General features: G+C 72.6%; 55 protein-coding genes and 3 pseudogenes (2 of these 58 running past the window's edge). 28 read left to right on the top strand and 30 right to left on the bottom strand.

Annotated features, from left to right (window positions below; genetic code table 11):
• The 3 genes in view from ACTWQH_RS03210 to ACTWQH_RS03220 are tightly spaced (at most 53 nt apart) and all read right to left on the bottom strand, a layout consistent with a single transcriptional unit that may run on beyond the window.
• On the bottom strand, nt 1–302 hold the 5' portion of the coding sequence (locus ACTWQH_RS03210) for an ABC transporter ATP-binding protein (RefSeq protein WP_443284737.1). The gene continues 475 nt to the left of window position 1, outside the view; 302 of the gene's 777 nt are visible here — the first part of the coding sequence; its start codon is at nt 300–302; the stop codon falls past the left edge of the window.
• A 17-nt stretch (nt 303–319) separates the two neighbouring features.
• On the bottom strand, nt 320–3,142 hold the full coding sequence (locus ACTWQH_RS03215; protein WP_443284738.1) for an FtsX-like permease family protein: 2,823 nt from the start codon (nt 3,140–3,142) through the stop codon (nt 320–322).
• A 53-nt stretch (nt 3,143–3,195) separates the two neighbouring features.
• The gene (locus ACTWQH_RS03220) at nt 3,196–3,390 is read right to left on the bottom strand and encodes a hypothetical protein (protein WP_443284739.1); all 195 of its coding nucleotides are present in this window, start codon (nt 3,388–3,390) and stop codon (nt 3,196–3,198) included.
• A gap of 206 nt (nt 3,391–3,596) precedes the next feature.
• Here ACTWQH_RS03220 and ACTWQH_RS03225 point away from each other — a divergent pair, with 206 nt between their 5' ends.
• The 6 genes from ACTWQH_RS03225 (at nt 3,597) to ACTWQH_RS03250 (ending at nt 9,762) form a co-directional block, all read left to right on the top strand.
• Nucleotides 3,597–4,352 carry an AfsR/SARP family transcriptional regulator gene (locus ACTWQH_RS03225; RefSeq protein ID WP_443284740.1) on the top strand — a complete coding sequence of 252 codons (756 nt, stop codon included), beginning with the start codon at nt 3,597–3,599 and terminating at the stop codon, nt 4,350–4,352.
• A 107-nt stretch (nt 4,353–4,459) separates the two neighbouring features.
• The gene (locus tag ACTWQH_RS03230) at nt 4,460–5,011 is read left to right on the top strand and encodes a MauE/DoxX family redox-associated membrane protein (protein ID WP_443284741.1); all 552 of its coding nucleotides are present in this window, start codon (nt 4,460–4,462) and stop codon (nt 5,009–5,011) included.
• Nucleotides 5,008–5,571 carry a hypothetical protein gene (locus ACTWQH_RS03235; RefSeq protein WP_443284742.1) on the top strand — a complete coding sequence of 188 codons (564 nt, stop codon included), beginning with the start codon at nt 5,008–5,010 and terminating at the stop codon, nt 5,569–5,571. Before ACTWQH_RS03230 ends, ACTWQH_RS03235 begins: the two co-directional genes overlap by 4 nt.
• Entirely contained in the window at nt 5,568–7,376 is a 1,809-nt protein-coding gene (locus tag ACTWQH_RS03240) for an ABC transporter ATP-binding protein (protein WP_443284743.1), read from the top strand. The genes ACTWQH_RS03235 and ACTWQH_RS03240 overlap by 4 nt, the downstream gene beginning before the upstream one ends.
• 7 nt (nt 7,377–7,383) lie before the next feature.
• Nucleotides 7,384–7,875: a S26 family signal peptidase gene (locus tag ACTWQH_RS03245; RefSeq protein ID WP_443284744.1), complete on the top strand. Its 492-nt coding sequence runs from the start codon at nt 7,384–7,386 to the stop codon at nt 7,873–7,875.
• A 261-nt stretch (nt 7,876–8,136) separates the two neighbouring features.
• A complete protein-coding gene (locus tag ACTWQH_RS03250; RefSeq protein WP_443284745.1) occupies nt 8,137–9,762 on the top strand; it encodes an AbfB domain-containing protein in 1,626 nt (541 codons plus the stop codon).
• A 29-nt stretch (nt 9,763–9,791) separates the two neighbouring features.
• Here the strand turns inward: ACTWQH_RS03250 and ACTWQH_RS03255 are convergent, their stop codons facing one another.
• The 9 genes from ACTWQH_RS03255 to ACTWQH_RS03295 form a co-directional block, all read right to left on the bottom strand.
• Nucleotides 9,792–10,910 carry a 5-methyltetrahydropteroyltriglutamate--homocysteine S-methyltransferase gene (locus ACTWQH_RS03255; protein ID WP_443284746.1) on the bottom strand — a complete coding sequence of 373 codons (1,119 nt, stop codon included), beginning with the start codon at nt 10,908–10,910 and terminating at the stop codon, nt 9,792–9,794.
• Between the two features lie 88 nt (nt 10,911–10,998).
• Nucleotides 10,999–12,123, bottom strand: a complete 1,125-nt coding sequence (gene pcaDC, locus ACTWQH_RS03260; protein ID WP_443284747.1) for a bifunctional 3-oxoadipate enol-lactonase/4-carboxymuconolactone decarboxylase PcaDC — start codon at nt 12,121–12,123, stop codon at nt 10,999–11,001.
• Between the two features lie 40 nt (nt 12,124–12,163).
• On the bottom strand, nt 12,164–13,540 hold the full coding sequence (pcaB, locus tag ACTWQH_RS03265; protein WP_443284748.1) for a 3-carboxy-cis,cis-muconate cycloisomerase: 1,377 nt from the start codon (nt 13,538–13,540) through the stop codon (nt 12,164–12,166).
• Nucleotides 13,537–14,148 carry a protocatechuate 3,4-dioxygenase subunit alpha gene (gene pcaG, locus ACTWQH_RS03270; RefSeq protein WP_443284749.1) on the bottom strand — a complete coding sequence of 204 codons (612 nt, stop codon included), beginning with the start codon at nt 14,146–14,148 and terminating at the stop codon, nt 13,537–13,539. The genes pcaB and pcaG overlap by 4 nt, the downstream gene beginning before the upstream one ends.
• An 8-nt stretch (nt 14,149–14,156) precedes the next feature.
• Nucleotides 14,157–14,927 (bottom strand): protocatechuate 3,4-dioxygenase subunit beta, encoded by a 771-nt coding sequence (gene pcaH, locus ACTWQH_RS03275; RefSeq protein ID WP_443284750.1) that lies wholly within the window; start codon nt 14,925–14,927, stop codon nt 14,157–14,159.
• A gap of 39 nt (nt 14,928–14,966) precedes the next feature.
• Nucleotides 14,967–16,184 (bottom strand): thiolase family protein, encoded by a 1,218-nt coding sequence (locus ACTWQH_RS03280; protein WP_443284751.1) that lies wholly within the window; start codon nt 16,182–16,184, stop codon nt 14,967–14,969.
• The gene (locus tag ACTWQH_RS03285) at nt 16,181–16,864 is read right to left on the bottom strand and encodes a 3-oxoacid CoA-transferase subunit B (RefSeq protein ID WP_443284752.1); all 684 of its coding nucleotides are present in this window, start codon (nt 16,862–16,864) and stop codon (nt 16,181–16,183) included. Before ACTWQH_RS03285 ends, ACTWQH_RS03280 begins: the two co-directional genes overlap by 4 nt.
• Nucleotides 16,864–17,655, bottom strand: a complete 792-nt coding sequence (locus ACTWQH_RS03290) for a CoA transferase subunit A (protein ID WP_443284920.1) — start codon at nt 17,653–17,655, stop codon at nt 16,864–16,866. The genes ACTWQH_RS03285 and ACTWQH_RS03290 overlap by 1 nt, the downstream gene beginning before the upstream one ends.
• Nucleotides 17,656–17,663: 8 nt before the next feature.
• A complete protein-coding gene (locus ACTWQH_RS03295; RefSeq protein WP_443284753.1) occupies nt 17,664–18,875 on the bottom strand; it encodes a 4-hydroxybenzoate 3-monooxygenase in 1,212 nt (403 codons plus the stop codon).
• Nucleotides 18,876–19,102: 227 nt separating this feature from the next.
• On the opposite strand from ACTWQH_RS03295, the gene ACTWQH_RS03300 reads away from it, so the two are divergent.
• Nucleotides 19,103–20,851, top strand: coding sequence for an IclR family transcriptional regulator domain-containing protein (locus tag ACTWQH_RS03300; RefSeq protein ID WP_443284754.1), 1,749 nt, complete (start codon nt 19,103–19,105; stop codon nt 20,849–20,851).
• A 311-nt stretch (nt 20,852–21,162) separates the two neighbouring features.
• Complete coding sequence (locus ACTWQH_RS03305) at nt 21,163–22,095, top strand: alpha/beta hydrolase family esterase (RefSeq protein ID WP_443284755.1); 933 nt, start codon at nt 21,163–21,165, stop codon at nt 22,093–22,095.
• Nucleotides 22,096–22,197: 102 nt separating this feature from the next.
• Here the strand turns inward: ACTWQH_RS03305 and ACTWQH_RS03310 are convergent, their stop codons facing one another.
• The gene (locus tag ACTWQH_RS03310) at nt 22,198–22,617 is read right to left on the bottom strand and encodes a MarR family winged helix-turn-helix transcriptional regulator (protein ID WP_443284756.1); all 420 of its coding nucleotides are present in this window, start codon (nt 22,615–22,617) and stop codon (nt 22,198–22,200) included.
• Between the two features lie 246 nt (nt 22,618–22,863).
• On the opposite strand from ACTWQH_RS03310, the gene ACTWQH_RS03315 reads away from it, so the two are divergent.
• The 11 genes from ACTWQH_RS03315 to ACTWQH_RS03365 all read left to right on the top strand — a co-directional run bounded on the left by ACTWQH_RS03315 (nt 22,864) and on the right by ACTWQH_RS03365 (nt 33,369).
• The gene (locus ACTWQH_RS03315; RefSeq protein WP_443284757.1) at nt 22,864–24,069 is read left to right on the top strand and encodes an ABC transporter substrate-binding protein; all 1,206 of its coding nucleotides are present in this window, start codon (nt 22,864–22,866) and stop codon (nt 24,067–24,069) included.
• A complete protein-coding gene (locus ACTWQH_RS03320) occupies nt 24,066–24,854 on the top strand; it encodes an ABC transporter ATP-binding protein (protein WP_443284758.1) in 789 nt (262 codons plus the stop codon). Before ACTWQH_RS03315 ends, ACTWQH_RS03320 begins: the two co-directional genes overlap by 4 nt.
• A complete protein-coding gene (locus ACTWQH_RS03325) occupies nt 24,851–25,576 on the top strand; it encodes an ABC transporter ATP-binding protein (RefSeq protein ID WP_443284759.1) in 726 nt (241 codons plus the stop codon). Before ACTWQH_RS03320 ends, ACTWQH_RS03325 begins: the two co-directional genes overlap by 4 nt.
• On the top strand, nt 25,573–26,433 hold the full coding sequence (locus ACTWQH_RS03330) for a branched-chain amino acid ABC transporter permease (RefSeq protein ID WP_443284760.1): 861 nt from the start codon (nt 25,573–25,575) through the stop codon (nt 26,431–26,433). The genes ACTWQH_RS03325 and ACTWQH_RS03330 overlap by 4 nt, the downstream gene beginning before the upstream one ends.
• 38 nt (nt 26,434–26,471) lie before the next feature.
• Nucleotides 26,472–27,533 carry a branched-chain amino acid ABC transporter permease gene (locus ACTWQH_RS03335; protein ID WP_443284761.1) on the top strand — a complete coding sequence of 354 codons (1,062 nt, stop codon included), beginning with the start codon at nt 26,472–26,474 and terminating at the stop codon, nt 27,531–27,533.
• Nucleotides 27,534–27,644: 111 nt separating this feature from the next.
• The gene (locus ACTWQH_RS03340; protein ID WP_443284762.1) at nt 27,645–28,538 is read left to right on the top strand and encodes an SDR family oxidoreductase; all 894 of its coding nucleotides are present in this window, start codon (nt 27,645–27,647) and stop codon (nt 28,536–28,538) included.
• Nucleotides 28,535–29,422 (top strand): amidohydrolase family protein, encoded by an 888-nt coding sequence (locus ACTWQH_RS03345; RefSeq protein ID WP_443284763.1) that lies wholly within the window; start codon nt 28,535–28,537, stop codon nt 29,420–29,422. Before ACTWQH_RS03340 ends, ACTWQH_RS03345 begins: the two co-directional genes overlap by 4 nt.
• A gap of 37 nt (nt 29,423–29,459) precedes the next feature.
• Entirely contained in the window at nt 29,460–30,968 is a 1,509-nt protein-coding gene (locus tag ACTWQH_RS03350) for an acyl-CoA synthetase (protein ID WP_443284764.1), read from the top strand.
• Between the two features lie 19 nt (nt 30,969–30,987).
• Entirely contained in the window at nt 30,988–31,443 is a 456-nt protein-coding gene (locus ACTWQH_RS03355; RefSeq protein WP_443284765.1) for a MaoC family dehydratase, read from the top strand.
• Between the two features lie 69 nt (nt 31,444–31,512).
• A complete protein-coding gene (locus ACTWQH_RS03360) occupies nt 31,513–32,334 on the top strand; it encodes a PaaX family transcriptional regulator (protein ID WP_443284766.1) in 822 nt (273 codons plus the stop codon).
• A 96-nt stretch (nt 32,335–32,430) separates the two neighbouring features.
• Nucleotides 32,431–33,369, top strand: coding sequence for an extracellular catalytic domain type 1 short-chain-length polyhydroxyalkanoate depolymerase (locus ACTWQH_RS03365; protein WP_443284767.1), 939 nt, complete (start codon nt 32,431–32,433; stop codon nt 33,367–33,369).
• 154 nt (nt 33,370–33,523) lie between these two features.
• On the opposite strand, the gene ACTWQH_RS03370 is transcribed toward ACTWQH_RS03365, so the two are convergent.
• Nucleotides 33,524–34,387 (bottom strand): NmrA family NAD(P)-binding protein, encoded by an 864-nt coding sequence (locus ACTWQH_RS03370; RefSeq protein WP_443284768.1) that lies wholly within the window; start codon nt 34,385–34,387, stop codon nt 33,524–33,526.
• 174 nt (nt 34,388–34,561) lie between these two features.
• Between ACTWQH_RS03370 and ACTWQH_RS03375 the strand changes: the two genes are divergently transcribed.
• Complete coding sequence (locus ACTWQH_RS03375; protein ID WP_443284769.1) at nt 34,562–35,269, top strand: TetR/AcrR family transcriptional regulator; 708 nt, start codon at nt 34,562–34,564, stop codon at nt 35,267–35,269.
• Between the two features lie 138 nt (nt 35,270–35,407).
• Here ACTWQH_RS03375 and ACTWQH_RS03380 read toward each other — a convergent pair.
• Nucleotides 35,408–36,172: pseudogene (locus tag ACTWQH_RS03380) on the bottom strand (IS630 family transposase); the annotation flags it as partial.
• Between ACTWQH_RS03380 and ACTWQH_RS03385 the strand changes: the two are divergent.
• The 4 genes and pseudogenes from ACTWQH_RS03385 to ACTWQH_RS03400 form a co-directional block, all read left to right on the top strand.
• Nucleotides 36,159–36,416: pseudogene (locus tag ACTWQH_RS03385) on the top strand (hypothetical protein); the annotation flags it as partial. The pseudogenes ACTWQH_RS03380 and ACTWQH_RS03385 overlap by 14 nt on opposite strands.
• Nucleotides 36,361–36,709: pseudogene (locus ACTWQH_RS03390) on the top strand (SDR family oxidoreductase); the annotation flags it as partial. The pseudogenes ACTWQH_RS03385 and ACTWQH_RS03390, both read left to right, overlap by 56 nt.
• 54 nt (nt 36,710–36,763) lie before the next feature.
• On the top strand, nt 36,764–37,657 hold the full coding sequence (locus tag ACTWQH_RS03395) for a helix-turn-helix transcriptional regulator (RefSeq protein WP_443284770.1): 894 nt from the start codon (nt 36,764–36,766) through the stop codon (nt 37,655–37,657).
• A 105-nt stretch (nt 37,658–37,762) separates the two neighbouring features.
• The gene (locus tag ACTWQH_RS03400) at nt 37,763–38,779 is read left to right on the top strand and encodes a hypothetical protein (protein ID WP_443284771.1); all 1,017 of its coding nucleotides are present in this window, start codon (nt 37,763–37,765) and stop codon (nt 38,777–38,779) included.
• Nucleotides 38,780–38,821: 42 nt separating this feature from the next.
• Here ACTWQH_RS03400 and ACTWQH_RS03405 read toward each other — a convergent pair whose 3' ends face one another.
• From ACTWQH_RS03405 to ACTWQH_RS03420, 4 genes are all read right to left on the bottom strand, one after another.
• The gene (locus tag ACTWQH_RS03405; protein WP_443284772.1) at nt 38,822–38,959 is read right to left on the bottom strand and encodes a hypothetical protein; all 138 of its coding nucleotides are present in this window, start codon (nt 38,957–38,959) and stop codon (nt 38,822–38,824) included.
• Between the two features lie 85 nt (nt 38,960–39,044).
• Entirely contained in the window at nt 39,045–39,335 is a 291-nt protein-coding gene (locus ACTWQH_RS03410; RefSeq protein ID WP_443284773.1) for a hypothetical protein, read from the bottom strand.
• Between the two features lie 57 nt (nt 39,336–39,392).
• Entirely contained in the window at nt 39,393–40,025 is a 633-nt protein-coding gene (locus tag ACTWQH_RS03415) for a DUF2637 domain-containing protein (protein ID WP_443284774.1), read from the bottom strand.
• 1,478 nt (nt 40,026–41,503) lie between these two features.
• Nucleotides 41,504–42,601 carry a LacI family DNA-binding transcriptional regulator gene (locus ACTWQH_RS03420; RefSeq protein ID WP_443284775.1) on the bottom strand — a complete coding sequence of 366 codons (1,098 nt, stop codon included), beginning with the start codon at nt 42,599–42,601 and terminating at the stop codon, nt 41,504–41,506.
• Nucleotides 42,602–42,706: 105 nt separating this feature from the next.
• Between ACTWQH_RS03420 and ACTWQH_RS03425 the strand changes: the two genes are divergently transcribed.
• On the top strand, nt 42,707–45,475 hold the full coding sequence (locus ACTWQH_RS03425; protein WP_443284776.1) for a hypothetical protein: 2,769 nt from the start codon (nt 42,707–42,709) through the stop codon (nt 45,473–45,475).
• A 292-nt stretch (nt 45,476–45,767) separates the two neighbouring features.
• Here the strand turns inward: ACTWQH_RS03425 and ACTWQH_RS03430 are convergent, their stop codons facing one another.
• The 3 genes from ACTWQH_RS03430 to ACTWQH_RS03440 all read right to left on the bottom strand — a co-directional run bounded on the left by ACTWQH_RS03430 (nt 45,768) and on the right by ACTWQH_RS03440 (nt 48,005).
• Nucleotides 45,768–46,712, bottom strand: a complete 945-nt coding sequence (locus ACTWQH_RS03430; RefSeq protein ID WP_443284777.1) for a C45 family autoproteolytic acyltransferase/hydolase — start codon at nt 46,710–46,712, stop codon at nt 45,768–45,770.
• Between the two features lie 241 nt (nt 46,713–46,953).
• Nucleotides 46,954–47,439, bottom strand: a complete 486-nt coding sequence (locus ACTWQH_RS03435) for a carboxymuconolactone decarboxylase family protein (protein ID WP_443284778.1) — start codon at nt 47,437–47,439, stop codon at nt 46,954–46,956.
• Between the two features lie 11 nt (nt 47,440–47,450).
• Entirely contained in the window at nt 47,451–48,005 is a 555-nt protein-coding gene (locus tag ACTWQH_RS03440; RefSeq protein WP_443284779.1) for a carboxymuconolactone decarboxylase family protein, read from the bottom strand.
• A gap of 175 nt (nt 48,006–48,180) precedes the next feature.
• Here ACTWQH_RS03440 and ACTWQH_RS03445 point away from each other — a divergent pair, with 175 nt between their 5' ends.
• Both ACTWQH_RS03445 and ACTWQH_RS03450 read left to right on the top strand, forming a co-directional pair.
• Nucleotides 48,181–49,119, top strand: coding sequence for an RNA polymerase sigma-70 factor (locus ACTWQH_RS03445; RefSeq protein WP_443284780.1), 939 nt, complete (start codon nt 48,181–48,183; stop codon nt 49,117–49,119).
• A 342-nt stretch (nt 49,120–49,461) separates the two neighbouring features.
• The gene (locus ACTWQH_RS03450; RefSeq protein ID WP_443284781.1) at nt 49,462–49,605 is read left to right on the top strand and encodes a hypothetical protein; all 144 of its coding nucleotides are present in this window, start codon (nt 49,462–49,464) and stop codon (nt 49,603–49,605) included.
• Between the two features lie 203 nt (nt 49,606–49,808).
• On the opposite strand, the gene ACTWQH_RS03455 is transcribed toward ACTWQH_RS03450, so the two are convergent.
• Entirely contained in the window at nt 49,809–50,447 is a 639-nt protein-coding gene (locus tag ACTWQH_RS03455) for a TetR/AcrR family transcriptional regulator (protein WP_443284782.1), read from the bottom strand.
• A gap of 36 nt (nt 50,448–50,483) precedes the next feature.
• On the bottom strand, nt 50,484–50,810 hold the full coding sequence (locus tag ACTWQH_RS03460) for an ATP-binding cassette domain-containing protein (RefSeq protein ID WP_443284783.1): 327 nt from the start codon (nt 50,808–50,810) through the stop codon (nt 50,484–50,486).
• Nucleotides 50,811–50,875: 65 nt separating this feature from the next.
• On the opposite strand from ACTWQH_RS03460, the gene ACTWQH_RS03465 reads away from it, so the two are divergent.
• Complete coding sequence (locus tag ACTWQH_RS03465; RefSeq protein ID WP_443284784.1) at nt 50,876–51,415, top strand: ATP-binding cassette domain-containing protein; 540 nt, start codon at nt 50,876–50,878, stop codon at nt 51,413–51,415.
• An 8-nt stretch (nt 51,416–51,423) separates the two neighbouring features.
• Here ACTWQH_RS03465 and rpsR read toward each other — a convergent pair whose 3' ends face one another.
• The 6 genes from rpsR to ACTWQH_RS03495 all read right to left on the bottom strand — a co-directional run.
• Nucleotides 51,424–51,657 (bottom strand): 30S ribosomal protein S18, encoded by a 234-nt coding sequence (rpsR, locus tag ACTWQH_RS03470; protein ID WP_443284785.1) that lies wholly within the window; start codon nt 51,655–51,657, stop codon nt 51,424–51,426.
• A gap of 79 nt (nt 51,658–51,736) precedes the next feature.
• The gene (locus ACTWQH_RS03475) at nt 51,737–52,018 is read right to left on the bottom strand and encodes a type B 50S ribosomal protein L31 (RefSeq protein ID WP_443284786.1); all 282 of its coding nucleotides are present in this window, start codon (nt 52,016–52,018) and stop codon (nt 51,737–51,739) included.
• Between the two features lie 8 nt (nt 52,019–52,026).
• Nucleotides 52,027–52,191: a 50S ribosomal protein L33 gene (gene rpmG, locus ACTWQH_RS03480; RefSeq protein WP_093841089.1), complete on the bottom strand. Its 165-nt coding sequence runs from the start codon at nt 52,189–52,191 to the stop codon at nt 52,027–52,029.
• Nucleotides 52,192–52,243: 52 nt separating this feature from the next.
• Nucleotides 52,244–53,017 (bottom strand): class I SAM-dependent methyltransferase, encoded by a 774-nt coding sequence (locus tag ACTWQH_RS03485; RefSeq protein ID WP_443284787.1) that lies wholly within the window; start codon nt 53,015–53,017, stop codon nt 52,244–52,246.
• Between the two features lie 33 nt (nt 53,018–53,050).
• On the bottom strand, nt 53,051–54,295 hold the full coding sequence (locus ACTWQH_RS03490; protein WP_443284788.1) for an aminotransferase class V-fold PLP-dependent enzyme: 1,245 nt from the start codon (nt 54,293–54,295) through the stop codon (nt 53,051–53,053).
• 3 nt (nt 54,296–54,298) lie between these two features.
• A protein-coding gene (locus ACTWQH_RS03495) for a pyridoxal-phosphate dependent enzyme (RefSeq protein ID WP_443284789.1) crosses the window boundary here: on the bottom strand, nt 54,299–54,645 show its end. It continues 982 nt past the right edge of the window; 347 of the gene's 1,329 nt are visible here — the last part of the coding sequence; its start codon lies beyond the right edge, outside the window; it ends in the stop codon at nt 54,299–54,301.

Below are 54,645 nucleotides of genomic sequence, written 5' to 3' on the forward strand. Positions count from 1 at the left end.
TGGAAGACGAAGCCGATCCCGCCCCTGTAGCGGGCCAGCTCCCGGCGCCGCAGCGCGGTGATCTCCTGATCCCCCACGGTGATGGTGCCCTCGTCGGCCGATTCGATGGCGCCGATCAGGTGCAGCAGTGTCGACTTCCCCGAGCCCGAGGGGCCCGTCAGCGCCACCGCCTGGCCGGCCGGGATCTCCAGGCCGACGCCGTCCACGGCGGTGACGCGGCTCTCCTCGCCACCCGAGCCGCCGAACGCCTTGCGCAGCCCGGTGACCGTGACCGGCACCCCGCCGTTTTCCCGTTCCTCCACCTTCACAGCTCCCGTTTCTACTCGTGTGCCAGCAGGGCGGCCAGCGGAAGGGCACGGACGCTCCGGAGCGGGACGAGACAGGCGGCCATGGCGAGCAGCAGGCCGCCGGCGGCGACGAGGAGCGCCGTGCCCGCCACGGCCGCCGTCGCCTCGTCAACCAGCCAGACCACCAGGCCCGTTCCGGCGGCAGCGCCCAGCACCGCGCCCACCGCGCCCAGGACCGCGCCCTCGGTCAGGACGAGCCGGGACAGCGCGCGGTCCGTCCATCCGGTCGCCCGCAGCGCGGCCAGCTCGGCGTCCCGCTCCCGCAGGCCGACGTAGAGCACGTCGGCGAGGGCGAACGCGCCGAGCACCACGGTCAGCAGCACCGCCGCGACGTCCACCCCGCGCACCTCCACCGAGACGGCGTCGCCGAGCAGCGTGCCGGCCGCCGCGCCCTGAAAGTGCCACAGCACGGCGGCGACGAAGGTGACGGCGGCCGCGCCGATGGCCATGGCCGCCACGGCCAGGGCGCTGCGCAGCGGGACGCGGGCCACGTTCGACAGCGCCAGCGCCGTCACCGTGCGCCGGGCGCGGGCGCGGCGGGCGGGCAGCACCGCCGGGCGCAGCGCGCCGCCCGGGCCGGTCCGCGCCGCCCGGAGCGCCGGGCCCAGCGCGGCGAGCAGGGCGAGGGCGATCACCAGCGGCACGGTGAGCAGCACCCGGCCCACCATCACCTCCAGGCCGAAGAGCCGGGCCAGGGGGTAGGCGAGGGCGGCGGCCAGGCCGGCGGCGGCGGTCGCGACCAGCGCAACCTCTCCGAGCACCAGCCCGGTCAGCCGTCCCCCGGACCAGCCCACGCACGACAGGACGCCCAGTTCGGCGCGGCGGGTGCGCACCGAGGCGGCGACCACGTTGCCGACGAAGAGGACACAGACGACCAGGACGAGGGCCAGGAGCAGCACGCTCTTGCGGTCGGCCTCCTCCACGAGCGCGACGGCCGCGCCCTTGTGGGTCCACTGCTCCTCGATCAGCAGCTCCGGGCGGCCGAACTCCCCGGCGGCGATCTGCACCTCGCGCGGCGCGGGCGAGGAGCCGATGGTGATGTCCACGGTGAGCCCGGTGGCGGTGGCGATGTCCTCGGCCACCCGGCGGATCCGCTCGCGCGAGGCGTCGTCCATGCCGGTCACCTCCGCCACCCGGACCCGGACGGCGGACAGCGGCGCGCGGGACTGCGGGTCGGCGGGGTGGAGGAGGTGCTCCAGGGCGGGAAGGCTGGTCAGCAGCTGCGGGGGGGTGGCCAGGTAGCCGGCGGGGTTGCCGTTGGGCAGCCACGCCTCGCCGCCCAGCAGGTCCTGGGAGCGCTCGTCGGCACCGGTCGCGGCGGCGGGCCGGTAGGTCTCCAGCGGGACCTCGGAGAGCTCGCCGGCCTCCTGGATGGCGTCCGGGTCGAAGGTGCCCACCAGCTCCGCCAGGGGCAGCGCGTCGCTGACGCCGGCGATCTCCGGGGTGGATTCCAGGGAGCGGAAGGCGGTGTCCTGGGAGAGCCACGGCGGTTCCGTGCCGCCGAAGACGGAGGCCTCGTCCCAGGCGTAGGAGTCGTCCTCGCGTGACTCCCGCGGGCGCAGGGGATCCGAGCCGGACTCGTAGCTCGTGGTGCCGGGCCGCAGGCTCTGGTTGTAGGAGACGAACAGGTGCTCGCCGCTGACCACGCCCTCCCGGTAGGCGGCCGTGATGTCGTGCACCTCCCCGGCCAGCCGCTCGGCGGGGGCGGCGGCGAGGCTCGCCGCGAGCGCGGTGCTGCCCTGGCCGGGGATCGCGGCGGCGTCGGCGTCCACCCGGCTCACCTGAAGCCGCAGGGACTCGTCCACCTGCGGCCGGTCCGAGGCCAGCACGGGGATGCCCGTCGCGGGGTTCGCGGCCGTGGCCTCGCGGAGGTCGGAGCCGTCGGCGGCCAGGTAGTCGCCGCTGGTCACGGCGGAGTCCAGGCCGAGCAGCTCGGCCTCGGCGGCGGGGTCGACGGCCGCGGTCAGCAGCGTGGAGGGCCAGGGCACCTTGAGGGTGGCCCGGTCGCCGGTCCCGGGGTGGTCCACCTCGTCGGTGCCGGTGGTGGTGAAGGTGCCGTCGTCGTGCCACTCCACGACGATCAGCCGGTCCCGGCCCTCGGCGGTCAGTTCGTCGGTCGAGTCCACGGCGGAGTCCAGCATGCACAGCGGCAACGCGGTGCCGTCCGGCTGGATCTCCACGGCGGGGCGGGTGTCGGCGCAGCCGGTGACGTCCACCGCCAGGGGCTCGCCGTCGCGGGTGTAGCCCTCCTCCAGCTGCCAGCCGTTCTCCACCCGCTGGATGTTGGGGCGGACCACCGGGTGCCGGGTGACGTAGACGTAGTCGACGCCGGGGTCGTCGGCCTCGGTCAGGCCGCGGTCGGACAGCCAGGCGCGGTCCACCCGGAGCAGCTGCCGGTCGGCGGCCGGGTCGAGCTGTCCGGTGACGTCGAGCCGGGTGAGGAGGTCGACCTGCTGGTAGCCGATCATGGCGATGGGCGCGGCCACCTCCACGCCGTCGACGGCGGCGATCTCCTCCCACTGCCGGAGGGTGATGCCGCCGAACTGGCCGGAGAGGAAGTTGGGCCGCACCTCGCCGTCGCGCCGCTCGGTCGCGGTCGGGCTGCCCTCCGGGCGCACCAGGATGTCGTAGACGGCGCGGTAGTTCTCGTCGGCGGTGGCCTGCACGCGCAGCCGGGAGGTCTCCACCGAGCCGGTGAGCAGGGTGAACCCCATGCTCGCCACGAGAACGCCGGCCAGGAGCGTGAACGCTCGCGCGGAGCGCCGCCGAAGCTGCCCGATCACCATGGCGAGCATGAGGTCCCCCGATTCATCCGGTTGGTGCCGACGGCCCTGTCACGCGCCGGCGGCTACACGCAGCACTGGAAGGTCTCCCAGCCGCTGCACGACCCGCCGGAGCAGTAGCGGCGCTGGTTGGCCCAGAAGCTGGGAGACTCCGGGCAGGAAAGATTGCGGTTGCACCGGTATTCCCAGGCCGCCTCGGCGGTGGCCGTGGGCAGCACGCGGCTCAGTGCGGCGTCAGCGAGCCGGTTGAGAAGCCTCATCCCTCTCACCTCTCTTGGTACGGGGTGGTACAAGGTTCTTCGGGCACCCGGAAACCTAACGGCCCCCGCTACACATCCCATACATCGCGCCCCCACGCCGCCGGCCAGCGCAATTGGCTTTCGTTCGAAGCGCTTCGATTCTAAGCTCTCCGCTGTCAAGCGGAATCCTTCGGTAGTTGCTGCTTGGCGTGGGGAGGGGAGGGTCGGTGAAGACTGTGCAGGAGCCGGTGTTCCGGCTGCTGGGGCCGGTTCACGTCCGCGGCCGTGAGGGGGAGGCGGCGCCGCTGCGCGGCGGGAAGCCGCGGATCGTGCTGGTCGCCCTGTTGCTCAAGGCCAACCGCGTGGTTCCGGTGGACGCCTTCAGCGAGGCGCTGTGGGAAGGCGAGCCGCCGCGTTCCGCGCTGCCCAACCTGCGCTCCTACGTCCACAGGCTGCGCCACTCGCTCGGCGCCGGCACGCTGATCGGCCACCCGGGCGGCTACGAGCTGCGGCTCGCGCGGCAGGACAGCGACCATCTGCTCTTCGAGGAACTGTCCAGACAGGGGCGGGAGGTGCTCGCCTCCAGCCCGCACCGGGCCGTGATCCTGCTGCGGCGGGCGCTGGAGCTGTGGCGCTCGGAGCAGGCGGCGCCCGGGCTGGAGCGGCGCGGCATGCTCGCCCGCGAGCTGGCCAGCCTGGACGGGGAACGGCTGCGCGCGCTGGAGGACCTGGCCGGGGCGTGGTTCGCCCTGGACGAGCCGCGGCAGACGCTGGACGCCGCCTGGCAGGTGGTCTCGAGCGATCCGCTGCGCACCCGGGCCTGGGAGTTGGTGCTGCGCGCCCACCATCGGCTGGGCGAGCCGGGCCAGTTGACCGAGTCCTACCGGATGGCCCGCGCGGCGTTCCGCACCGAGCTCGGCCGGGATCCCGACGCGGGGTTGGCCCTGCTGCACGATCGGCTGCTGGCCGACGGCTCGGCCTGAGCGTTGTATCCGCCGTGTACGGGCGCGGCGTAGCGTCCGGGCTTCCGGGGCGGACGAGCCGGACCCCGGGACACCACGACGCCGGGCGCGCGGGAGGGGCGGATTTCGTGGACTACCTGCTGCTGGGTTGCGAGTCGCTGCTGATCGTGACGTTCCTGGCCGCCGCGGCCGGAAAGGCGCGCCCCGCCGGCCGGCGGGACTTCCGCCGCTCGCTGCGGGACGTCGGCATCCCCCGCCGGCTGGTCCCCGCCGTGTCGGTGGCAGTCGTCGCCGCCGAGGCGCTGGCCGCGCTGCTGATGCTGGCGGCGCCCACCGCCCCGTGGGGGCCGGCGCTGTCCGTGGCGCTGCTGGCCGTGCTGACCGGCGGGGTGGCGCGCGTGCTGTACGACGGCCGGACGGTGGCCTGCGCCTGCTTCGGCCGGGCCGTCCGCCCGCTGGGCGCCGTTCACCTGGTGCGCAACGCCGCGTTGCTGCTGGTCGCCGCGGCGGCGTTGGCGATGGTCCCCGCCGCCGGCCCGGTCCGGCCTGAGGTCCTGGCGACGTCCCTCCCCGCCGGGGCGGTCGCGGCGCTGCTGGTGATGGGCGCCGACGACGTCGCCGCGCTGTTCTCGTCCGCCCCGGCCGCGACCGCCGCCGCTTCTGCCAGGAGACCGAAATGATCGCCATCGTGCTGTCCGCGCTGGCCCTGTGCGTGACCGCGTTCAACCTGCTGCTGAGCTACGGCATCGTCCGGCGGCTGCGCGAACAGGACGCGGCGCTGGCCGAGGCCCGCTGGCGGCCCGGCGCCGAGCCGACGAGCACCGGGCTGCGCGTGGGCGCCCGCATCCAGCTGCCGGCGGGGCCGGACGGCGCCGGTGACGCCGGTGCCGAGGTCTCCTCCCCCACGCTCGTGGGCTTCTTCGCGCCCGGCTGCGCCTCCTGCGAGGAGATGCTGCCCGCCTTCGCCGAGGCCGCCACGGCGCACCCCGGGGGGCGGGAACGGGTGCGGGCCATCGTGGCCGCCGACGGTCCGGCGGACGGCGGCGCGGCCGGGGACGCCTCGCGCTACGCGGACGCGCTGGCCGCGGTCGCCGTGGTCGAGGCGGCGCCCGCCGGCTCCGCCTGGTTCCGGGCGTTCCAGGCGGATGCGTTCCCGCAGGTCCACGCCCTCACCGAGACCGGTGAGCTGCGGTGGTCCGCGGCGAGCGCGAGGGAGCTGCGACGGCGGATCGCGGCATGAGGTCACACGCCTCGCTCGTCTCGGCGCGGGCCGCCGCCGACCTCACCCTGCGGGCCCGGCCCGCCGCGCTGGCCGGCACGCTCGCGCTGACCGTCATCGAGGCGAGCTGCCCGGTGGCCGCCGCCTGGCTGACCGCGCGCCTGGTGGACAACCTGGCCACCGGCGAGGGCGCGGTCGCCGGGCCCGCCGCCGCGCTCGCCGCCGTCGGCGTGCTGCTGGCCGTACTGCCGTACGTGGCGCGGCTGCTGACCGGCGAGCTGTCCCGGGCGGTGGCCAGGCAGGCCCAGGACCGGCTGTTCCGGGCGGTCACCGCGCAGCCCGGCCTGGCCTGGTACGAGAGCCCCGACCGGCTCACCCGGCTGCGTCAGGCCCAGGACTGCGGGCAGCACACCCCGACCGAGCTGCTCACCTGCGCCACGATCCTGCTGGCCTCGGGCTGGACGCTCACGGGGTTCGCGGCGGTGCTGATCGGCATCGACCCGCTGCTTGCCGCGCTGGTGGGGCTCGGCACCGTGCCGAGGCTGCTGGCCGAGATCAACGTCGCACGCTCGCGCGCCCGTGCGACCGGCGAGATCACCGCACACGAGCGGCGGGAGATGTTCTACACCGTCCTGCTCGGCACGGAACCCGCGGCCAAGGAGATACGGCTGTTCGGCACCGGCGAGCTGCTGCGCCGCCGCATGATGGCCGAGCGGCACGCCGCCGACCGGCTGCGCCGCCGGCTGGACGTGAAGGATCTGCTGGTCAATGGCGGACCGGCGGTGCTCACCGCCGCCGTCGCGGCCGGCGGCCTGCTGTGGGCCGTCCACCGGGTCCGTTCCGGGGCGATGACGGTCGGCGACCTCACTCTGGTGATCTCGGCGGTCGCCACGGTGCAGGCCACGCTCGGCGCGCTGGTCACCGCCGTGGCCCACGGCCATCACCATCTGCTGGTCTTCCACGCCTACACCGAGGTACTCGGCGCCCCGCCCGTCCTCGCCACCCGGGAGCCTGCCCGCCCCCTCCCCCGGCTGCGCGGCTGCGTCGAGCTGGAGGACGTGTGGTTCCGCTACGGCCCGGAGCACCCGTGGGTTCTGCGCGGGGTCAGCCTGCGGATCAACGCCGGGGAGAGCCTGGGTCTGGTCGGCGTCAACGGCGCCGGGAAGAGCACGCTGGTGAAGCTGCTGTGCCGGTTCTACGACCCGCAGCGGGGCAGCATCCGGTGGGACGGGCAGGACCTGCGCGCCGTCCGCCCCGAGGAGCTGCGCGAGCGGCTCAGCGTCGTCTACCAGGACTTCATGCGGTACGAGATGACGGCCGCGGAGAACATCGGGCTCGGCGATCCCCCGCGCGCCGATGACCGGGAGCGGATCGAGTCGGCGGCCCGGCGCGCGGGCGTGGACCGGCTGCTGCGCGCGCTTCCCGAGGGCTACGACACCATGCTCACGCGCGGCTTCCCGGGCGCGTCCGAGAAGGACGCCGGGGTGGTGCTCTCCGGCGGGCAGTTCCAGCGGGTGGCGCTGGCCCGGTCGTTGCTGCGGGAGGACCGCGAGCTGTTCATCCTGGACGAGCCCACCTCGGGTCTTGACCCGGTGGCGCAGGCGGAGGTGGGTGCGCTGATGCGCGGACACGGCGTGGGCGGCACCCGGGTGCTGGTCTCGCACCGGCTGAGCGAGATCCGGAGCGCGGACCGGATAGCGGTGCTGGACGGGGGGCGGGTGGCCGAACTGGGCTCCCACGAGGAGCTGATGGCGCTCGGCGGCCGGTACGCGGCGGCGTTCCGCAGTCAGGCGGCGGGCTTCCAGCTCCCCGACGCGAGGAGGTGACGGCACGTTGGCGGCGAGGCCAGGTGCGGCGGTGGCCCTGGGCGCGGCGGTGGCCGCCGGGCTGGCCGCCGGGGCGTGGGCGGCCCGGCGCGGCCTGCTGTACACGACGGTGACCGGCGCCAGCATGCTGCCGACGCTGCGCGAGGGCGACCGGCTGCTGGTGCGGCGGGTGGACACCCGGCGGGACGGCGGGCGGCGGCTGCGGGTGGGGCAGATCGTCGTCTGCCCGGTGCAGCTGCCCGACGGCGCCACCCTCCTCCCGGCGCCGGGCGACGTCCTGCCGCAGCTGTGGGTCAAGCGCATCGCGGCGCTGCCGGGCGACCCCATGCCGGCGGCCATGGCGGGCCGCGCCGGGCCCGTCCCGAACGGGACCGTGATCCTGCTGGGCGACAACCCCGGGCAGAGCGTCGACTCCCGAACGATCGGCCCGATCCCGCTGGAGCGGCTGGTCGGCCGGGTGGTGTACCGGTTCGGCCGCGACGGGACCGGGAGCGTGTGACGTCAGCCAGGCCGGACGGGCAGCCGCCATCGCCGGAGACGGTGGCGGCGTCCCGTCCCGTCACGGCCCTCCGGCCAGCCGTCCGTTGCCCCCTCCCCTCATGACCCGGTGGGGTGGACCACCGCCATCCCGCGGACTCGTCGTGCGGCCCCTGCGGACAGGTGACCCGCACGCGGGTGGGCGACGGGTGCAGGTGGCGGGTAGCCTCCGTCGCTACGCGGTACCACGCCACGCCACGCGACGAGGACGGAGGTGGCCTCAGTGTCGGCACGCGCGGCCGTCGAGCCTCCCGACCCGGAGGTGATCCGGGCGGCGCAGCAGGGGGACCCGCGGGCGGTGGAGGAGTTCGTCGCGCGGTGTCTGCCCTTGGTGTACAACGTCGTCGGCCGGGCGATGGCCGGGCACGGCGACGCGGACGACGTCGTGCAAGCGGCAATGGCGCGGGCGGTCGACGGCCTGCGCGGGGTGCGTGACCCTGACCCGGACCGGCTGAGGTCCCGCCTGGTCGCGATCGCCGTGCAGCAGGTGCGTGCCTGGCGGGAGGGCGCGCGGCGGGAGCACGAGCCGGGCGATTTCGCCGATGTGGCGATCGCTCGGCTGGAGTTGTCGGGCCAGCGTCGCGAGGTGGCCGAGGCGGCCAGGGACTGGCTGGACGATCTGACGGACGAGGAGCGCGAACTGCTCGCGCTGTGGTGGCTGGAGGCGATGGGCACGCTGACCCGCGCCGACGTCGTGGCGGCGTATCACGCGCCGGCCCAGAGCGTCGAGTCCCGGGTCAGGCGGATCAGCCAGCGCCTGGACACCGCGCGGCAGGTGGTGCGGGCCCTGGGCACGACGCCCCGCTGCGAGGACCTGGACGTGGAGGCGCCCTGGGACGGCAAGCCGTCCGCACGGTGGCGCGAGCGGCTGGCCCACCACGTCCGGGGTTGCCCGCGCTGCCGGCTGTACACCCTCGACATGGAGCCGGCGGCGCGGCTGCTGGCCGGCCTCGCACTCGTGCCGCCGCCGGATGAGCTGGTGGGGCTGGTCCGGCACCGGCTGGCGCCGGACGCCAACCCGGCCCCGGCCCCGGCCCCGGCCGCAACGGCGACGGTCCCAGCCACGGGCGGGACGTCCGGCAGGCCCGGGATTTCGGGGATCTCGAGGACGGCCGTGATGGCGGCTGCGGCGGTGGTGGCGCTGACGGCCGGCGGCATGGCTGCCTACCACTACGCGCAGCCCACCTCCCAGCCAGAACGTGTCCCCGTCGCTGTGAACACCGACTCCCCGACGCCGTCGAGCAGCCCGCACGCCTCGACGAGCCCGAGGCCCTCGGAGTCCGAAACAACGGAGCAGGACCCGAACCAGGGCCTGACCCCGCCCCGGACGCAGGGGCCTTCCGAATCGCCGAGCCCGAGCCAGACGCCGACCGCCGGCCCCACGCCGAGCCCGACCCCGACGAGTGACGAGCCGACGCGGCCCGAACCCACCCAGGTCGCCATCCCGCTCGGCACGTACTCCCTGCGACTGGCCGGCGAGTCGGGCCGCTACCTCGGCCAGGAGGACGGGTACGCCGCCATCGAGGACGAGGACGCGGGGCAGGACGCCCGGTTCACCGTCGTCGACGGCCTGGCCGACCCCGCGTGCCACTCGCTCATGAACGCCGAGGGGGAGTACCTCCGCCACTACGGCATGCGCCTCGGACTGGACTATGACGACGGCAGCGACATCTTCCGCCTGGACGCCACGTTCTGCCCGCGCGCCGGCTCCAACGAGGGGACGGTGGCGCTGGAGTCGGTCAACTATCCGGGCCACTACCTGCACGCCCGCTCCGACGGTCAGGTCTGGATCGACCAGTCCGGGATCGCCGAGGACACCTCGTTCCACGTCGTCGCGCCCCTCGGCTGAGAAGCAGACAGCGAAGTCCGGCTGGAGTGCTAGCCCCACACCTCCGCGGCGGTCTCGACGAGCAGGCGCAGCTTGGCGACCTGCTGGTCGTAGGTCAGGTTGTTGCCCTCGACCGTGGAGGAGAAGCCGCACTGCGGGGAGATGCACAGCTGGTCGATGTCGACGTAGCGGGCAGCCTCCTCGATGCGGCGCTTGAGGTCGTCCTTGTCCTCCAGCGCGCCGCGCTTGGTGGTGACCAGGCCGAGGACCACCATCTTCCCCTTCGGCACGAAGCGCAGCGGTTCGAAGCCGCCGGAGCGGGCGTCGTCGTACTCGAGGAAGAAGCCATCCACGTCGAGCTGGGAGAAGAGCGCTTCGGCGACGAAGTCGTACCCGCCCTCGGCGGCCCAGGAGGAGCGGAAGTTGCCGCGGCACATGTGGGTGGTGACGGTCATGGACTCCGGGCGCCCGGCGAGCGCCGCGTTGATCTGCTTGATGTAGCGCTCGTGCTGGTGCTCGGCGTTGCCGCCCTGCTCCGCGACCATCCCCCGCTGCCGCGGGTCGTTGAGGTACGCGAGGCTGGTGTCGTCGAACTGCAGGTAGCTGCAGCCCTGTTCGGCGAGGCGGCGGACCTGCTCGGCGTAGGCGGCGCTCAGGTCGTGCCAGAAGGGCTCGAGGTCCGGGTACACCTCGGAGTCGATCGCGGCCCGCCCGCCGCGGTAGTGGACCATGCTCGGCGACGGGACGGTGAGCTTGGGCGTCACGGAGGTGACGGTGGACTGCAGGAAGCGGAACGCGTCGGCGAAGATCGTCTCCCGCAGCGAGATCCGGTCGTGGACGCGCAGGGCCGCAGACTCGAACTCCAGCTCGCCGTCCTCGTTGTAGAAGTGGACGGCGAGCTTCTCGTCGGTGCGGCGGACGCCGCCGAGCTGGTAGATGAAGTCCATGTGCCAGGAGGTCCGCCGGAACTCACCGTCGGTCGCCGACCGCAGCCCGACGTCCTCCTGCATGCGGACCACATCACGGATGGCCTCGTCCTCGACCTCGCGCAACTGCTCGGCGGAGGTACCCCCTTTGGCGTGCTCCTCGCGCGCCCGCAGCAGGCGCGGCGGCCTGAGCAGACTGCCGACGTGATCGGCCCGGAACGGTGGGACGGTGCGGGCGGCCACTGGGCTCTCCCTTCGTCGCTGCTGTTCCCACACCGGTACACCCGGTGCAGGTATCCGGCAAGAGCCGGAGTTGAGGTCCCCGTGATGGTCACCTGGTGTCGTCGGCCAGCGCGCGCTGTGCGGTGGCGAAGGCCTTGTTCGCCGCGGGGACTCCGCAGTAGACGCTGGTCTGGAGGAGGACGGCGGCGATCTCCTCGGCGGTGAGGCCGTTGCGGCGGGCGGCGTGGATGTGCAGCGCCAGCTCGTCCCAGTGGCCGTGGGCCACCAGCGCGGTGAGGGTGATCATGCTGCGTTCGCGGTGGCTGAGGGTGGGGTCGGACCAGATCTCGCCCCAGGCGTAGCGGGTGATGAGGTTCTGGAAGCGTGCGGTGAACGGGGTGGTCTGTGCCTGGGCCCGGTCGACGTGGGCGTCGCCGAGGACGGCGCGGCGCATCGTCATGCCGCTGGCGCCGCCGGGTGAACCGAGGTGGCCGTGGAGGGCGGAGAGGACGGCCTCGGGCCGTTCGGCGGGGGCGAGATGGGAGGCGCCGGGCAACTCGATCAGGGTGGCGTCCGGGATGGCGTCGGCGAGGGCTCGGGCGTGGGCCGGCGGGGTGACGGGGTCGGCGCGGCCGGCGACGACGAGGGTGGGGGCGGTGATCGCCGACAGGGCGTCCCGCAGGTCGTACGTGGCGAGGGCGTCGCAGCAGGCCGCGTACGCCTCGGGCTCGGCGGCGCGCAGGTCGGCCAGCAGGCCGGGGTGGGTGAAGCCGGGGGTGAACCACCGGGCGGCGGCCGTGTCGGCGACCGGGGCGGTGCCCTCGTGGCGGACCAGGGCGGCGCGCTCGCGCCAGTGGTCGGCGTCGGGGAAGCGGGCCGAGGACGACAGGATGGCGAGGCGTTCGACGCGCTCGGGGTGATGGGCCGCCAGGTGCAGGCCGATGGCGCCGCCGAGGGAGACGCCGGCGTACGAGAAGCAATCGAGCCCGAGGTGGTCGGCGAGTTCCAGGACGCGGGTGGCCAGGTCGGCCACGGAGGCGCCGGGCGCGATGAGACGGGGGGACGAGTGACCGTGGCCGGGCAGGTCCCAGCGGATGACGCGCCAGGTGCTGGACAGTTCGGGAGCGATCCGGTCCCACAGGGCGGTGGAGGTGCCGAGGGAGTTGCCCAGCATCAGGGGCGGTGCGCAGGTGGGGCCTTCGGCGGTGTGGTGGAGCAGGAGGGGGGCGGGCATGGCGGGTCCTTCCGCGTCTCGGTGGTGTCTCGGCGGCGCGTCAGGTGCGCCGGAGCGCGCGGTCGGTCAGCGCGCCCGCCGCGCCGGTGCCGCGGTACGGGTCGAGGAGGCGGGCGAGGTCCAGGTCCAGGCCCACGAGCTCGGGCGAGTCGGCGAGGACGTCGGCCAGCGGGAGGCCGTGGTCGCGGGCCCGTTGCGCCGCCTCGGTCAGCAGTTCCCGGGCGCGGACCCGGCCCAGGCGGCCGGTCAGCGCGGCGGCCACCTGCTCGGCGGCGAGCGCGCCGCCCGTCAGGTGCAGGTGTGCGCGCATGGTGGGGGCGTCGACGCGGAGACCCGCGAGGAGGGCGGCGGCGTGGTGGGCGCCGGCGCCGGCCAGGCGGAGCAGGTCGCGCAGCGGCTCCCACTCGGCGTGCCAGGCGCCGGCCGGCCGCTCGTCCTCGGCGGCCAGGCTGCCGTAGAGGGAGGCGGCGAGGGCGGGGGCGCGACGCGCGGCGGCGGCGATGAGGGTGGCGTGGACCGGGTTGGCCTTGTGCGGCATCGCGGACGACTCCCCGCCGCCGGCCTCGGCCACCTCGGCGATCTCGGTGCGGGCGAGCACGAGGACGTCGGCGGCGATCTTGCCGTGGGCGCCGGCGGTGAAGGCCAGGGCGCCGGCGAGGTCGGCGATGGGGGTGCGCAGGGCGTGCCAGGGCAGCACGGGCTCGGCCAGCCCGAGTTCGGCGGCGAAGGCGGCCACCACCGGCAGGCCCGCTCCCGTCCCCGTTCCGGCATACGCGTCGAACGCGTCGAACGTGCTGAGGGTGCCGGCGGCGCCGCCGAGTTGGGCGGGCAGCGCGTCGCGCACGGCGGCGAGGCGGTCGCGGGCGTCGAGGAGGAGCCAGCGCCAGCCGGCCGCCTTGAGCCCGAACGTCGTGGGCACGGCGTGCTGCGTGAGGGTGCGGCCGGGCATGACGGTGTCGCGGTGGTCGGCGGCCAGCCGGGCCAGGGACGCCTCCGCGCCGGCCAGGTCGGCGAGGATGAGGGCCGTGGCGCGGTGGGCCACCAGCATGAGGGCGGTGTCCAGGATGTCCTGGCTGGTGGCGCCGCGGTGCACGTACGCGGCGGCTGCCGGGTCCCGTTCGGTGACGGCCGCGGTGAGGTCGGCCACCAGCGGGATGACGGGGTTGCCGCCGCTGCGGGCGCGCAGCGCGAGGTCCCGCGCGTCGAAGCGGGCGGTGTCCGCCGCGGCCGCGGTGACGGCGCGGGCCGCGGCGGCGGGGGCCTGGCCGCAGGCGGTGAGGGCGCGGGTGAGCGCCGCCTCGGCGTCGAGCAGGGCCCGCAGCACCGCCGCGTCCCCGGTGGCGGCCGCCACGGGCGTCCCCGCGTGGCCGGGGGCGAGGAGTCCGGTGTCGGCCGGCGGGACGGCGTCGGCGGTCACCGGAACTCCAGGAAGACGGTCTCGGACTCGCCCTGGAGGCGGATGTCCCAGCGGTAGTCGCCCTGCTGCCGCGGCGCGGCGATGAGCGTGGCGCGCCGCTGCGGCGGCAGGGCGGCCAGCAACGGGTCGCCGGTGTGCGCGGTGGCGTCCTCGGGGAGGTAGACGCGGGTGTGGAGGTGGTGGAGCAGGCCGCGGGCGAAGACGCAGACGCTGAGGTAGGGGGCGGACTGGCCGCGGGCGCCAGGCCTGAGAGTGTGGGCGGCCCACCGGCCCTCGCGGTCGGTGGCGACGCGGCCGAAGCCGGTGAAGTCCACGCGATGGCGGCCCAGGAAGCCTCCGGTGGTCTCGTCGCGGCGCAGCGAGCCGGTCGTGGTGGGGATGCGGCCGGCCGGGTCCGGACCCCAGACCTCCAGCAGCGCGTCGGGGACGGGCGCGCCGTGGCCGTCGTAGACGCGTCCGTGGACGGTGACGGCGTCGGGGTGGCCGGCGGGGGCGATGTCGGGGCCGCCGGGGAAGGGCAGCGCGTGACCGTAGAAGGGTCCGACGGTCTGCGAGGGCGTCGGGGGCAGGTGCGCCGCCCGGTCGCTGGTGGTCATCGTGCGAGTCATCGGACGAGTCATCGGGCGTGCTCCTGTTCGGTCCAGGTGGCGGTGGGGCCGTCGAGGACGATGTCCCAGCGGTAGCCCAGGCTCCACTCGGGTCGCGAGAGGGCGTGGTCGTAGCTGGCTGTCATGCGTTGCCGGGCGGCGGGGTCGGTGACGGACTGGACGATCGGGTCGTGGGCCAGGAGCGGGTCGCCCGGGAAGTACATCTGTGTCACCAGGCGCTGGGTGAAGGCGGTGCCGAAGACGGAGAAGTGGATGTGGGCCGGGCGCCAGGCGTTCTCGTGGTTGCGCCACGGATAGGCGCCGGGCCGGATGGTGGTGAAACGCCAGCGGCCGGCGTCGTCGCTGAGGGTGCGGCCGACGCCGGTGAAGTTCGCGTCGAGCGGCGCGGGGTGCTGGTCGAGCTGGTGGGCGTAGCGGCCGGCGGCGTTGGCCTGCCATATCTCGACGAGCTGGCCGCGCACCGGGCGGCCGTGGCGGTCCAGCAGCCGGCCCTCGACGGTGATCCGCTCGCCGAACGGCGCGCCGGGGTGCTGGATGGTCAGGTCGTTGTCGTGCTCGGTGACGTCGCTGTCGCCGAAGGCCGGGGAGGTCAGCTCCACGGCCTCCGGGTCGCGCGCGGCCGCGATGGAGACGAGGGGCTGTCGGGGGTGGCGTGCCGCGGTCGAGCGGTACGGGGCGTAGCCGCGGTCGGGATGGTGCGCGGGCATGGCGGTGCTCTCGCGGCTCTTCTCACGCGCTGCGGCCATCTCACGGTCGATGTCGTGCTGGGTGAGTGCCAAGGGGTCGGCTCCTCTCGTTCGGCCGTCGTTGGGTTTCCGTCAGCGTTCGAGGACAAGGGCGAGCCCCTGGCCGACGCCGACGCAGAGGGCGGCCACGCCGGTGCCGGAGCCCGCGGCTGCCAGCTGGTGGGCGACGGTGCCGGCGAGCCGGGCACCGGAGGCGCCGAGGGGGTGGCCGAGGGCGAGTGCGCCGCCGAGGGGGTTGAGCACCGCGGGGTCGAGCGCGGGCCACTCGGCGAGGCAGCCGAGGACCTGCGCGGCGAAGGCCTCGTTCAGCTCCAGCGTGGTCAGGTCGGCGAAGGCGCGGCCCGCCCGCCGCAGGGCGCGGGGGACGGCCGTGACGGGGCCGAGGCCGTAGTACTGCGGCTCGACGGCGGTGACGGCGGAGGCGGAGACGCGGGCCAGCGGCTCGCGGCCGATCTCGGCCAGGCCGGCCTCGTCGGCCAGCAGCAGCGCCGCCGCGCCGTCGTTGAGGGGGGAGGCGTTGCCGGCGGTGACCGTGCCGCCGTCGGTGCGGAAGCTGGGCTTCAGCCGTGCCAGGGCGGTCAGCGAGGTGTCGCGGCGCACGCACTCGTCGCGGTCGGCGATGGCCGGACTCCCGTCGCCCTGTGGGAGGGGCACGGGAGCGAGTTCGGCGTCGAACCGGCCGCGGTCGTGCGCCGCCGCCGCCTTGTGGTGGGAGGCCAGCGCGTACGCGTCCTGCTGCTCGCGGCTGATCGCGTGCTTGTCCGCGATCAGCTCGGCGCCCTCGCCGAGGGGGACGGTCCACCGCGGCTTCATCCTGGGGTTGACCAGGCGCCAGCCGAGGGTGGTGGAGTACAGCCGCGCGTCGTGGGCGGGGAAGGCGCGCTCGGGCTTGGGCAGCACGTACGGGGCGCGGCTCATGGACTCGACGCCGCCGGCCAGGGCGACGGACGCGTCGCCCAGGGCGATGGCGCGGGCGGCCTGGATGACGGCTTCGAGGCCGGAGGCGCACAGCCGGTTGACGGTGACGCCTGGCACGGTGGCCGGCAGGTCCGCGAGCAGGGCTGCCATGCGGGCCACGTTGCGGTTCTCCTCGCCGGCTCCGTTGGCGTTCCCCAGATAGACGTCGCCGATCCGGTCGGGGTCGAGACGAGGGTTGCGGTCCAGCAGGGCGCGGAGCACGTGGGCGGCGAGGTCGTCGGGGCGGACGGCCGCGAGGGCGCCGCCGAACCGGCCGAACGGGGTGCGCACGGCGTCGACGACGTACACCTTGCGGACACCCCGGGCGCTCATGCCCCGCTCCTGCCCGTGCTCCTGTCCGTACTCCTGTCGGTGAGTCCTGCCGCGACGCGGAGCGTGGCGCCGGTCCGGGCTGTGGCCTCGGCGACGCTGACGCCGGGGGCGAGTTCGACGAGCAGCAGCCCGTCGCCGGTGACGTCCAGGACGCCGAGGTCGGTGATGATCCGGTCCACGCAGGCGCGGCCGGTCAGCGGCAGGCCGCACTCCTGGACGAGCTTGGGCTCGCCGTCGCTGGTGGTGTGGGTCATGGTCACGAGGACGCGGCGGGCGCCGTGGACGAGGTCCATGGCCCCGCCGATGCCGGTGACGAGCCGGCCGGGCACCGCCCAGTTCGCCAGGTCGCCGGCGGCGGAGACCTGCATGGCGCCGAGCACCGCGGTGTCGATGTGCCCGCCGCGGATCATGCCGAAGGACAGCGCCGAGTCGAAGAACGCCGCCCCGGGCAGGACGGAGACGGTCTCCTTGCCGGCGTTGATCAGGTCCGGGTCGAGCTCGTCCTCGGTCGGGTAGGGCCCGGTGCCGAGGATGCCGTTCTCCGAGTGCAGCACCACGGTGACCCCGGCCGGGAGGTGGTCGGGGATGAGGGTGGGGAGGCCGATGCCGAGGTTGACGTACTCGCCGTCGCGGAGCTCGCGTGCGGCGCGGGCGGCCATCTGCCGGCGGGTCCAGGGCATCAGGTCCGCGCCTCCCCGGTGGCCGTAACAGGGGACGGGGGGCGCACGGTGCGGATCTCGATCTTCTTGTCGGACGCCTCGCGCGGGGTGAGCGCCACGACGCGCTGGACGAACACGCCCGGCAGGTGCACGTGGTCGGGGTCGATCGCGCCGGGCTCGACCAGCTCCTCCACCTCGGCGATGGTGACGCGGCCGGCCATGGCGGCCAACGGGTTGAAGTTGCGGGCGGACTTGGCGAAGACGAGGTTGCCGTGGCGGTCACCGCGCGCGGCCCGCACCAGGGCGAAGTCGCAGCGGATGCCGCGCTCCAGCACGTACTCCACGCCGTCGAACGCGCGCACCTCCTTGGGGGGCGATGCCACCGCCACGCCGCCGCTGCCGTCGTGGCGCCAGGGCAGGCCGCCCTCGGCGACCTGGGTGCCGACGCCCGCCGGGGTGTAGAACGCCGGGATGCCGACGCCGCCGGCGCGCAGCCGCTCCGCGAGAGTGCCCTGCGGGATCAGCTCCAGCTCCACCTCGCCGGCCAGGTACTGGCGGCGGAACTCGTGGTTGTTGCCGAGGAAGCTGCCGGTGACGCGGGCGATGCGGCCGGCGGCCAGGAGGACGGCGAGGCCGGAGTCCATCGCGCCGCAGTTGTTGGAGACGACGTGCAGATCGGTGGCCCCGCCCTCGAACACGGCCTGGACCAGGGCGTTCGGCACCCCGCTGAGCCCGAAGCCGCCGACGGCCAGCGAGGCGCCGTCCCCGATGTCGGCCACCGCCGCGGCGGCCGACTCCACCGTCTTGTCCATCGGCGCGCTCACGCCCCTCCCCCGCCCGCGTCGCCACCCACCGGGAGCCCCGCGTAGTTCGCCGCCAGTTCGGCGGCCGCGTGGGGCGAGGTGGCCAGGCGCTCCAGTTGGGACAGCTGCAGGCGGGTGTCGAACTCCGACTGGTCGGGGCTGAGGTGCAGCATCGAGGTCATGAGGTTCGAGAAGTGCTCCGCGCGCCAGACGCGGCGCAGGCAGGTGTCGGAGTAGGCGTCCAGCAGCTCGGTGGAGCCGGTGGCACCGAGATGGGCGAAGGCCCGGCCGAGCACCATCGCGTCCGCCGCCGCGAGATTCAGCCCCTTGGCGCCGGTCGGCGGCACGATGTGGGCGGCGTCGCCGGCCAGGAAGATCCGGCCGTGGGCCATCGGCTCGGTGACCGAACTCCGCATCGGCAGCACCGCCTTGGAGGTGATCGGGCCACGGTGCAGCCGCCGGCCGCCGCGGGTCGCGAGGCGGGCGTCGAGCTCGTTCCAGACGCGCTCGTCGGACCACTGCTCGGGGTCGGTGCCGTTGGGCACCTGGAGGTAGAGCCGGCTCACGTGCGCGGAGCGCATGCTGGCCAGCGCGAAGCCCCGCTCGGAATGCGCGTAGATCAGCTCCTCGTACGCCGGCGGGGCGTCGGCCAGGATGCCGAACCAGGAGTACGGGTGGCCGCGCTCGTAGGTCCGCAGCACCCCCTCGGGCATCCCGTGCCGGGTCACGCCGTGGTAGCCGTCGCACCCCACGACCCAGTCGCAGACCAGGGTGTGCTCGCGGCCGGCGTGCGCGTACCGGATCAGCGGGCGGTCGCCGTCGTTGCCCTCGACCGCCAGCGCCCGCGCCTCGAACAGCAGGGGCGGCCCCTCCTTCTGCTGGAGAGCGATGAGGTCCTTGACCAGCTCGGTCTGGGCGTAGAGCCACACCCGGCGGCCGCCGGTCAACGAGGGGAAGTCCAGGCGAAGGGAGCGGCGGGCGAAGCGCAGCTCGACGCCGTCGTGAGGGGTGCCCTCCCGCTCCAGGCGGTCGGCGGCGCCCGCCGAGCGCAACGCGTCGACCGTGCTCTGCTCCAGGATGCCGGCGCGCTGGCGCCGCTCGACGTAGGTCCGGTCGCGCCTCTCCAGGATCACACAGTCGATGCCGGTGAGGTGCAGCAGCCGGGCCAGGAGCAGCCCGGCCGGCCCGGCACCGACGATGCCCACGCGCGTGCGTGTGGGATGTCCCATGCCACCACTCACCCTCTGCGTTCGTCTAGTGAATTAAAGTTCACATCACACTCGGCAGTTTCACCTCTTGTGTGCGCCGTGTCAACGGTGTCCGCCGACCCGGCGGTCAGGGCCGCTGGGCGAGCGCGCCAGGTAGCGTTGTTCGTCGCGGGCCGGTCTGCCGGGCCGGCGGTCAGGGGGAGTGGCCGATCTGCCGAAACGTGCCGACTCGACAGCCCGGAGGTCTTATGCCCTTGCCGCCCACGCGGGTCGTGGCGCCTGGCGAGCACGCGCCGGCCCCTGCCGAGGCCGTGGCGCCGTTGATGCGTGGCGCGCTGGTGCTGCGCGCGCTGACCGATGCCGACGGCGTGCTGAGCCTGCCCGGTCTGGAGCGCGCGACGGGGTTGGCCCGTTCCACCCTGGACCGGGTGACCGGCACGCTCGTCCGCATGGGGTATCTGCGCATGGACGGCCGGGATGTTCTGCTCGCCCCGCGGCTGATGGAGGTGGGGAACGCCTATCTGTCGGCGCTGCGCCTGCCGGACCTGCTGGGGCCGTATGCCCGCGAACTGGCCGACGAGCTGGCCGAGTCGGTCTCCTTGGCGGTGGCCGACGGCGACGGCATCCGGTTCATCCACCAGACCACGCGGCGCCGTGCGCTGTCGGTCAGCTTCCGCGTTGGGGACCTGCTCCCGGCCGAACGCGCCGCGCCCGGCCCGCTGATCGCCGCCGGCTGGGACGAGCGGGCGTGGGCGCGGTGGCGCGAGCGGCGGGCCGCTGATCCGCTGGGCCGCGGTTTTCCCGCCCTGCCGCCGGGCGACACCGCGCAGGGCATCGCGCAGGACATCGCGCAGGACATCGCGCAGGACGTGGAGCCGCTCGGGCCCACGGACGAGGAGTTCGCCGTGTGGGCGGAGCAGGCGCGCGAGCGGGGCTGGGCGCTGGACGACCAGCTCATCGAGCCGGGCCTGGTCGCGCTGTCGGTGCCCGTGCGGTATCCGGACGGCCGGCTCGCCTGCGTCGCCAGCCTCGTCAGCCACACCAGCCGGCACAGCGCCCAGGATCTGCGCGATCGGCTGCTGCCCCGGCTCCGGGACGCAGCCGTCGACATGGAGCGGCGGCTGTCCGAGCACGAGGGGGAATTCGCGCCCGCCGCGTCCCCGCCCGCGCCCACCGGGCTGGCGTCGTGGACCGCCGCCTCCAAGCAGGAACTGGGCCGCGGATTCGTCGAGTCGCTGGCCCGCGGCCTCACCGTGCTCACCGCCTTCGGCGAGAGCCGCGAGACGCTCACGCTCACCGCCGTCGCCCAGGCCACCGGCCTGCCCCGGGCAACGGCCCGCCGGGCCCTGATCACCCTCGAACACCTGGGCTACGTCACCGCCGACGCCGGCGTCTTCCGCCTCACGTCCCGCGTGCTGGCGCTCGGCTACCCGCCGCTGTCCGGGCTCACGCTGGCGCAGATCGCCACGCCCCACCTGGCGGCCCTCACCGAGCGTGTGCACGACTCGGCGTCCCTGGCGGTGCTCGACGGGGACGAGGTGCGCTACACCGCCCGGGTGCCGAGGAAGCGGATCATGAGCGTGGACATCACCCTCGGCACCCGCTTCCCGGCGTACGCCACCTCGATGGGCCGGGTGTTGCTCGCCGCCCTGCCGGTCGCCGACCGCGCGGCCCGCCTGGACCGCGCCGAGCCCAAGCCCCTCACCCCGTACACCGTCACCGACCGCGCCGCGCTGGAGGCGGCCCTGAACCGGGTCGCGGGCGAGGGCCACGCGCTGGTGGACCAGGAGCTGGAGGAGGGGCTGCGGTCCATCGCGGTTCCCGTCGTCGGCCGGGACGGTCGCGCGGTCGCCGCGGTCAACGTCGCCACGCACACCGCCCGCCACAGCGTCGAGCACTGCCTGGCACACGTCCTGCCCGAACTGCGCACCACGGCCGCGGCCATCGAGGCCGACCTCCACCTCGCCGACCGCTTCACCCACATCCCGACCGCCTGAGGTGCCTGGGCGCGGGGGCCCGGCCGCTTGGAGTGAAACTTTTTTCACTATCCGTCGTGCGCCTTCCGCGGCGGGTGTCACGCTGCTAGCTTGCGACCGGGTTGGGAGGTGTACTCACACCTCTGAGGAGTGCTCATGTCGTCGCCGCCGCGCTCCGAACTCCCCATCGTCCCAGGCCCCTGGTCTTCCCCACCGCTTCGACGGGAGCCGTATCCAGTCCGGCCCTCGCCCGGCGAACCATGCCTGCGACCGCGTCGGCGGAGCGTTTTCCACCCTCCTCAGAGCCCGAAGACGAAAAAAGGAGTCGAGTGATGTCAAGACGGAGATTCCTCCTCGGATCTGTCGTGGTCGCGGCGCTTCTCGTCGTGACCACGAGTGGCACGGCACTGAGCAGCAGCCCTGCCGGAGCCACCGCGCCCACCGCGCCCACCGCGCTCACGGCGCCCACGGATGTGGGCACCTCGCAGGCGAGCGCCGGATGTGGCCAGGCCCCCACGCTGGAGGACGGCACCCACACGATCCAGAGCGGCGGCCAGGATCGCACCTTCATCCTGGACGTTCCCGACAACTACGACAACAGCAACCCCTACCGGCTGGTCTTCGGACTCCACTGGTGGGGCGGCACCGCCGAGAACGTCGTCTCGGGGGGCTACTACGGCCTGCAGCCGCTGGCGGACAACAGCACCATCTTCGTCTCGCCCCAGGGCCTCGACAACGCCTGGGCCAACACCGGCGGCCAGGACGTGGTCTTCATCGACGACATCCTCGCGATGCTTGAGGCCGACCTCTGCGTCGACACCTCGCTCCGCTTCTCCCAGGGCTTCAGCTACGGCGGCGCCATGAGCATCGCACTGGCCTGCGCCCGGCCGGACGTTTTCCGCGCGATCGTGTCCCAGTCCTCCCCCGGACCGGTCAGCGGATGCGACGGCGGCACCGAGCCCGTCGCCTTCATGGGGGTGCACGGCATCAGCGACCAGTTCGGCAACACCCATGAGCAGCAGCGCGACATGTTCGTCACGAACAACGGCTGCACCCCCCAGACCCCGCCCACCGCGGCGCCCGGCAGCCTGACGCACATCACCACCGCCTACGAGGGGTGCATGGAGGGGTATCCGGTGGTGTGGGCCTCCTTCGACGGTGGTCACATCGCGTCTCCGCAGGATGGGGTCGCCGGTGACGGCGCCGACAGCTGGGCCCCGGACGAGTCGTGGGACTTCATCACGCAGTTCGAGTCCACGCTGTGACGGACGACGGTGACCGACACCGCTGATCCACAGCGGTGACCGACAACGACCAGGGGGTGGATCCTTCACCGGGATCCACCCCCGTGCCCACCAGGAGGACGGTCACTCGGGAACGGCGATGCGCAGGAGCAGCTCATGGAGCGTCCGGCGTTCGGGCGTGTCCAGCGGGGCCAGGAGTTCGTCCATGACGCGACGGGCGGCGGCGTCGCTGTCGCGGAGGAAGGCCCGGCCGGAGTCGGTGAGGACGACGACGCGGCCGCGGCGGTCCGCCGGGTCCGGCCGCCGCTCGGCCAGGCCCAGCCGTTCCAGGTCGTCGACGAGGCTGACGATCGCACTCGGGTCGTAGCCGAGGCGGGCACTCAGTTCGCGCTGGAGGGCGCCGGGGACGGTGGAGAGATAGCGCATCAGCGCGTAGTGGCGCAGGCGCAGGCCCGACTCCTGCAGCGTGGCGTTGAACATCTGTCCCGCGCGCTGGCCGAGCCGGTAGAGGAGATAGCCGGTGTCGGAGTGGAGCGACCGCATCCACGGCTCCGCGGTGTCGACGGCGGCAGCGTCGGGGGTGTGCTTCCCGGGAGTGGCGCCCGGTCGGGCGGGGCTGATGGCTGCCTCCAGCGGTGACGGCGGGTGGTGACTGACCGTCGTGACCAGTCGTGATCAGGATGACCCAGAAGCATCATTGCAGCAACTATTGACGACAACAATTATTGCTCTTACCTTCCATGGTGCTGCTCCGGTGCTGTGCCCGCGCCGTACCCCGGAGGTTCCCCCATGCGCTCTCGTCTCACCGTTGCCCTCCTTGCCGCCGCGCTGGCGCTCGCCGCCCCGGCCTGCGGCGGCAGTTCCTCGTCCGGCGATGACGGAACGATCAGAATCGGCATGATCACCGAGCTGACCGGCCCGTTCCAGTCGCTGGGCACGGAAGCCCGCAAGGCCGCCGACCTGGCGGTCGACCAGATCAACGCCGACGGCGGCATCGACGGCCGGCGGCTGCAGCTGATCGTCGAGGACGCCCAGGGCAAACCGGAGCAGTCCGTTCTGGCGTTCAACTCCTTCCAGGACCAGGGCGTGACGGCCGTGCTCGGGTCGTCCTCCTCGCTCGTGGCCAGTGGCACGCTCCCGTCGGTGGACCGGGCCGAGATCCCGTACATCTCCCTCACCGCGCACGACTCCCAGGTGACGGAGGATCATCCGTACGTCTTCGCGGTCCCGGCGCTCTCCTCGGACTACGCCGAGGCGCTGCTCCGCTACTACCAGGACCAGGGCGTCACCCGGCTCGCGGTCGCCTACGACACCGAGACCCAGTACCCGCTGGAGGGTCACGAGGCGATGCGGGATCTGGCCGCCGAGTACGGCATCGAGATCGTGGCCACCGAGGAGACCCAGTACGACGCCGACGACTTCAGCCAGATCTTCACCCACGTCGAGGACTCCGACGCCCAGGCGCTCGTGGTGTGGATGAGCGGCGCCGGCGCCGTCACGCTCGTCAGGCAGTACGCCGACTCGGGCCTCGACATCCCGATCGCCTTCACCGGCTCGCAGGCCAGCGAGCTGTGGCTCGACCCGGCCGGGAAGGCCGCCGAGGGCGCCGTCGTCCCCAGCGCCGTCGGCGTGATCGGCGACCACCTCCCCGAAGGGGAGCAGAAGCGGGCGATCGACGAGGTGTCGGTGCCCTTCGAGGAGGAGTACGGCTACCTGCCGCCGCAGTTCGCCATGGACGGCTACACGGGGGTCAGGGTGCTCGCCGCCGCCATCGAACAGGCCGGCAGCACCGACCCCGGGGACATCCGCGAGGCGCTGGAGAGCCTGACCCTGACCACCCCCAACGGCACCTTCCGCTACAGCGCCGAGGACCACTCCGGCCTGTCCGCGGACTACGTCTCGGTGAACACCGTGGTCGATGGCGCTCTCGTGCCGACCGACTGGTCCATGCGGCTGCTGGAGCGGCTGGACCGGCCGGAGGGGGAGGCCCCATGACCGAGCCGCTGCTCCGGGCGACCGGGCTGACCCGCGCGTTCGGCGGCGTCCATGCCGTGGACGGCGTGGACCTGGCCGTCGCGCCCGGCCGCACGCTGGGCGTCATCGGCCCCAACGGCGCCGGCAAGTCGACCCTCTTCCACCTGATCAGCGGCCAGCTGCCACCCGACGGAGGCGAGATCCACTTCGCGGGACGGCGCATCGACCGGCTGGCGCCCCACGCCCGGGCCCGGCTGGGCATCGCGATCGTCTTCCAGGGTGCCCGCGTCTTCCACGGCATGTCGGTCGTGGAGAACGCGATGGTCGGCGCCCATGCCGCCACCGGGGCCGGCTTCGCGGCGGCCGCGCTCCGGCTGCCGCGTCACCGCCGCGAGGAGCGCGCGATCGCCGAGCGCGCGCGCGAGGCCGTCCGCCGGGTCGGCCTGGCCGGGTGGGCGGACCGCCCCGCCGAACTGCTGCCGCTGGGGCAGCAGCGCGCCCTCCAGGTGGGCCGTGCCCTGTGCTCCAGGCCGCGGCTGCTCCTGCTGGACGAGCCCGCCTCCGGGCTGCGGGCCGCCGAACGCGAGCGGCTCGTCGAGCTGATCGACGAGCTCCGCGCCGAGGGAGTCACCATCATGCTCGTCGAACACGACGTCGGCCTCGTCGGCCGCGTCGCCGACCGGGTCACCGTCCTCGACCTCGGCCGCGTCATCGCCGAGGGCACGCCGGAGGAGATCCGCACCGACCCGGCGGTCGTCACCGCCTACCTGGGTCCGGGACCCACGCGGGAAGGCGCGGCCCCATGAGCGGCCGGGCCGCCCCGGACGCGCCGCCCGTGGTCGAGGTGCGCGACCTGGTGGTCCGGCACGGCGCCGCCACCGCCCTGGACGGCGTGTCGCTGCACGTCGCCCCGGGCGAGATGGTCGCCCTGGTCGGACCCAACGGGGCCGGGAAGTCTACCCTGGTCGACACCCTCTCCGGCATCCACACCCCCGCCTCCGGCACCGTCGAGGTGCGCGGCCGCCTCGGTCATGTGCCCGAGGGACGGCAGATGTTCGGCGACCTCACGGTCGACGACAACCTGCGCCTGGGTGCCTGGCGCGTCCCCGGGCGGGGGCGGGCGCGCCGCGCCGCCCGCGACACCTCGCGGATCTACGAGATCCTGCCCGGCCTGGCGCGGCTGCGCGGGACCCGGGCGGGCCGCCTGTCGGGCGGCGAGCAGCAGATGGTCGCCGTCGGCCGCGCCCTGATGAGCCGCCCCCAGGTCATCGCCATCGACGAGCTGTCCCTCGGCCTCGCGCCCCTCATCGTGACCAGCCTCACCGAGCACCTGACCCGCCTCAACCGGGAGCAGGGCACGGCCGTGCTGCTCATCGAGCAGCACGCCCGGCTCGCCCTGGAGCTGTGCGGCAGGGCCTACGTCCTGGAAGCGGGCCGGATCACCGCCGAGGGCAGCGGCGCCGAGCTGTCGGCCAGCGCCGAGGTGGCCACCGCGTACCTGGGTGGTGCGAAAGGCGTGACGCCGTGAGCGAGTTCCTCGTCTACCTCGTCACCGGTCTGGGCACCGGCTGCGGCATCGCGCTGGTGGGCAGCGGCCTGGTGCTCATCCATCGCGTCACCCGTGTGGTGAACTTCGCCCAGGGCACCTTCGCCGTCCTCGCCGCGTTCACCGCCATCTCGCTCCTCGACGCCGGGGTGCCGCACGGCGCGGCCGAGCTGCTCGGCATCGCCACCGCCGCCGCCGTGGGCCTGCTGACCGGCGTGATCGCCATCGGCCGCCCCGGCACCTCGCCGCAGGCCTCGCTCATCGTCACCCTCGGCCTGAGCGTGTTCGCCTACGCCGTGGAGGTGCTGATCTGGGGCGACGAGAGCCGCTCGGCCGATGGCCTGTCCGGCACCGTCACGCTCTTCGGCGCCCGCGTCCAGAACCACTACCTGCTCATCCTCGCCGTCGCGCTGGCGCTCTTCGCCGCCCTGGCCGTTCTCCTGGATCGCACCGACACCGGCAAGGCGCTGTCGGCCTGCTCCTCCAACCCCTACGCCGCCAGGGTCGTGGGCATCTCGGTCACCCGGATGGGACTGCTGGCCTTCGCCGTCGGCGGCGGCCTCGGCGGCCTGGCGGGGGTGCTGCTCATGCCCACGCGCGCGATGTCGTTCGACTCCGACGTCTCACTGATCATCAACGGCTTCGCGGCGGCGATCGTCGGCTCCCTGCACCACGTCGGCCGCACCCTGGTGGGCGCGCTGCTGCTCGGCGTTGTCCAGGCGATGGTTGCCGGCTACGGCTACGCCGCCTACCAGACGGTGGTCGCCCTGGGCCTGATCCTCGTCCTGCTGATGTGGCAGTCGACCCGCACTCCCGGCGTCCTGGCGGAGGCCGGGTGACGCCCGCCCCCAGCTCGCGTAGCAGAGAGGCAGCACGCATGAACACCGTTGGTCCGGGCCAGGAGCGGGCCGCCGCACCGCCTCCCAGCGGCGCGGCCCGCTCCCCCGCACGAGGTCACCGGGCCGGGCAGGGCAGGCGGCCGGTCCTCATCGCCGCAGCGGTGGCCGCCGCCACCCTGGCGCTCCCGCCCCAGCTGGACAGCAGCCAGCTGTCGGTGTACATCCTGCTCGGCCTGTCCGCGATGGTCGCCGTCGGGCTGACCCTGCTCATGGGCTACGCCGGGCAGGTGTCCATCGGCCAGGGGGCGTTCTACGCGATCGGGGCGTACGCCGCCGCGCTGCTCGGCACCCACGACGTGCCGCCCCTCCTCGCCCTGGCCGCCGCGCCCCTCGCGGCCGCCGCGTGCGCCGCCGTGATCGGCGGGCCGCTGCTGCGGCTGCGCGGCCACCAGCTGGCGTTCGCCACGATCGCCGTGCAGCTCATCCTGATCTCGCTGCTCGGCGAGTGGGAGTGGGCCGGCGGGTCGATCGGCGTGTCGGGCATCCCGCTGCTGTCCATCGGCGGCTTCGAGTTCGACGAGGACCTTCACTACGCCTACCTGACCTGGGCGGCCGTCGTCCTCGTCGTCCTGGCCGCCCACAACATCACGGCCTCCCGCGTCGGCCGCGCGCTGCGCGCGCTGGCCACGAGCGAGACCGCGGCGAGCGCCAGCGGCGTGCCCGTGACGGGCTACAAGGTGGCCGTCTTCACCCTGGCCGCCGCGTTCGCCGGACTCGCCGGCGGAATCTTCGCCTTCTACATCGGCTACATCGCCCCGCACTCCTTCCCCGTGCTGCTGTCCGTCGAGTACCTGGTCATGGTCGTCGTCGGGGGACTCGGCTCCCTGTGGGGCGCGCTGCTCGGCGCGGCCGCCATCACGCTGCTGGTGCAGGTGCTGGGCGACCTCGCCACGATGCCCGGCATGCCCGCGACCGCGCCGGTCATCTTCAGCTACGCGGTCTACGCCACGCTGCTCATCCTCGTCGTGCTGTTCCTGCCCCGTGGGCTCGTGTCCGTGCCGTCGCGGGCGACGCGTCTGCTGCGGGGCGGGCGGACCTAAGGAGTTGTCGCCGTGTCCCATCCCCCCAGTGATTCTTCCCCTGCTTCCGCTGGTTCCTCTGGTTCCGCTGCTTCCGCTGGTTCCTCCGCCGCCATCGATCTCGCCGGACGGGTGGCCGTGGTCACCGGCGGCGGCCGGGGCCTCGGCCGCGCCTACGCCGAGGCGCTCGCCGCGGCCGGCGCGTCCGTCGTCGTCAACGACGTGGACCGGGACACCGCCGCTGAGACCGCCGCGGCCATCGCCGAGAAGGGCGGCAGGGCCGTGGCCGAACCGGCCGCCGTCGGCACCGCCGAGGCGGCCGAGCGCCTGGTGGCCCGCGCCGTCGCGGAGTTCGGCCGGCTGGACGTTCTCGTCGCCAACGCCGGCGTGCTGCGCGACCGGGTGCTGTGGAAGATGACCGACGACGACTTCGACACCGTCATCGCGGTCCACCTCAAGGGGACCTTCACCTGCGCCCGCGCCGCCGCCATCCGCATGCGCGAGCAGGGCGAGGGCGGCACCATCATCCTGGTCGGATCCCCGGCCGGGCAGCGCGGCAATTTCGGCCAGACCAACTACGCCGCCGCCAAGGCCGGCATCGCCGCCATGGCCCGCACCTGGTCCATGGAACTGGCCCGCGCCCGCATCACCGTCAACGCCGTCATCCCGGTCGCCGCGACCGCCATGACCGACACCATCCCGGTCTTCGCCCCGTACATCGAGGCGATGCGCAACGGCGAGCCGCTGCCGGCCTTCCTGCGGGCGGGCGAGGGCTTCGGCACCGTCGAGGACTGCGCCGCCCTCATCCCGTTCCTCGCCTCCGACGCCGCGCGCGACGTCACGGGCCAGTGCATCGGCATCGGCGGAGACAAGCTCACGCTGTGGTCGCATCCGCAGGAGATTTCGACCGCCTTCGCGCACGGCGGCTGGACGCCGGAGGCGATCGCCGATGCCTGGCACACCTCCGTCGGCGCCGAGCCGCAGAGCGTCGGCATACCCGCGCCCAGGGCCCCGGAGGCACGGTGACGAGCACCCCTCGCCTCGACGACCTGGTCGCCATCGACGTCCACACCCACGCCGAGGTCTCGACGACGACCGGACGCACCTCGCTCGACGAGAAACTGCACGCGGCCTCCTCGGCCTACTTCGGGGTGACGGACCGGCACCGGCCGACACTGGAGGAGATCGCCTCCTACTACCGCGAGCGCCGGATGGCCGCCGTCGTCTTCACCGTGGACGCCGAGCACGCCACCGGCACCGAGCCGGTGCCCAACGAGGAGGTCGCCGAGGCCGCCGCCGCCAACCCCGACGTCCTGATCCCCTTCGCGTCCGTCGACCCCTTCCGCGGCAGGGCGGGCGTGAAGCGGGCCCGGCGCCTGGTCGCGGAGTACGGGGTCAGGGGATTCAAGTTCCACCCCAGCCTTCAGGGCTTCTTCCCCAACGACCGGGCGGTGGCCTACGAGCTGTACGAGGTGATCGAGGAGACCGGCACCATCGCCCTGTTCCACACCGGCCAGACCGGTATCGGCGCCGGCGTGCCCGGCGGCGCCGGCATCCGCCTGAAGTACTCCAACCCCCTGTGCGTCGACGACGTCGCCGCCGACTTCCCCGACCTGAAGATCATCCTGGCGCACCCGTCCTTCCCCTGGCAGGACGAGGCCCTGGCGGTCGCGACCCACAAGCCGGGCGTGCACATCGACCTGTCGGGCTGGTCACCGAAGTACTTCCCGCCGCAGCTCGTGCGCTACGCCAACTCGCTGCTCAAGGACAAGGTCCTCTTCGGCTCCGACTATCCCGTCCTGACCCCCGACCGCTGGCTGGCCGACTTCGCGGAGCTCGACATCAAGGACGACGTCAGACCACGCATCCTCAAGGACAACGCCGCCCGGCTCCTCGGTCTCACCCGCTAGCTCACCCATCAGCCCACTCGCAAGGGAGGTGTCACCGATGCGCAACGAGGGACTGGGATCCTGGCCGGCGCGCCGCGCCCGCATGTCCCCTCGCCGCACCGCGCTCGTCCACGCCGACCGGCAGATCAGCTACGCCGAGCTGCACGAGCGCACCAACCGGCTCGCCCACGCCCTGCGCGACCTCGGCGTGGGCCACGGCGACCGCGTCGCCTATCTCGGGCCCAACCACCCCTCGTTTCTGGAGACGCTCTTCGCCACGAGCGCGCTGGCCGCGGTGTTCGTCCCGCTCAACACCCGCCTGGCCGCCCCCGAGATCGCCTACCAGCTGCGAGACTCCGGCGCCACGGCCCTGGTGTACGCGCCGTCTCACGCCACGCTCGTGGACGAACTGCGCGGCACCGGCACCGATGTGCGGACGTACCTGGGCGTTGGTTCCGCGTACGAGAGTCTGCTGGCCACGGCGTCCGCCGAGCCGATCGACGAGTGGGTGAAGCGGGACGACACCTGCCTGATCATGTACACCTCGGGCACCACGGGCTCGCCCAAGGGCGCCATGCTCACGCACGGCAACCTGACGTGGAACGCCATCAACGTCCTCATCGACCTCGACCTCGCCGCCGACGAACGGGCTCTGGCCGCCGCGCCCCTGTTCCACTGCGCGGGGCTGAACATGCTCGCCCTGCCCGTCCTGCTCAAGGGCGGCACGTGCTTCCTGGTCGAGTCCTTCGATCCCGGCGTTGTGCTGAACCTGATCGAGCAGCACCGCATGACGCTCCTGTTCGGTGTGCCCACCATGTATGACCTGATGGCCCGCCACGCCCGCTGGGCCCAGGCCGACCTGTCCTCGCTGCGCACGCTGACCTGCGGCGGCTCGTTCGTCCCCGCCGCTCTCATCGCCGCCTACCGGGAGCGAGGGCTGGCCCTCCAACAGGGCTACGGGATGACCGAGGCCGCGCCCGGCGCGCTCCTCCTCGACCGCGAGCACGCCGTCGCCAAGGCCGGCTCGGCGGGCGTCCCTCACTTCTTCACCGAGATACGGGTCGTCCGGCCCGACCTCACCCCGGTCAGTACCGGTGAGACGGGCGAGGTCCTGATCAGCGGCCCCAACGTGATGACCGGATACTGGCGGCAACCCGACGCGTCCGCGGCCTGCTTCGCCGACGGCAGCTGGTTCCGCAGCGGCGACGCCGCCCGCGTCGACGACGACGGCTACGTCTACATCGTCGACCGCATCAAGGACGTGATCATCTCGGGCGGCGAGAACGTCTACCCCGCGGAGATCGAGAACCTGCTGCTGACCCACGCCGACATCGTCGACTGCGTCGTGATCGGCACGTCCGACGACACCTGGGGAGAGGTGCCTCGCGCGGTCGTTGTCCCCCGCGAGGGCGTGGACCTCGACCCGGCCGCCGTGCTCGCCTCGCTGGCCGGGCGCCTGGCCAGGTACAAGATCCCCAAGTCGGTCATCATCGTCGACGAGCTGCCGCGCACCGCCAGCGGCAAGCTCCTCAAGCCCCGTGTCCGTGAGCTGTACGGCACGCGCTGACCACCAAGGAGGACCTGAAATGGGCGTCACCGTCAACGGCCTGGACGAACTGAAGGAGCTCGCCGGGCGTTCCCTGGGCGTCAGCGAGTGGATCGAGATCACCCAGCGGCGGATCGACACCTTCGCCGACGCCACCGGCGACCACCAGTGGATTCACACCGACCCGGACCGGGCCAGGCGCGGCCCCTTCGGCGCCCCCGTCGCCCACGGCTTCCTCACCCTGTCCCTCTTCATCCCCCTCTTCACCGAACTGCTGGACGTCAAGGGCGTGACCAGCAAGGTCAACTACGGCCTCAACCGGGTCCGCTTCCCCTCGCCCGTGCCGGTCGGCTCCCGCCTCCGGCTGGCCGCCGTTCTCGCGTCCGCCGAGGACGTACCCGGCGGCGTCCAGATCGTCGTCGACGGGACGATCCAGATGGAGGGAAGCGACAAGCCGGCCGCCGCGCTGCAGAGCATCACCCGCCTCTACGCCTGACGCCCGCCCACCGCGTCCCCGGAGATGTACGATTCCGCCGACCGGACCGGGGCACACCGTGGGAGGGCAGTGGACGCGCCAGACGATGGCAACGGGCACGTCCCGCGTCCCGAGACGCTCCTGCTCGCCCTCGTGGGCGATCAGGTGCTCGGCCATGACGTGGCCGTGTCGACCGGCAGCCTCATCGCGGTGCTGAACCGGCTGGGCGTCGGCGAGCACGCCACGCGCGCCACGGTGGCCCGCATGGCGCGGCGCGACCTTCTGCGGTCGGTACGCCGGGGCCGTGAGGTGTTCCTCGGGCTGACGCCGCGCGCGGTCGAGGTGCTGCGCGACGGCCAGCGCAGGCTGGAGGCCGATGTCGTCGACCGGGACTGGGACGGCCGCTGGACGCTGCTGGCGTTCTCGGTGCCGGAGACGCGGCGCGCGGACCGCCACGCGCTGCGGACCCGGCTGGGCTGGGAGGGCTTCGCGCCGCTGCGCAGCGGAGTGTGGGTCTCGCCGTGGGACACCGACGTCTCGCCCGCTCTGGCCGAGCTCGACCTGCTCGACCACGCCGAGGTTTTCCGGGCCGAGGCGGCGCTGTGGACCGATCCCGCGCGGATCGCCCGGGAGGCGTGGGACCTGCCCACGATCGCCGAGGGCTACCGGCGTTTCCTCGACCGCTGGTCCGACAACGCCTTCCGCGACCTCGACGAGCTGTCGCGGCGCACTCTGCTGACCGCCGAGTGGCTGCTGCTGATCCGTCAGGACCCGCGGCTGCCGCTCGCTCTGCTGCCGCCGGAGTGGCCGGGGCTGCGGGCACAGGAGCTGTTCCGCGCCCTGCAGTCGCAGCTGGTCGGCACCGCGGACGAGCTGGCCGCGGCGTGGCTTGCGACCATCCCGGACCCTTGAGGCACGGCACCCTTCGGCCAATGCTGGACAGCTCATAGACGGTCGTCGGAGATACGTCTAACGTTCTCCTGGGGGCTGCATCTCACAGGAGGCAGCATGACTCGCTTGAGAGCCGCACTCGCCGCCATTGCCAGCGGCCTGCTGATCACCCTCGCCGGCTTCGCTCTCCCGACATCGGCATCCGCCGCCGAACTCGTCGAGGTGACCGACTTCGGCGACAATCCCGGCAATCTGCAAATGCACGTGTACGTTCCGGATTCCGCTCCCGCCAGCCCGGCGATCGTCGTCGCCATGCACGGCTGCGGTGGCAACGGCCCGGGCTTCGCCGGGTCCAGCGAGTTCAACGGGCTGGCCGACCAGCACGGCTTCATCGTCATCTACCCGACCGCGACGAAGCAGACGGCGATGGGCAACTGCTTCGACGTGTGGTCACCGGAGTCCAAGACCCACGGCGGCGGCAGCGATCCCGCGTCGATCGTCTCGATGGTCACCTACGCCGAGCAGCAGTACGGCGGCGACCCCGAGCGGGTCTTCGCCACGGGCAGTTCGTCCGGCGGCATGGAGACCCAGGCCCTGCTCGCCGTCTACCCGGACGTGTTCAAGGCCGGGGCGTCGTTCATGGGGGTTCCGTTCACCTGCTTCGCGAACGAGGCCGACTTCCCGCCGCAGACCAGCCAGTGCGTGAACGGCAGCATGGACAAGACCCCGCAGGAGTGGGGTGACGCCGTCCGCGGGGCGTACCCGGAGTACACCGGGCCCCGCCCCCGGGTCCAGCTGTGGCACGGCACCGCGGATCCCCTCGTGCCGTACCAGCTCCAGCAGGAAGCGGTCGAGCAGTGGACCGACGTGGCCGAGCTGAGCCAGACCCCGACCTCGTCGGACCAGCCGCAGCCCGGCTGGATGCGCGACCAGTTCGCCGACTCCGGCGGCACCGTGCAGGTCGAGGCCATCAGCGTCGAGGGCGCCGGCCACAGCCTGCCCATGAGCGGCATGGCCGCCGCGGCCATAGCGTTCTTCGGCATCGACGGCGCCTGACCCGGCCCCGGGGCGGCGGGCCAACACCCACCGGACCGCCGCCCCGGGGCACGAGCCGTCACGCGGCGGGCGGTCCGACGGAGTCGCGGACACGCACCCGGCATGGGAACCCGGTGCAGGCGGGTCGACCCGCCAGAAACAATGGCTGGTCGGCCTACCGGGAGTGTACGGCGGCCTCCAATGCCTCGTGGACGGTCTTCGCGGGGTGGCCGATGGTGGCTTCCAGCGTGGGGTTGGTGGTGTTGAACTCGCCATTGCGGGATGCGGCGAACATCCTCAAGGAGAACTCCGCGGCCGGCCGCGGCATCCCGCCGGCGACTGCTGCGGATGTCCACTCGTTGTCGTCCATGACGACTCGGGTGATGGTCCGGCCGGTGATGCGGCTGAGGATGTCGGCAACGTCGGCGAAGTCCAGCGCGTGGGGGGCTGTCAGCGGCGGCGTGATCCCCTCGAGTGCTCCGTCTTCGGTCAGGGCGGAGGCCGCGGCTTCTGCCAGGTCCTCGTGTGCCGTCCAGGACACCGGGCCGTCCTGCGGCACGGCGAGCGTGCCGGTCTCCAGTGCCGCGCCGATGTAGTAGCCCAGGGTCGAGGCATAGAACCCGTTGCGAAGGGCGGTGAAGGGGACTCCTTGCTGCTTGAGGTGCTCCTCGGTGGCCGCGTGGACCTTCTGCGGAGGGAAGAGCGACGTGGGAGAGGCGGCCTGGTGGCTGGTGTACACGATGCGTCGGGCGCCCGCTTCCCGTGCCGCGTCGATGGCCGCGCTGTTGGCGGTCAGCGCGCCGCCGCCTCGGATGGCCGCGGAGACGACCAGGACGCGCTCGGCACCCTCGAAGGCGTGCTTGAGACTGCCGGGTTCGGTGAAGTCCCCCGCCCGGACTCGGACGCCGCGCTCGGCGAGGTCGGCGGCCTTGCCCACGTCGCGCACGCTGACACCGATCCTGCCGGCCGGTACCCGCTCCAGCAGGCGGTTGACGATCAGCGCCCCGAGGCGGCCGGTGGCTCCCGTGACAATCAGCATCGGTGGCTCCAGTCTGATGATGTTTCCAACGGAACTGAAGTAATGGTATCACTGATAATTCCATTGGTTGCGCCCGTGTGAGATCATCCGGAGACTGGGCGGCTGGACCGTATCTTCACACAGGCCACCCGTGCGGAGAGGTGGCAATATCATCGATAACATCACCTGTCACGCATGGGCGATACCATCGTCTTCATGGCACCGAACACGCAGCGGCGAGACATCACCCGGGACCGCATCGTGAAGGCTGCGGCCGCCCTGCTGCGCGACCAGGGTCCGGCCGCGGTGACCACGCGCCGCGTGGCTCACGAGGCCGGGCTGCAGCCTCCTGCTCTCTACCGCTTCTTCCAGGACAAGGACGACCTGCTGGATGCCGCCGCGGAGCATGTCTTCGCCGAACATGTGGCGAGCAAGCAGACCACCGCGCCCTCGGACGACCCTGTGGAAGACCTCCGCGCCGGATGGAACACGCAGATCAGCTTCGGCCTGGCCAACCCGTACGTCTACGGCCTGCTGCTCGACCCGGCCCGCGCACGCGACACCCCGGCACAGGTCAAGGGTGTGCAGATCCTTGCCGAGCGGGTGCACAGAATCGCCGCCGCCGGGCGGCTTCGGGTGAGCGAGGAACGCGCCGTCAACCTCATCCGCGCAGCGGGGGCCGGAACCGTCCACACCCTGCTGACCCTGCCACCAGAGCGAAGCGACCCGCACCTGGCCGACGCCGCCTTCGACGCGATCGCTCGCGCCATCCTCGCAGATGAGCCCGCTGTCCCCACCCAGGACCCGGCAGCCGTCGTTGCGGCCTTCCGCACCCTCCTGCCGAAACTGACCAGCCTCAGCAAAGCTGAGGCCGCACTTCTCGACGAGTGGCTGCAACGCTGATCCACCACCGCGCTACGGCCCTGGCCACGATGGCAAGGTATTCGACCACCACTTCTGGAAACCAGACCGAGGCACGCACACTGTCCCGTGCCCGGACCTCCGAAAGCGCCTCGTGAGTGTTGCTGTGACCGGAGGCCCTCACGCGGCAAGAGCGGGTCTGCCGCCCCAGCGGATTCCCCTCTCACTGCGGATGTCGGCGCGTTCGCGTCGTTGAACGGCGAGGACATCGGTGTGGTGGGAGTTGGCGACGGTGAACTGCCGCAGCGGCGCGAAGTGGGCCTCGATGGGGTTGGCCCGAGGCGCGTAGGTCGGGGTGAAGCACAGCTCGACCCGGTTCTTCTTCGCCCAGCGGCGGATCTACTCGCCTTTGTGGGCGGACAGGTTGTCCAGGATGACGTAGATCGGGGCGCCGTCCGGTCGGGCTGCGCGGATCGACTTCAGTGCGATCAGGGTGTTCGCGGTGCCCTTTCCGCGGCAGTTGACGCCCCACAGGGTGTCGTCGCCGACCGAGTAGCAGCCATGGAAGTAGAGAATGCCGTGGGTGCGGTGGAAGGTGGCGGGGTGCCGCTCCGGTGTCCTTCCTCGGCCCAGCAGGACCCGGCAGTGGGGCGGATGCCGAGCGGCCCGAACTCGTCGAACGCGAAGGCCCGGTCAGGGAAGCGTTCCAGGACCTGCTCGCTGCGGTCGAGCTTGGCGTCGCGGTCGGGATCCGGGGGACTCCTTCCAGGTCTTGGTGCGCTGGAAGGTGATGCCGCAGCGGGCGAGACACCGTAACGCCTCGCGGCCGATACGGATGACGCGCCCGTGCGTTTTCCGCAGGTAGGCGGCGAGTTTGCCGATGGACCAAGGGGTGAAGGGCTGGCCGAGCTTGGCCGGGCGGGTGGTGGCCGTCTGCACGACGAACGCGATCGAGAGCGTGAACGCCCGCATCCGCCGGGCGGTCGAGGCCAGCGGCAACCCCGGATCGGTCGCCGGAGGCAGGTCGCCGTGGTCGACGGCTCGCTGGAAACCGCTCTCGGACGCGGGAGCAGCCGTTGTTACGCCAGGCGAAGAGAAGGCCACGGACTCCACGCCCGGAGTCGTCGGGGAGACAGGGCCTGGACGTCCTGTTGGCGAACGCGTCCGTCGCCGCGTTCGCGACCCTTGAGCAGGTCACCGAAGAGCACTTCGACACCCTCTTCGGCATCAACGTCCGGGGCACGCTGTTCACCCCCCGATCGTTCTCCCGGACCTGGGCCAACGAACTCAAGGGTCGCGGCATCCGGGTCAACACCATCACGCCAGGACCGACCGATACCCCAGCACCTGGCGACGCGTGCGCCGCTAGGTCGGCTCGGGTGCCCAGAAGAGATCGCCGCCGCCTGGCTGGCCGTGTTCGCCCAAGCGGGCGAGCCCGGCAGCCTCGCTGAGCGATCATCGTCCGTCCGAGAAGTCCGATGAAGGTGGGATCGACGAGTCCTGGTTATCCCGCCACACGAGGATCATCCTGAGAGCATGGAACGCAACGACCTCGCAGACTTCCTCCGACGCCGACGTGCGCTGCTCCAGCCGGAGAACGTCGGTGTTCCGGCCTGGGGGCGGCGTCGGACGCCGGGGCTTCGACGCTTCGAGGTCGCCCAGCTCGCCGGCATGTCACCGGACTACTACGCCAGGCTCGAGCAGGGACGCGGCCCGCAACCGTCGGTCACGATGCTCACCGCGTTGGCCCGCGCGCTGCGGCTGACGATCGACGAACGCGACCATCTCCTGCGCCTCGCCGGTCACCACGCTCCGCCTCGCATCGGTGGCGACGAGCACGTCAGCCGCGGCCTCCTCCGGCTGCTGGACGGGGTACAGGGCCTGCCCGCCCTGGTCGCCTCCGACCTGAACATCGTCCTCGCCCAGAACCCGATGGCGGATGCCCTGGTGGGGAAGCAGACCCACTTCCGCGGCCTCGCCCGCAGCTGCACCTACCGGTGGTTCACCGACCCGGAGATGCGCGGGCGTTATCCCGCCGAGGACCACGAGCACGAGAGCCGTGCGCAGGTGGACGACCTGCGGGCGACGCTCGCGGTCCGCCCGGCGGATCCCGTGCCACGCACGCTGGTCGGGGCGTTGCGCGCGGAGAGCGGGGAGTTCGCCGAGCTCTGGGCCCAGCACGACGTCGCGGTCCGTCGCAGCGACCGCAAGCGCATCCTGCACCCCGCGGTCGGGCTCATCGAGCTGGACTTCGACATCCTGGCGACGGCCCGGCAGGACCAGCGCCTGATCGTGTACTCACCCGCCCCGGGCAGCGCCGCGGTCTCCCAGCTGGAGCTGCTGGCCGTGCTCGGCCAGGAACGCTTCGCCCCGTCCGGGACCACCGACCCACGCGGCGAAGCGCGAACGGACCGGCACCCCCCGGGCTAGCCCGGCACCGTCGGCACGCACACCGACGGCCCCACGCGGGCCGCCGGGCGCCCCGTCCTGCCCGGGAGACCCTCCCCATCCCACACGACCGAAGGGAAGACCGTCATGTCCCCCCAGCGACCCACCGGGCTGCGGCGGCGCGCCACCGCGCTCGGCCTCGCCGCCCTGCTCGCCGCGGCGACCGCGGGCCCGGCGGCTGCCCCGGCGGCCCTCGCGGCCACCCCGACGCACCCCGACCACGCTGCCGGCACCTGCCTGGGCGACGTACTCGTCCTCGCCCACTTCGACCGGGCCGCGGGCCAGGTCGCCGAGAGCATCGCCCTGGAACCTGGTGGCGGCGTGGTCATCGGCATGATCCCCGCCCGCCAGATGGTGCGGGTCGCGCGGGACGGGGCCGTCCAGGCACTCGCCACCCTGCCGCTGCCTCCGGGCGGCGGCGGCACGACCCCGGTCGTCGGGAGCCCTGTGGTCACCGGGGTGGCCCGGTCGGACAGCGGCGCCCTGTACGTCCTCTACTCCTCCGGGCGGGGCGGGCTGACCGGGATCTGGCAGGTCAGTCGCTCCGGTGAGCCCCGGCTCGTCGTGCCGCTGCCTGCCGACACATTCCCGAACGCCCTGGTCATCGACGGCAGGCGGGACCGATTCCTGGTCACCGACTCCACCGGCGGGCGCATCTGGCAGGCCCCGCTGCGCGGCGGAGCGGCGTCCGTGTGGTCGGCGGACCCGGCCCTGGCGCCCGGTGGTTTCTTCGGCGCCAACGGCATGAAGATCCACGACGGCGCGGTGTGGGCGAGCAACTCCGACCGCGGCACCATCGTCCGCATCCCGGTGACCGGGGACGGCGGCTCCGGCCGCGCCGAGGTCCGGGCCACGGGGCTGGAGGGCATCGACGACTTCGACTTCACCGGTCGGGGCACCGAGATCCTCGCCGCGATCAACCAGAGCAGCAAGCTCGTACGGGTGAGCGCGGACGGCGCGCAGGAGACCCTGCTGGACTCCGAGGACGGCATGCAGGGGACCACGGCCGTGGCCGTTCGAGGAAATCGGGCCTATGTGACCAACGGCGCCAACCTGGCCGGGAACGACCCGACCCTGATGCTCGCGGAACTGCGGCGGTGCTGACGCGTCTCCGCGGGTCCGGGCGCCTGTGACGCCGAACCGCTTTCAGCCGGCGTCGGTGATCTCGACGGCGGCGATGCCGGAGCTGGTGGGGGTGTAGATCCGCTGTCCGTGGGCGAGCGGGCGGTGGAGGTGGACGTCGCCGTTGCCACTGCTTCGGCGCTGCCGATTTCCACGTCCCACAGGGGTCGCCATTGGTGTCGACGGCGTGGAGGTGGGCGGCGGGCGCACGTAGACGGTCGTGCCCAGGGCGGTGGGAGCGGACGGCTCACCGCCCGGCTCGTAGGACCAGAGCGGAGAGCCCTGCGCTGGTCGCCAGGAGGGCGTTGCCGACGGGTGCGAACGCCGTGGTTCCGGCCGTCTTCGCGATCAACGGGTGGTTCAGCTCATCCAGCGGGACCGTTACCGCGGGCAGGGGGATGCCGAGGTCCTCGCGAAGACAGCGCAGGGTCGACCAAGGTGATCGCACTACGATGCCGCCGACTGAGTCGATCTCCTCGGACGCCAGCCCGGTCGGCACCATCACGTCGGCTATTTCAGCAAGCCAGCTTTCGGTCACCCGACAGGAATTCGACTCTTCATTTCAATTCTCTGTGGAGAATTAACAATCTCGCCTTTAATTGACATTCGGAGGTTTCGCGCTGTCTTGTTGCTCGCGTTCGGAACGGACTGCGGCCACCAAGGCCCGCGACTTCTTGGCTCCGATGCCCATGCGCTTCCTCAGCGTCTCGGCGGAGATCGGCCTCTGTAGCGCCTCGCGGTGACGGGCGTCCTCCCAACGCGCGCGCTGCAAAAGTTCGGGGTCAATCCCGGCAGTCTTCTCGTGCCTGACGCGGCTCTCTCGTTCAGCAACGATACGAGGCCGCGTCGCACGAGGCGCTGGCGCGTTGACCCGCGCATCAACGTCAGACTCCGTCTTCTTCTCCGCGGCCCTCCCTGTCGTGCTGATCGCCTGGAGCAAGCCGGGCCCGACCTCTGCCCAGCCGATGAGCAGCAGCGGCCCCACCGCGTCGAAGGCCGCTTTGCCGTACTCCTCCGCCAGTAGCGGTTCGGCCACGTTCAATGCCAACGTCATCACGCTGGCCAGGATCAGCAGACGGCGGGCGGGGCGTATCTGTTCACGCGACGCACCGTTCAACGCCAGGTACCGGACCCCAAGCAGCAATCCGAGGACTGAAAGGTCCACGGCTGGCGCGACCAGCGGGGCGACATAGGCAGGCACCCCCAGCCGCAGTCCCAGCGCCAGCACATTGCCGAAGCCGAACAGGAACGTCAGCCGATCACCGCTCCCATGATCGCCGTCACGCAGCGCAGGGCCACCTTGTGCTCAAGGGATGCCATCGGTGCGGCTCCGCCGCGCGATGATGCGGAGACAACCATTACGCTCCCCCTTTCACCACCGCAGGCTGGAACCGCCCCTCGATCACCAGGCGGCCAGGCTGAATTCGCAGGTCAGGGGTGCGACCATCTTCGTGGCGTCCCCTCAGGGACTCGAACCCGCGCACATCTAGTAGCGGGAAACTCAACCATCCGATCAGCCGACATCGCGGGTCCTCGGCAGATGGGTAGCATGTCGCACGATCAGCGCGTCTGCGCAGGTCAGCGGGAGTGTGACACGACCACCCCTTTGTTGCGGCTCCTGCCGGGGGCGCACACACAGATGGGAAGCGAAACCCCGCCAGCCGGGGCGGTGGGTCCATGGCTTCTTCAGCGGTGCGTACGGTGGCGTCGAGCGTGTCTTCACAGATGATCACTCGGCAGCGGGTACTGTTCGTGTGTTTGTCGGCACGCTGGCGGCCTCCAGCCGGTGCTCGATGAGCGTGCCGAAGTACGTGCGCCGCGCTACCCGCTCGATGGAACTCGCAGATGACCGCATCGAAGTGGTGCTCACCCCGCTCCGCCAGCGCGAGCAATCCTGGATGCCGCCGTCCCGGGGCACGGGGATGTCGAAACGTTCGTGGCCACGCCCGTGCCCGCGCGCGGCCAGGTACGGCCGATGAACATCAGCCGTGTCAGCGCACCGGAAGCACCTCCTCCCCCGCTTTTGGCCCCACCCGTTCGGGTTCTGGTTCCTGGGTTTCGAGCGGCCGCAAGAAGCCGTCCGGGTGCGTCTCCGTTGCTGTTGAACCCATGTCATGATTCCAGCACGATCTGTCGCTGGAGCCCCCGCAGCGCGTCCGCTCCTCCTCACCGATGGCGAGAACGACGTCGAACGTCACCGAAGGTGCCTGTGACCAGCGAAATCGTCGTGGAGCACAGCTCCGACCGGACGAAGAGCGGACCCCCCGCTCGGCCCCCTCATCCGCGTGGTTTTCGCCACCGATCTCGGCCCTCACAGCGACCGCGTCCATCGATTCCGGACAGCCTGAATGAGGCCCGGCACCCAGACGTGGGGGTGCGGGACGGTGGGGTGGTTCGTTGGAAACCGGGAGGCGTTGGTGGCGAGAGACGTTCCCGAGGTTGGGTCGGTGAGGGGACATGTGGGGTTGCGCCCGAGGGTCCGGTGCGGCGTGTGCTGACACCTCCTAAAGAGAAGGTGTGGCCCCAGCAGCGGCGGCACCACGGAGGAACGACGCCGCCCCGGGCGCGGGACCGGTCAGCGCGGCGCGTATCCGCTCCCCCGGCACGCCGGGGAACGCCGGGCGTAGAGGGCGGGGGTGGACTCGACGCCGTCGAGGGGTGGTGGTCCCGGGGCGGATAGGGCGTTGGTGGGGGACGGAACGGCTGTCAGTGCCCCGCGCGCGGCGCCGGGCGCGGGGGCGGGGCCGTGCTCTCCCGCATCACGACCTCGGGGCGCTCGGAGGAGAACCGCCTGTTCGAGGTGGCGTTGACCGCGCCCATCAGCAGCGCGAAGCCCCGCTCGCCGAGCCCGAAGAAGTCCTGCCGGACCGTCGTGATCGCCGGCGTCCACAGCGCGGCGAGCGGGTGGTCGTCGAAGCCGACGACGCTGACGTCCTCCGGGGTGCGCCGCCCGGCGTCGGCGAGGCCGCGGATCACGCCCATGGCGAGCTCGTCGTTCCCGCAGAACACCGCCGTCACGTCCGTCTCCGCCGCCAGCTCGCGGCCGGTCTCGCGGGCGGCGTGCGGCGACCACGTCGCGGCCAGCGGCGGCGGCACGGGCGCGCCCGCCGCGCGCAGGGCGCGGCGCCAGCCCGTCGTCCGCCCGTCGCCCTCGCGCCGGGAGGGCGGGACCGGGAGGTGGTGGACGGTGGCGTGCCCCAGCCGGAGGAGATGGCTGACCAGCTCCTCGGCGGCGCCCGCCTCGTCGAGCACCGCCTGCCGTACGCCGGTCTGCCGTACGCCGGAGAGCGCGACGACCGGCAGGTCGGGCGGCATCCGGCGCAGCGCCCGCACGCCCGGCGGGTCGAACTTGAGGACCACGGCCCCGGCGATCGCCTGGGTGAGGACGAGCCGCAGGGCGCGGCCGACCTCCTCCTCGTCCGGGCTCTCGACCACGATGATCGCGACCGCGAAGCCCTCGGCGCGCGCAGCCGCCTCCACACCCCTGATCGTCTCCGCGTAGCCGTACTTCGACGTGTCGCCCGCCACGACGGCGATCGCCTTCGGCCGGCGGGAGGCGAGGATGCGGGCGGCGGCGCTGGGGCGGAAGCCGAGCGCGCTGACCGCCGCCTCGACGCGTTCCCGCTTCAGGGGGGAGACCCGGGCGGCGCCGGAGAGCACCCGCGAGACCGTCGGCACGGACACGCCGGCCAGCTTCGCCACATCGGCCATGGTGGCGGGGCGTTTCACCTCGGCCGTCCCGGCGGCGGCGCGGCGTCGCGAGTCCCTCTCCGAGTCCATGTCCGAGTCCCTCTCCACGTCCATCTGAAAACGCTATCAGCACGCGTCTTGAAAGCGCTATCAAACCGCTGTTACCGTTCACATCCCGCGCGACCCGCCCATCCACTCGCACACGTTGGGACGATTTCGATGAGGAAATCCCTGAGACGGCTGGCCGTTGCAGCGACCACGGCCGCGGCCACCACGGCGGGGCTGATGCTCGTGCCTCCCCAGGCCACGGCACAGGCGCCCGACGTCCTCGCCGTCGACTTCGCCACCCCCACCGGGGCGTTCCGCGGCGGCGCCAGCGGCACGCTCTACGGCTTCGGCGACGACGGCTCCCCGACCCAGGCTGTCGTCGACGGCGCGCACATCACCAACTCCTCGCAGAAGCCGCCCGAGGGCCTGCAGCACCCGAGCGGCGACGTGCTCGACCTGGAGGACGGCTTCTTCAACCAGCACGGCCGCGAACTGGCCGTCTACCTCCAGGACTTCTACCCGGACTGGCCCTACCACGAGGGCGTCCGCCCGGCGGACGAGAGGACCTACGACCAGTCCGACGGCTCCTGGACGCAAGGCGGCAACGGCACCTGGGACTACCTGGAGGTCGTGCGCTACACGGTCACCCGGATCGCCACCACCTCCGACCACCCCGGCGAGTACCTCTTCGTCCTCTTCAACGAGCCCGACGGCATCTGGTACCAGGACTGGCCCGCGATGAAGGACCGATTCTTCGCCGACTGGACCGCGGTGTACGGCCTGGTCCACGAGATCTACGACGAGGTCTTCGGCGACGCCGTCGAGCCCCGCGTCGGCGGCCCCGGCCACTCCCGCTGGTACGGCTCGGCCGAGCCCGCCGACCGGCAGCGCGAGGCGGACTTCCTGGCGTTCGCCGCCGCGAACGACGTCCTGCCGGACACCTACATCTGGCACGAGCTCGGCGGCACCAGCCCCGACCCGTTCTACACCCACGTCCGCGAGTACCGCGCGCTGGAGGACGAGCACCTCGGCGCGGACGTGGATCTCCCCATCACCATCAGCGAGTGGGGCACGCTGCAGAACATGAGCTCGCCCGGCAGCATCGTGAGGTGGTTCGCGGCCTTCGAGGAGGAGAAGGTCGACGCCCAGACCGCCTACTGGAACTACGCCGGGAACTTCTCCGACAACATGGCCCGTGCCAACGGCGCCAACGGCGGCTGGTGGCTCTTCAAGCTCTACGGCGACCTCGCGGCCGAGGGCTCCCAGACCGTCCAGGTGACGCCGCCGAACCCCGACGACCCCACCTCACTCCGGGGCATCGGCGCCATCGACGAGGCCAGCCGCAAGGCGAGCATCCTCTACGGCGGCACCAACGCCGACGTGACGCTCGACGTCGGCGGCCTCGACCCCGCGCTGTTCGGCAGCAGCGTCGACATCGAGGTCCGGGAGATCTCCCTGACGGGGCAGGAGGGCATCCAGGGCACGCCACGGCTGGTCCATGCCCAGGAGGGCGTGCAGCTGGCCGCCGACGGCACGCTGGCCGACCTCACCCTCCCCACCCGTGATGAGGACTCCGCCTACCAGGTCCTCATCACCCCACGCCAGGCGCGCGACGTCGCCGCGACCCTGGACGGCCAGGCCTGGAGCACCACCGTCGAGGCCGAGAGCACGGCGCTGACGCAGGCGAGCGTGCGGAACGCCGGCGAGCAGGAGTTCCAGGCGTCGGGCGACGCGGACGTGGCCGACTTCAACCAGGCAGGCTCGCGCTCGGAGTTCACGGTCGACGTGCCCCGCGATGGCACGTACCGCCTCCAGGTCATCGGCTCCGCCCCGGCGCCCGGCCGCCACGCCCTGTTCGTGGACGGCGAGTTCGGCGGGATCGTGCAGTACTCCGCCGACCTCGCGAGCACGCGCGGCAAGTGGATCTACCGGGGCAGTGCCGAGGCGGAGATCGAGCTGCCGGCCGGCGAGCACCAGCTGTCGCTCCGCGCGAGCCGCGACGGCACCACCGCGTTGCCGGGCAGCGACATCACCCTCGACAAGTACGTCCTCGCGGACGTCACGGGCGGGGAGCCGACCGTCTACCCCGCCAGCACCATGCGGCTGGAGGGCGGCGCCCAGCTGGCGTTCGGCAACGGCAACGGCAGCGGCGAGACGGCCGGAACCGCGCGGATCGCCGGGGACGGGCAGGGCGCGAAGCTGTACGCGACCGCGTGGGAGTCGGGCTATCACGACGTCGCCCTCGACTACGTCAGCTCAGCGGCGACGAGCGGCGAGCTGAGCGTGAACGGGGTGGCGGCCGGGTCCTTCCAGGCGCCCCGGGCGGGGTCGTGGACCTCGACCGCCCGCGTGTACCTCTCCGAGGGCATCAACGAGCTCGCGATCAGCTCGGGCAGCGGCCTCAACCTCGCGGCCCTCACCACCACCCGTAACGAGCAGGCCGACGGCTCGGCCGCCGTCACCGTGGAGGCCGAGGACGGCACGCCGCACGGCGCGGCCGAGGTCACGACGCTGCCGGACGGCTCGGGCACCAACGCCTCGGGCGGCGCCTTCGTCGGCTCCCTCGGCAACGACACGGCCGAGGCCGCCAACACCCTGGAGATCGCCCGCCGGGACGGCTTCGACGAGCCGGGCCGCTACACCGTCGTCGTGCGCTACGCCAACGCGGAGCTGTCGGGCGACCATCCCTACAACCCGCAGGTCGTCGACCGTGGCCTGCAGATCTCCGAGGCCGGTGCCGAGGGGTACGCGGGCGAGGGGATGTTCCGCAACAACCACCACTGGGACAGCTTCTGGGAACGCTCGGTCAGTGTGACCCTGTCCACCGCCGACGGCGCCCTCACCTTCGGCAACGACCAGCCGGAGGCCTTCGCCCCGAACATCGACGCGGTGACCATCGCACCGGTGACGGCGGGCGCCTTCGAGACGGCCGCCTCGTAGCCCAGTGGCCCCGTGCCCGCCCGGCGGCCACCGCCACCGCCGCCGGGCGGCCACTTTCGCCCTCGATCGTCGATAGTCGATCCTCATTCCCGCAAAGGGCCAACACCGACCCCGCCCGCAGCCTCACCGACGGCCACATCGGCCTCCAGAACCACGGCCAGGACGACACGGTGTCCTTCCGCGACATCCGCGTCAAGCAGCTGACCGGCCGGGGGAGGGCCTGTCGGCGGCGGGTGACATCACGTTCCTGCACGATCTTCGTGCAGGGGTGAGCCGGAGTCCGGAAGGCCTCTCAGCTGGCCCGGCCCAAGGTCACGGTGCGGGATCCGGGTGCGAAGTCACCGAAGGACTGTTGCCAGGACTCACCGGGCCAGTAGTACGTCACACGGCCCTCGACGGGCCGGTAGCGGGCTGTGTAGAGCGTTCTCGACCCCTGCTCGTCGACGGATCGATACAGCGGCGGCTTCAGCATCGCCGCCACGTCCGCGCCCGCGGCGCGAATGGCGCGCAGCCGCTCCTGCGTCCGCATGGCCCGCTCCTGCTCGTCGGTCACCGGCAGGTGCTGGTGATTGGCGGCGCAGGCATCCGGCGCCACCGTCGGCGACATGTCCGGCCCCACGAACACCGTCACCGCCTTCGCGGGATCGACAAGGGTGAGGTTCTGGGGGACGGCGACCGGCAGGGACCGCAGCCTGCCGACCGCCTCATCGACGGTGTCGCAGGTCTCCAGCAGGTAGCGCACCACGATGAGAATGGCGAAGCCACGTCCGTAGACGGAACGTCCGCCCCAGGTGAGCGAGACCGCGAGACCGGCGTCGTTCATCCCGTCCAGCAAGCCCCACAGCACGTCCTGCATCCCGATCACGGGGCGCAGGAAGCAGGAGGAGACGATGGTCCCCTCGCACTGATCAGGCCGTAAGTCATAGTTGCGCAGCAGAGTGCCGTTCTGGCCGATCTGGGTGCAGGACGGGGAGAACGGCCGCAGTGCCGCGTGGGTGAGGAGGACTTCCGCCTCGGGCCGGTCGAGTTGGCCGGCCAGGCGGTCCAGAACCGGGACCAGTTCCGGCATGTGCGCATGGAACAGCGCCCGAACACGATCCGCGCCCTCCGGAGTCCTGCCCTCCTCGGTCAGCAGGCCCTCCATCTCCTGCCACAGGGCCCGGGCGTAGGCGGCCCACCGCCCGTCGCCGCCGTCGCCGACCTCGATCGCCTGGAAGGTCATGTGCTGTTGCCGCATGGCTGCCACTCCCCCTGTGAGAATCGGACGAGGCGAGGGCAACCTAGCCAATTGGGCAGGTATTCACCAGGTGGCCGCGATCGGCGACGGCCAGGCGCTGGATCTGATGAAGCCGCTGAATGAGCGTGGCCGATTCCATCCCTCGGTGTCTGGGCACCGGTGGTGGCATCAGGTGCGGGAGATCGTCACCGCGCACGGCCCGGGGTGGATGATCCCGGGCCGGCGGCGGTCGGCCTGCTGGTCAGCTGGCCATGCCGGCGAACTGGCCGGGCTGGTAGGAGCCTCCGGGGTTGCGGACGATCACGTTGAGCCGGTTGTTGGCGTTGATCATGGCGATCAGGGAGACCAGCGCGGCAATCTGATCGTCGTCGTAGTGCTCGCGTACTCGGTTCCAGGTCTCGTCCGAGACCCCCTGGTGGGCGTCGGCGATCCGGGTGCCCTCCTCGGTGAGGGCCAGCGCCGCGCGCTCGGCGTCGGTGAAGACCGTGGACTCCCGCCAGGCGGCGACCAGGTTGACGCGGACCGCGGTTTCGCCGGCTGCCGCGGCGTCCTTGGCGTGGTAGTCGACGCAGAAGCCGCAGCCGTTGATCTGGCTGGCGCGCAGCATCACCAGGTTCTGGGTGGCCTGGGGCAGCGGCGAGTCGGCGATCGCCAGAGCGACGTTGTAGATCCGCTTGGCGATCTTGGCGCCGAGGTCGTTGGCCAGCAGGTTGAATCGGGGTTCCATGGTGTGTGTCCTCACTCGTGGGTTCTGGTACCTCGCGGATCTTCCGCACGGCGTATGAGGGATCGCGGACGCCGGCCGCCGGCTAGCCGAGACGGCCCTGGCTCGTAGTCACCGCCGCGCTGCCGGACGATGACGCCCATGCGGTTGGTCGCGTTGATGAGGGCGATGAGCATCACCAGGTCGGACAGCTGGTCCTGGCCGTAGTGCTTGGCGGCGTTCGCCCAGGCGTCGTCGGTGACGCCGCAGGCCGCGTCGGCGGTGCGGGTGCCCTGCTCGGTGAGGGCCAGCGCCGCGCGCTCGGCGTCGGTGAAGACCGTGGACTCGCGCCAGGCGGCGACCAGGTTGATGCGGGTGGCGGTCTCCCCGGCATGTGCGGCGTTCTTGCTCCACACGTCGGTGGCGTAGCCGTCGCCGTTGATCTGGCTGGCCCGCAGCAGCACCAGCTTCTGGGTCGCGGCAGGCAGGCTCGACTCCTGGAGGATCGTCTTGCTCGCCGCGCCGAAGTGGGCGGCGGCCTTGGCGGTGCTCCCGGTGGGGTTGCCGAGCAGATTCAATCGAGCGGTCATGGTGCGCTCCTTGCACGTCGTCGTTGGTCGAAGTCGAACAGGAGATGCCGGCGACCCGTGCGGCGTGACAGTGCGGCGGTGTGACCTATGTCACCGACATCGGGTGTCACGAAGCGGTCGGGACCGGCATCTTGTGTGCGGTACTAGGAAGATCCAGAACGGATGGGAACCGGCGATGAGCGAGCGCAGCGACCGAACCGTGGGAACCACCGGGCTCTCCGCCGATGGGGACCGTGTGGATCGCGCCACCGAGACCTTCGTCGCCCACCGCAACCTGCTGTTCACCGTCGCCTACGAGATGCTCGGCTCGGCCGCCGACGCCGAGGACGTCCTGCAGGAGACCTGGCTGCGGTGGGTCGGCGTCGATCCCGACACCGTGCGCGATCAGCGCGCGTACCTGGTCCGGATCACCACCCGCCAGGCGCTGGGCCGCCTGCGTTCGCTTCGCCGGCGCAAGGAGACCTACGTCGGCCCATGGTTGCCCGAGCCGCTGCTGACCGCGCCCGATGTGGCCGAGGATGTCGAACTGGCCGAGGGCGTCTCGATGGCGATGCTGCTGGTGCTCGAGACGCTGACGCCGACCGAGCGCGCGGTGTTCGTCCTACGGGAGGTGTTCGCCCTGGAATACGACGAGATCGCCGAAGCCGTCGGCAAGAACCCGGTCACGGTCCGGCAGATCGCACACCGGGCGCGGAGCCATGTCGCCGTGCGGCGACCACGCGGGACCGTTTCCCAGGCCGAGAACCGCGTGGCCCTGCTGGCGTTCCGACGAGCCGTCGAGACAGGCGATCTGCAGAGTCTGCTCGACCTGCTCGCCCCGGACGTCGTCTTCTTGAGCGACGGCGGTGGAGTCGTCCAGGCCGCGCTGTCACCCGTGGTGGGCGCCGACCTGGTCACCGACCTGCTCACGGTAGGGCTGGGAAGGATCGCAGGCTCCGCATCGCTGCAATCGGCGCAGGTCAACGGCCACCCGGCGCTGATCATCCGGATTGGCGGAGAGATCGAGGGGGTCCTGGCGGTGCGGACCGAGGACAGCATGATCACCGGGCTGTACTTCGTGCGCAACCCTGAGAAGTTGTCGCGCGTCGAGCAGGAGACCGCCCTGCGCCGCTGAACCCGCGCCTGAGCGCATGGCTGGGCCAGGAGATCCGGTTGGTGTGACGGTCGACCCGCTCCGTGGTGAGGCGGCACGAGTGACCTGCCCCGTCCCGGCCAGCCACAGAGTCGTCAGGACGCGGAGGAAGGGCCGCACGGGGGCGTTCTCGGTCATGGACGACGGAGCATCGTGTGTGGCCTCAGGCGACGAGGGCATCAGGGTATTGGCTGTGGTACCCGTGATCCCCTCCCGGATGAGCTGCTGTTTCTCGGCAGGATGCTGACGCGCGAACATCCCGGCCGCCGGACAGCCGCTTTCGTGTCACCAGCGCGCGTCACCCCCATGGCGTAGCCGTGAGGCATGCGCGCCCGCCGCAACGAGGTCGCATACCGCTTCTCCGAAGCACCGGCCGTCACCTCCGAAGAGATCACAGCCGACCTGCCCAAGGTCCAGGCCCTCATCGACCTCGCCCAGAAGGCCATCCCCACCCTGCCCCGCTACTGAGCGGCGTCGGCGGAACGTCCGGCTCCTCATCGTCCCGCAGCGCCGGCGGCTGCGGGAGGACACGGTGATCGGCGTGTTCTTCGCGTTCGCCTTCGGCCTGGGCATGGTGCTGGTGAGGACGCTGGACAGCTGGAGCGGCCGTCAACGCCGCCGCCTGGGGTCGAACACCTGCGCCTCGGCCTCACCGGCACCCCCCGGTCGCCTCAGGGCTTGAGCAGGCCGTCGAGGAGGCGTTGGAGGTTTTCGTGGAACCAGTCGCCCGGAGGGCCGGAGGCGAAGGCGGACATGGCCTCGGCCAGGTTGGGACAGGTCTCGGCCGGGGCCTCGCGTGTCATGTCGGCGGCGGAGTTGTCGGTGGTCTCGGGGTGAGTGTGGAGGAGTTCCCCGGCGGTGTACTGCCACAGCAGGCCGTAGGCCACCATCGAGTCGCGAGGGGTGAGCCCGGCGGCGCGGAGGGCAGCGAAGACGCGTTCGAGGAGGGGGAGGATCGACGGGCCGGCCGGGCGCTGGCTGACGATGAGGCGCACCGCCCAGGGGTCGCGGCGCAGGGCGTCGTGGATGGCGGTGAAGATCGCGGTGATCTCCGAGCGTGGGTCGCCGGACGGTGGCGGTGCCGCGACGCCCCCTGCGACCTCGTCGAGCATGGCGACCAGCAGGGCGTGGCGGTCCTGGATGTGGCGGTAGAGGGACATCGGGGCGGTGCCGACCTCCTGGGCCAGGCGCCGCATGGTCACGGCGGTCAGCCCTTCGGTCCGGACCAGGCGCAGCGCCTGGGCGACGATCGTCGGCCGGTCCAGCGGTCGCCGCGCGCGGCGGGCGGTCGGTCGCGGTGAGCTGGTCATCGCCTCGTCGTGTCGGGTCGGGTGCGTGGCGCGTGGTCAGTGTCGCATGGCGGCGCGCCGTGTCACGCTGGTCGGCCAACCGCCTGGGAGGCGGGGACGCGCCAGCGGCGGGCGAGGGTCTGGGCCCGCCACATCGCCGTCCTGGAAGACCACCGAGATGTGGCGGTAGATCCCGGCCGGGTCCGCGGTGCGCAGGTCGACGCCACCGATGCGTACGGTGCCGCTGCCGGGATCGGCGTAGCGCGTCAGGAGGCGGGTGACGGTGGTCTTGCCGAAGCCTGAGGGGCCGACGAGCGCGGTGAGGCTGCGTGGCGAGTCCCGCGCCTGGCTGCTGGGCCGCGAGCTGCTGCCGCTGGTCGCCACTCCCCCTCCTCACCGCCCGCGACCTGACGGCGCGCCACCCGGGCGGCCCCGACATCCTCCGCGACGTGTCCCTCGACGCCCACGCCGGCCGCTGCCTCGCCGGCCTCCACCACCCCACCCACGGCACCATCCGTCTCGGCTCGGCCACCCTCACCCCCGACGTCCGGGCCCGCACCCGGGACGAACGCGCCGCCATCCAACTCGTCGCCCAGGACCCGGCCGGCGCCCTCCACCCACGGCAGGACGTGCGCACCGCACTCTCCCGCCCGCTGCGCCTCTTCCACGGCATCCGCGACCGCGACGGACTGGCCGCCGAGGTCACCCAGCTGCTGAAACGCGTCCGCCTCCCCGCCGACCACGCCACCCGCATGCCGGGCGAGCTCTCCGGCGGCGAACGCCAACGCGTCGCCCTGGCCCGCGCGCTGGCCGCCCGCCCCCGCCTGCTGATCTGCGACGAGGTCACCGCGGCCCTCGACTCCGTGACCGCGGTGGAGATCCTCGACCTCCTCGCCGACCTCGCCACCGCCGATGGCCTCGGCCTGGTACTGATCACCCACAGCCGCCACGTGACGCGCTATCTCGCCGACGACCGCCTGCGCCTCTGAGGACCGGTTCAGCGGGGGTAGGGCAGCAGGGCCATCTCGCGGGCGTTCTTGATGGCGGCGGCGAGCTGCCGCTGCTGCTGGACGGTGACGCGGGTGACCCGGCGGCTGCGGATCTTGCCCCGGTCGGAGATGAACTTCCGCAGCAGCTCGGTGTCCTTGTAGTCGATGTAGGTGATGCCGGCGGCGGTCAGGGGGTTCGGCTTGTTCTTGCGCGGCTCGCGGGGTGCGGTGCGGCGGGCCATGGGCGGTCCTTCCGGGTGGATGGCGGGATGAGACGGTCGCGGGGCCGGATCAGGCCGGATCAGGCCGGATCAGGCCGGATCAGGCGGGATCGGAGGTGGGCCGGCCGTGGCGCGCGGCGCCACCGCCGTAGCGGCGCCGGAACCGCTCCACGCGCCCGGCGGTGTCGACCACCCGGGTCTGGCCCGTGTAGAAGGGGTGACTGGCGGAGGAGATCTCCACGTCGATGACGGGGTAGGTGTTGCCGTCCTCCCACTCGATGCTCTTGTCGCTCGTGGCTGTGGAGCGCGTGAGGAACGCGAAACCGGCCGCCCGGTCCCGGAAGACGACCGGGCCGTACGCCGGATGGATGCCGGGCTTCATCGTCTGCCTCAGCGCTCCTCACGGAAGTCGACGTGCCGCCGCACCACGGGGTCGTACTTGCGCAGGACCATGCGGTCGGGGTCGTTGCGGCGGTTCTTGCGGGTGACGTAGGTGTAGCCGGTGCCCGCGGTGGAGCGGAGCCTGATCACCGGCCGGAGTTCGTTGCGTGCCATGCCCACAGCATACGACAACGATTTTCATTAACGATAGCCGCCGCGTGCCGCCCTAGCGGATCGCGACGAGGACGTGGCTGTTGCCGAACTGCCAGACCGGGCCGACGTGGGCGAAGCCCGCCTCCCGCAGGAGCGCGATGTGGCGGGAGAGCGTCAGGTGGTTGTCACGGCCGCCGTCGGCGTCGCCGCCGCACGCCAGCAGGCGGCGCTGCCGCTCGGCGAACATGTCGGCCAGTTCCGGGTCCTGGGCCGCCGCCGCCCACCAGGACGCCCAGTCCTCGTGGCGATGGGCGCGGGAGCGTTCCGCCCGGCGCCGTCCCACATGGGCGGCGATCTCGGAGAACGGCGCGCCGTCCGGCGGCAGATGGTCGCCGTTGACCAGGGCGCCGCCGGGGCGCAGCAGCGTGGCGAGCTGGCGGTAGGTCCGCCGCAGCGCCGGTTCCGCGAGGTAGTGCAGCGCGGTCGTGGAGACGGCCGCGTCCAGGGGACGGTCGACGCCCAGGTGCGCGGTCCAGCCGTCCGTGCCGATCACGGCGTCCACGAACCGCGCCGCGTCCGCGTGGTGGGTCCGGCCGAGCTCCAGAAGCAGCGGGTCCATGTCCACGGCCACGATGTCCGCGCGGGGCAGCCGCGCGGACAGCCGTGCGGCGAGGGATCCCGGGCCGCAGCCGAGATCGACGATCAGCGGCCTCGGCCGGCCGGCCGTCACGTGTTCGATCACATCGGCGATCACGGTGAACCGTTCCTCGCGGTCGATGGCGTACCGCTGCTGCTGGCGTTCCCAGCGTTCCACCCAGAGCCCCGCCGTCGCCATGCTCACACCCATGGCCCGACTCTACCCTGATGGAAATGGTTCCCATTAGCCCAGCGTGGCGAGGACCGACAGCAGCCGCTCGATCTCCTCGGGGGTGTTGTAGACGTGGAGGCTGACGCGCACCGAGCCGCCCTTCTCGTCGGTCCCGTCCACGCCGGCCTGGCAGAGGCTGTCGGCCCGCACCATGAAGCCGTGGCTGAACAGGATGAAGCCGAGGTCGTCGGAGGGGATCTCGCGGTGGCGGAAGGTCACGATGCCGTGGCGGCGCTGCACCGTCGACTCGGCGGGCAGGCTGCGTTGGCAGCCGCGGACCTCATAGGGCGTCAGCCGGCGCAGTCCGTCGGTCAGCTGTGCCGTCAGGGCCCGGGTCCACCGCGCGATCCGGTCCGTGCCCGCGGCGTCCAGCCAGTCGAGGGCCGCCTCCAGGCTGGCGATGCCCGCGGTGTTCGGCGTTCCGCTCCAGCCGCCGGGGCTGAACGCCGGGCCGCGCTCGCCGCGGGCCCACACGGCGCCCGAGCCCGGCAGGGCCAGCGCCTTGTGGCCGGAGAAGACCACGAAGTCCACGTCGAGGTCGGCCACCGACACCGGCAGGTGGCCGATGCTCTGGGCGGCGTCCAGGCAGATCGGCGTCTCGTGCCCGACCGCCTCGCGCAGCCGGTGGATGTTCATGTCCGCGCCGTAGACGTGGTGGATGTGCGTGGCCGCGACGAAGCGGGTGCGCGGGCCGGCCATCCCGGCCAGCGCCGCGTAGTCGTAGTCACCCGAGGACGCCTGGCAGGGAAGGGCGCGAACGTGGATGCCGATGCCCTGGCGCTCCAGCAGCCGCTGGGCCTCCAGCCAGGGCGAGAGGTTCGCCTGGTGGTCGGCGAAGGGGACGATGATCTCGTCACCGTCGGCGAGCCAGGTGGTGAGCCAGTCGAGGGAGACGGCCCGCAGGCCCTCGGTGGTCCCGCTGACGAAGTGGACGGTGGAGCGCTCCGGCGCCCGGTCGCCGACGAACGCCTTGATCCGGGCTCGGGTGCGCTCCACCAGGGCCGTCGTCCGGTTGGCCCACGGGTAGGCGCCGCGCCCCGCGTTGGCGTTGCTCGTGGTGAGGTAGGTGTGGACGGCGTCCAGCACGGCCCGCGGCTTCTGCGAGGTGGCGGCGCTGTCCAGGAAGGTCAGCTCGGGGTGGCCGGTGATGATGGGGAACTCGGCGCGCAGCGGCCCCTGCCACGCTCGCAGCTCCGCCGCCTCGGACGTCGGGTCGGACCTCGGGTGGGACGTCGGGTCCGATATCGGGGTGGCCATCGGTCAGTCCCGCACCAGGGGCGCCCCCGCGTCCCGCCAGGCGACGATGCCGCCGGCGAGGCTGCGCACGTCCGGGTGGCCCATGCGGGTCAGCAGCGCGGCGTACCGGGCGGACTTCTCGCCGACCGGGCACGCCAGCAGCACCGGCCGCCGCCTGCTGAACGGCAGCCCGCCGCGCACCAGCTCCTCGAAGAGCTCGTCGACGATGTTGACCGAGCCGTCGATGTGCAGCGCGGCGTACGCGTGCGGCCCGCGCAGGTCGATCACCAGCGGCTGCTCCCGCTCGATCCATCGCTGGGCGTGCGGGACGTCGATGACCGTGGCCGACCGCGTCTCGGCCTCGGTCACGG

It is taken from the genome of Streptomyces sp. 6N223 (genome assembly GCF_052246635.1).
In the GTDB taxonomy this organism is placed as follows: Bacteria; Actinomycetota; Actinomycetes; order Streptomycetales; family Streptomycetaceae; genus Streptomyces.

Excerpts from the sequence above, each read along its gene's own strand:
- rpsR (WP_443284785.1), bottom strand. The coding sequence starts at position 51,657 with ATGGCCCGCCGCACCGCACCCCGCGAGCCGCGCAAGAACAAGCCGAAC.
- ACTWQH_RS03220 (WP_443284739.1), bottom strand. The coding sequence starts at position 3,390 with ATGAGGCTTCTCAACCGGCTCGCTGACGCCGCACTGAGCCGCGTGCTG.
- pcaDC (WP_443284747.1), bottom strand. The coding sequence starts at position 12,123 with ATGCCCGCCCCCCTCCTGCTCCACCACACCGCCGAAGGCCCCACCTGC.
- ACTWQH_RS03310 (WP_443284756.1), bottom strand. The coding sequence starts at position 22,617 with ATGCGGTCGCTCCACTCCGACACCGGCTATCTCCTCTACCGGCTCGGC.
- ACTWQH_RS03425 (WP_443284776.1), top strand. The coding sequence starts at position 42,707 with ATGAGGAAATCCCTGAGACGGCTGGCCGTTGCAGCGACCACGGCCGCG.
- ACTWQH_RS03445 (WP_443284780.1), top strand. The coding sequence starts at position 48,181 with ATGAGCGAGCGCAGCGACCGAACCGTGGGAACCACCGGGCTCTCCGCC.
- ACTWQH_RS03285 (WP_443284752.1), bottom strand. The coding sequence starts at position 16,864 with ATGCCCTGGACCCGCCGGCAGATGGCCGCCCGCGCCGCACGCGAGCTC.
- ACTWQH_RS03335 (WP_443284761.1), top strand. The coding sequence starts at position 26,472 with ATGAACACCGTTGGTCCGGGCCAGGAGCGGGCCGCCGCACCGCCTCCC.
- ACTWQH_RS03215 (WP_443284738.1), bottom strand. The coding sequence starts at position 3,142 with ATGCTCGCCATGGTGATCGGGCAGCTTCGGCGGCGCTCCGCGCGAGCG.
- ACTWQH_RS03450 (WP_443284781.1), top strand. The coding sequence starts at position 49,462 with ATGCGCGCCCGCCGCAACGAGGTCGCATACCGCTTCTCCGAAGCACCG.
- ACTWQH_RS03325 (WP_443284759.1), top strand. The coding sequence starts at position 24,851 with ATGAGCGGCCGGGCCGCCCCGGACGCGCCGCCCGTGGTCGAGGTGCGC.
- ACTWQH_RS03455 (WP_443284782.1), bottom strand. The coding sequence starts at position 50,447 with ATGACCAGCTCACCGCGACCGACCGCCCGCCGCGCGCGGCGACCGCTG.
- ACTWQH_RS03485 (WP_443284787.1), bottom strand. The coding sequence starts at position 53,017 with ATGGGTGTGAGCATGGCGACGGCGGGGCTCTGGGTGGAACGCTGGGAA.
- ACTWQH_RS03350 (WP_443284764.1), top strand. The coding sequence starts at position 29,460 with ATGCGCAACGAGGGACTGGGATCCTGGCCGGCGCGCCGCGCCCGCATG.
- ACTWQH_RS03435 (WP_443284778.1), bottom strand. The coding sequence starts at position 47,439 with ATGGAACCCCGATTCAACCTGCTGGCCAACGACCTCGGCGCCAAGATC.
- ACTWQH_RS03235 (WP_443284742.1), top strand. The coding sequence starts at position 5,008 with ATGATCGCCATCGTGCTGTCCGCGCTGGCCCTGTGCGTGACCGCGTTC.
- ACTWQH_RS03490 (WP_443284788.1), bottom strand. The coding sequence starts at position 54,295 with ATGGCCACCCCGATATCGGACCCGACGTCCCACCCGAGGTCCGACCCG.
- ACTWQH_RS03355 (WP_443284765.1), top strand. The coding sequence starts at position 30,988 with ATGGGCGTCACCGTCAACGGCCTGGACGAACTGAAGGAGCTCGCCGGG.
- ACTWQH_RS03420 (WP_443284775.1), bottom strand. The coding sequence starts at position 42,601 with ATGGACGTGGAGAGGGACTCGGACATGGACTCGGAGAGGGACTCGCGA.
- pcaG (WP_443284749.1), bottom strand. The coding sequence starts at position 14,148 with ATGACTCGCACGATGACCACCAGCGACCGGGCGGCGCACCTGCCCCCG.
- ACTWQH_RS03395 (WP_443284770.1), top strand. The coding sequence starts at position 36,764 with ATGGAACGCAACGACCTCGCAGACTTCCTCCGACGCCGACGTGCGCTG.
- ACTWQH_RS03290 (WP_443284920.1), bottom strand. The coding sequence starts at position 17,655 with ATGGACAAGACGGTGGAGTCGGCCGCCGCGGCGGTGGCCGACATCGGG.
- ACTWQH_RS03370 (WP_443284768.1), bottom strand. The coding sequence starts at position 34,387 with ATGCTGATTGTCACGGGAGCCACCGGCCGCCTCGGGGCGCTGATCGTC.
- ACTWQH_RS03315 (WP_443284757.1), top strand. The coding sequence starts at position 22,864 with ATGCGCTCTCGTCTCACCGTTGCCCTCCTTGCCGCCGCGCTGGCGCTC.
- ACTWQH_RS03365 (WP_443284767.1), top strand. The coding sequence starts at position 32,431 with ATGACTCGCTTGAGAGCCGCACTCGCCGCCATTGCCAGCGGCCTGCTG.
- ACTWQH_RS03375 (WP_443284769.1), top strand. The coding sequence starts at position 34,562 with ATGGGCGATACCATCGTCTTCATGGCACCGAACACGCAGCGGCGAGAC.
- ACTWQH_RS03400 (WP_443284771.1), top strand. The coding sequence starts at position 37,763 with ATGTCCCCCCAGCGACCCACCGGGCTGCGGCGGCGCGCCACCGCGCTC.
- ACTWQH_RS03300 (WP_443284754.1), top strand. The coding sequence starts at position 19,103 with ATGCCCTTGCCGCCCACGCGGGTCGTGGCGCCTGGCGAGCACGCGCCG.
- ACTWQH_RS03320 (WP_443284758.1), top strand. The coding sequence starts at position 24,066 with ATGACCGAGCCGCTGCTCCGGGCGACCGGGCTGACCCGCGCGTTCGGC.
- ACTWQH_RS03430 (WP_443284777.1), bottom strand. The coding sequence starts at position 46,712 with ATGCGGCAACAGCACATGACCTTCCAGGCGATCGAGGTCGGCGACGGC.
- ACTWQH_RS03305 (WP_443284755.1), top strand. The coding sequence starts at position 21,163 with ATGTCAAGACGGAGATTCCTCCTCGGATCTGTCGTGGTCGCGGCGCTT.
- ACTWQH_RS03440 (WP_443284779.1), bottom strand. The coding sequence starts at position 48,005 with ATGACCGCTCGATTGAATCTGCTCGGCAACCCCACCGGGAGCACCGCC.
- ACTWQH_RS03475 (WP_443284786.1), bottom strand. The coding sequence starts at position 52,018 with ATGAAGCCCGGCATCCATCCGGCGTACGGCCCGGTCGTCTTCCGGGAC.
- ACTWQH_RS03240 (WP_443284743.1), top strand. The coding sequence starts at position 5,568 with ATGAGGTCACACGCCTCGCTCGTCTCGGCGCGGGCCGCCGCCGACCTC.
- ACTWQH_RS03295 (WP_443284753.1), bottom strand. The coding sequence starts at position 18,875 with ATGGGACATCCCACACGCACGCGCGTGGGCATCGTCGGTGCCGGGCCG.
- rpmG (WP_093841089.1), bottom strand. The coding sequence starts at position 52,191 with ATGGCACGCAACGAACTCCGGCCGGTGATCAGGCTCCGCTCCACCGCG.
- ACTWQH_RS03280 (WP_443284751.1), bottom strand. The coding sequence starts at position 16,184 with ATGAGCGCCCGGGGTGTCCGCAAGGTGTACGTCGTCGACGCCGTGCGC.